Source organism: Pseudomonas marincola (assembly GCF_900682675.2).
Classification (GTDB): Bacteria; Pseudomonadota; Gammaproteobacteria; order Pseudomonadales; family Pseudomonadaceae; genus Aquipseudomonas; species Aquipseudomonas marincola.
The window spans coordinates 461,374-518,816 of record NZ_LR215729.2 but is presented as its reverse complement, the minus strand read 5'-3'; the positions used below and the strand labels follow the sequence as shown (position 1 = coordinate 518,816).

52 protein-coding genes (2 of these 52 only partly in view) are annotated in these 57,443 nt (G+C 58.5%); 28 read left to right on the top strand and 24 right to left on the bottom strand.

Features of this window, described 5'->3' with window-relative positions:
* On the top strand, positions 1-367 hold the 3' portion of the coding sequence (metF, locus tag PMYSY11_RS02240; RefSeq protein WP_069902471.1) for a methylenetetrahydrofolate reductase [NAD(P)H]. It extends 479 nt beyond the left edge of the window; the window shows 367 of its 846 coding nt (coding positions 480-846); the start codon falls outside the window, past its left edge; its stop codon occupies positions 365-367.
* Between the two features lie 296 nt (positions 368-663).
* Positions 664-2,532 (top strand): RNA helicase RhlE2, encoded by a 1,869-nt coding sequence (locus PMYSY11_RS02235; RefSeq protein ID WP_150548195.1) that lies wholly within the window; start codon positions 664-666, stop codon positions 2,530-2,532.
* A gap of 293 nt (positions 2,533-2,825) precedes the next feature.
* Here PMYSY11_RS02235 and PMYSY11_RS02230 read toward each other — a convergent pair whose 3' ends face one another.
* Together PMYSY11_RS02230 and PMYSY11_RS02225 are read right to left on the bottom strand one after the other, a co-directional pair.
* Positions 2,826-3,404 carry a YceI family protein gene (locus PMYSY11_RS02230; protein ID WP_150548194.1) on the bottom strand — a complete coding sequence of 193 codons (579 nt, stop codon included), beginning with the start codon at positions 3,402-3,404 and terminating at the stop codon, positions 2,826-2,828.
* A gap of 67 nt (positions 3,405-3,471) precedes the next feature.
* Positions 3,472-4,017 carry a cytochrome b gene (locus PMYSY11_RS02225; RefSeq protein WP_150548193.1) on the bottom strand — a complete coding sequence of 182 codons (546 nt, stop codon included), beginning with the start codon at positions 4,015-4,017 and terminating at the stop codon, positions 3,472-3,474.
* Between the two features lie 274 nt (positions 4,018-4,291).
* Here PMYSY11_RS02225 and PMYSY11_RS02220 point away from each other — a divergent pair, with 274 nt between their 5' ends.
* Positions 4,292-5,698, top strand: coding sequence for an adenosylmethionine--8-amino-7-oxononanoate transaminase (locus PMYSY11_RS02220; protein WP_150548192.1), 1,407 nt, complete (start codon positions 4,292-4,294; stop codon positions 5,696-5,698).
* Positions 5,699-6,588: 890 nt separating this feature from the next.
* Positions 6,589-7,308 (top strand): 16S rRNA (uracil(1498)-N(3))-methyltransferase, encoded by a 720-nt coding sequence (locus PMYSY11_RS02215; RefSeq protein ID WP_150548191.1) that lies wholly within the window; start codon positions 6,589-6,591, stop codon positions 7,306-7,308.
* Between the two features lie 38 nt (positions 7,309-7,346).
* On the opposite strand, the gene PMYSY11_RS02210 is transcribed toward PMYSY11_RS02215, so the two are convergent.
* From PMYSY11_RS02210 to pilG, 8 genes are all read right to left on the bottom strand, one after another.
* Complete coding sequence (locus tag PMYSY11_RS02210; RefSeq protein WP_069902465.1) at positions 7,347-7,814, bottom strand: chemotaxis protein CheW; 468 nt, start codon at positions 7,812-7,814, stop codon at positions 7,347-7,349.
* A 29-nt stretch (positions 7,815-7,843) separates the two neighbouring features.
* Entirely contained in the window at positions 7,844-8,863 is a 1,020-nt protein-coding gene (locus tag PMYSY11_RS02205; RefSeq protein ID WP_150548190.1) for a chemotaxis protein CheB, read from the bottom strand.
* Positions 8,860-16,158: a hybrid sensor histidine kinase/response regulator gene (locus tag PMYSY11_RS02200; RefSeq protein WP_150548189.1), complete on the bottom strand. Its 7,299-nt coding sequence runs from the start codon at positions 16,156-16,158 to the stop codon at positions 8,860-8,862. The genes PMYSY11_RS02205 and PMYSY11_RS02200 overlap by 4 nt, the downstream gene beginning before the upstream one ends.
* Before the next feature lie 3 nt (positions 16,159-16,161).
* Positions 16,162-17,019 (bottom strand): CheR family methyltransferase, encoded by an 858-nt coding sequence (locus PMYSY11_RS02195; RefSeq protein ID WP_069902462.1) that lies wholly within the window; start codon positions 17,017-17,019, stop codon positions 16,162-16,164.
* A gap of 50 nt (positions 17,020-17,069) precedes the next feature.
* Positions 17,070-19,115, bottom strand: a complete 2,046-nt coding sequence (locus tag PMYSY11_RS02190; protein WP_069902461.1) for a methyl-accepting chemotaxis protein — start codon at positions 19,113-19,115, stop codon at positions 17,070-17,072.
* 85 nt (positions 19,116-19,200) lie between these two features.
* Positions 19,201-19,731 (bottom strand): chemotaxis protein CheW, encoded by a 531-nt coding sequence (locus PMYSY11_RS02185; RefSeq protein ID WP_069902460.1) that lies wholly within the window; start codon positions 19,729-19,731, stop codon positions 19,201-19,203.
* A gap of 44 nt (positions 19,732-19,775) precedes the next feature.
* Positions 19,776-20,141: a twitching motility response regulator PilH gene (gene pilH, locus PMYSY11_RS02180; protein ID WP_069902459.1), complete on the bottom strand. Its 366-nt coding sequence runs from the start codon at positions 20,139-20,141 to the stop codon at positions 19,776-19,778.
* Positions 20,142-20,188: 47 nt separating this feature from the next.
* Entirely contained in the window at positions 20,189-20,596 is a 408-nt protein-coding gene (pilG, locus tag PMYSY11_RS02175; RefSeq protein WP_069902458.1) for a twitching motility response regulator PilG, read from the bottom strand.
* A 238-nt stretch (positions 20,597-20,834) separates the two neighbouring features.
* Between pilG and gshB the strand changes: the two genes are divergently transcribed.
* The 8 genes from gshB (at position 20,835) to egtB (ending at position 29,284) form a co-directional block, all read left to right on the top strand.
* Complete coding sequence (gshB, locus tag PMYSY11_RS02170) at positions 20,835-21,791, top strand: glutathione synthase (protein WP_069902457.1); 957 nt, start codon at positions 20,835-20,837, stop codon at positions 21,789-21,791.
* A gap of 102 nt (positions 21,792-21,893) precedes the next feature.
* Complete coding sequence (locus tag PMYSY11_RS02165) at positions 21,894-22,790, top strand: energy transducer TonB (protein WP_069902658.1); 897 nt, start codon at positions 21,894-21,896, stop codon at positions 22,788-22,790.
* Positions 22,791-22,996: 206 nt separating this feature from the next.
* The gene (locus PMYSY11_RS02160) at positions 22,997-23,566 is read left to right on the top strand and encodes a YqgE/AlgH family protein (protein ID WP_150548188.1); all 570 of its coding nucleotides are present in this window, start codon (positions 22,997-22,999) and stop codon (positions 23,564-23,566) included.
* Positions 23,566-24,003, top strand: coding sequence for a Holliday junction resolvase RuvX (gene ruvX, locus PMYSY11_RS02155; RefSeq protein WP_150548187.1), 438 nt, complete (start codon positions 23,566-23,568; stop codon positions 24,001-24,003). Before PMYSY11_RS02160 ends, ruvX begins: the two co-directional genes overlap by 1 nt.
* A 27-nt stretch (positions 24,004-24,030) precedes the next feature.
* Positions 24,031-24,537, top strand: coding sequence for a bifunctional pyr operon transcriptional regulator/uracil phosphoribosyltransferase PyrR (gene pyrR / locus PMYSY11_RS02150; RefSeq protein ID WP_069902454.1), 507 nt, complete (start codon positions 24,031-24,033; stop codon positions 24,535-24,537).
* A gap of 10 nt (positions 24,538-24,547) precedes the next feature.
* A complete protein-coding gene (locus tag PMYSY11_RS02145; protein ID WP_069902453.1) occupies positions 24,548-25,558 on the top strand; it encodes an aspartate carbamoyltransferase catalytic subunit in 1,011 nt (336 codons plus the stop codon).
* Positions 25,558-26,829, top strand: coding sequence for a dihydroorotase (locus tag PMYSY11_RS02140; RefSeq protein WP_150548186.1), 1,272 nt, complete (start codon positions 25,558-25,560; stop codon positions 26,827-26,829). Before PMYSY11_RS02145 ends, PMYSY11_RS02140 begins: the two co-directional genes overlap by 1 nt.
* A gap of 301 nt (positions 26,830-27,130) precedes the next feature.
* Entirely contained in the window at positions 27,131-29,284 is a 2,154-nt protein-coding gene (egtB, locus tag PMYSY11_RS02135; protein WP_150548185.1) for an ergothioneine biosynthesis protein EgtB, read from the top strand.
* Positions 29,285-29,350: 66 nt separating this feature from the next.
* On the opposite strand, the gene PMYSY11_RS02130 is transcribed toward egtB, so the two are convergent.
* The 3 genes from PMYSY11_RS02130 to PMYSY11_RS02120 all read right to left on the bottom strand — a co-directional run bounded on the left by PMYSY11_RS02130 (position 29,351) and on the right by PMYSY11_RS02120 (position 32,242).
* Entirely contained in the window at positions 29,351-29,749 is a 399-nt protein-coding gene (locus PMYSY11_RS02130) for an NINE protein (RefSeq protein ID WP_069902450.1), read from the bottom strand.
* A 135-nt stretch (positions 29,750-29,884) separates the two neighbouring features.
* Positions 29,885-31,030: a PilT/PilU family type 4a pilus ATPase gene (locus tag PMYSY11_RS02125; protein WP_069902449.1), complete on the bottom strand. Its 1,146-nt coding sequence runs from the start codon at positions 31,028-31,030 to the stop codon at positions 29,885-29,887.
* 177 nt (positions 31,031-31,207) lie between these two features.
* Entirely contained in the window at positions 31,208-32,242 is a 1,035-nt protein-coding gene (locus PMYSY11_RS02120) for a type IV pilus twitching motility protein PilT (RefSeq protein WP_069902448.1), read from the bottom strand.
* Positions 32,243-32,305: 63 nt separating this feature from the next.
* Here PMYSY11_RS02120 and PMYSY11_RS02115 point away from each other — a divergent pair, with 63 nt between their 5' ends.
* The 11 genes from PMYSY11_RS02115 to PMYSY11_RS02065 all read left to right on the top strand — a co-directional run bounded on the left by PMYSY11_RS02115 (position 32,306) and on the right by PMYSY11_RS02065 (position 41,475).
* Positions 32,306-32,980 (top strand): YggS family pyridoxal phosphate-dependent enzyme, encoded by a 675-nt coding sequence (locus tag PMYSY11_RS02115; protein ID WP_090513814.1) that lies wholly within the window; start codon positions 32,306-32,308, stop codon positions 32,978-32,980.
* 115 nt (positions 32,981-33,095) lie between these two features.
* Positions 33,096-33,914: a pyrroline-5-carboxylate reductase gene (gene proC / locus PMYSY11_RS02110; RefSeq protein WP_069902446.1), complete on the top strand. Its 819-nt coding sequence runs from the start codon at positions 33,096-33,098 to the stop codon at positions 33,912-33,914.
* Between the two features lie 10 nt (positions 33,915-33,924).
* A complete protein-coding gene (locus PMYSY11_RS02105; RefSeq protein ID WP_069902445.1) occupies positions 33,925-34,515 on the top strand; it encodes a YggT family protein in 591 nt (196 codons plus the stop codon).
* Entirely contained in the window at positions 34,515-34,811 is a 297-nt protein-coding gene (locus PMYSY11_RS02100; protein ID WP_150548184.1) for a DUF167 domain-containing protein, read from the top strand. The genes PMYSY11_RS02105 and PMYSY11_RS02100 overlap by 1 nt, the downstream gene beginning before the upstream one ends.
* 218 nt (positions 34,812-35,029) lie before the next feature.
* Positions 35,030-37,012, top strand: a complete 1,983-nt coding sequence (locus PMYSY11_RS02095) for a dynamin-like GTPase family protein (RefSeq protein ID WP_090513818.1) — start codon at positions 35,030-35,032, stop codon at positions 37,010-37,012.
* A 111-nt stretch (positions 37,013-37,123) separates the two neighbouring features.
* Positions 37,124-38,263 (top strand): homoserine O-succinyltransferase MetX, encoded by a 1,140-nt coding sequence (metX, locus tag PMYSY11_RS02090; RefSeq protein ID WP_069902442.1) that lies wholly within the window; start codon positions 37,124-37,126, stop codon positions 38,261-38,263.
* 7 nt (positions 38,264-38,270) lie between these two features.
* The gene (gene metW, locus PMYSY11_RS02085) at positions 38,271-38,891 is read left to right on the top strand and encodes a methionine biosynthesis protein MetW (protein ID WP_150548183.1); all 621 of its coding nucleotides are present in this window, start codon (positions 38,271-38,273) and stop codon (positions 38,889-38,891) included.
* Positions 38,892-38,916: 25 nt separating this feature from the next.
* The gene (locus PMYSY11_RS02080; RefSeq protein ID WP_069902440.1) at positions 38,917-39,336 is read left to right on the top strand and encodes a DUF4426 domain-containing protein; all 420 of its coding nucleotides are present in this window, start codon (positions 38,917-38,919) and stop codon (positions 39,334-39,336) included.
* The gene (rdgB, locus tag PMYSY11_RS02075) at positions 39,333-39,926 is read left to right on the top strand and encodes an RdgB/HAM1 family non-canonical purine NTP pyrophosphatase (protein WP_150548182.1); all 594 of its coding nucleotides are present in this window, start codon (positions 39,333-39,335) and stop codon (positions 39,924-39,926) included. The genes PMYSY11_RS02080 and rdgB overlap by 4 nt, the downstream gene beginning before the upstream one ends.
* Complete coding sequence (hemW, locus tag PMYSY11_RS02070; RefSeq protein WP_150548181.1) at positions 39,923-41,113, top strand: radical SAM family heme chaperone HemW; 1,191 nt, start codon at positions 39,923-39,925, stop codon at positions 41,111-41,113. The genes rdgB and hemW overlap by 4 nt, the downstream gene beginning before the upstream one ends.
* 38 nt (positions 41,114-41,151) lie before the next feature.
* A complete protein-coding gene (locus PMYSY11_RS02065) occupies positions 41,152-41,475 on the top strand; it encodes a DUF3392 domain-containing protein (RefSeq protein ID WP_069902437.1) in 324 nt (107 codons plus the stop codon).
* A gap of 131 nt (positions 41,476-41,606) precedes the next feature.
* Here PMYSY11_RS02065 and PMYSY11_RS02060 read toward each other — a convergent pair whose 3' ends face one another.
* From PMYSY11_RS02060 to PMYSY11_RS02040, 5 genes are all read right to left on the bottom strand, one after another.
* Positions 41,607-42,950: a DUF1329 domain-containing protein gene (locus PMYSY11_RS02060; protein ID WP_150548180.1), complete on the bottom strand. Its 1,344-nt coding sequence runs from the start codon at positions 42,948-42,950 to the stop codon at positions 41,607-41,609.
* Positions 42,951-43,389: 439 nt separating this feature from the next.
* A complete protein-coding gene (gene trmB, locus PMYSY11_RS02055) occupies positions 43,390-44,061 on the bottom strand; it encodes a tRNA (guanosine(46)-N7)-methyltransferase TrmB (RefSeq protein WP_239655578.1) in 672 nt (223 codons plus the stop codon).
* Positions 44,062-44,188: 127 nt separating this feature from the next.
* A complete protein-coding gene (locus PMYSY11_RS02050) occupies positions 44,189-44,983 on the bottom strand; it encodes a thiazole synthase (RefSeq protein ID WP_090513831.1) in 795 nt (264 codons plus the stop codon).
* An 80-nt stretch (positions 44,984-45,063) separates the two neighbouring features.
* Positions 45,064-45,264, bottom strand: coding sequence for a sulfur carrier protein ThiS (thiS, locus tag PMYSY11_RS02045; protein WP_069902433.1), 201 nt, complete (start codon positions 45,262-45,264; stop codon positions 45,064-45,066).
* Between the two features lie 102 nt (positions 45,265-45,366).
* Positions 45,367-45,735: a DUF423 domain-containing protein gene (locus tag PMYSY11_RS02040; protein WP_090513834.1), complete on the bottom strand. Its 369-nt coding sequence runs from the start codon at positions 45,733-45,735 to the stop codon at positions 45,367-45,369.
* A 70-nt stretch (positions 45,736-45,805) separates the two neighbouring features.
* Between PMYSY11_RS02040 and mtgA the strand changes: the two genes are divergently transcribed.
* Positions 45,806-46,540: a monofunctional biosynthetic peptidoglycan transglycosylase gene (gene mtgA / locus PMYSY11_RS02035; RefSeq protein ID WP_090513838.1), complete on the top strand. Its 735-nt coding sequence runs from the start codon at positions 45,806-45,808 to the stop codon at positions 46,538-46,540.
* Between the two features lie 6 nt (positions 46,541-46,546).
* On the opposite strand, the gene PMYSY11_RS02030 is transcribed toward mtgA, so the two are convergent.
* From PMYSY11_RS02030 to ftsY, 5 genes are all read right to left on the bottom strand, one after another.
* Positions 46,547-47,158 (bottom strand): hypothetical protein, encoded by a 612-nt coding sequence (locus tag PMYSY11_RS02030; RefSeq protein WP_090513841.1) that lies wholly within the window; start codon positions 47,156-47,158, stop codon positions 46,547-46,549.
* A 57-nt stretch (positions 47,159-47,215) separates the two neighbouring features.
* Positions 47,216-48,070, bottom strand: a complete 855-nt coding sequence (rpoH, locus tag PMYSY11_RS02025) for an RNA polymerase sigma factor RpoH (protein WP_069902429.1) — start codon at positions 48,068-48,070, stop codon at positions 47,216-47,218.
* A gap of 147 nt (positions 48,071-48,217) precedes the next feature.
* Complete coding sequence (ftsX, locus tag PMYSY11_RS02020; RefSeq protein ID WP_069902428.1) at positions 48,218-49,234, bottom strand: permease-like cell division protein FtsX; 1,017 nt, start codon at positions 49,232-49,234, stop codon at positions 48,218-48,220.
* Entirely contained in the window at positions 49,234-49,902 is a 669-nt protein-coding gene (ftsE, locus tag PMYSY11_RS02015; RefSeq protein WP_069902427.1) for a cell division ATP-binding protein FtsE, read from the bottom strand. The genes ftsX and ftsE overlap by 1 nt, the downstream gene beginning before the upstream one ends.
* 59 nt (positions 49,903-49,961) lie before the next feature.
* The gene (ftsY, locus tag PMYSY11_RS02010) at positions 49,962-51,311 is read right to left on the bottom strand and encodes a signal recognition particle-docking protein FtsY (protein WP_090513847.1); all 1,350 of its coding nucleotides are present in this window, start codon (positions 51,309-51,311) and stop codon (positions 49,962-49,964) included.
* 457 nt (positions 51,312-51,768) lie between these two features.
* Here ftsY and PMYSY11_RS02005 point away from each other — a divergent pair, with 457 nt between their 5' ends.
* From PMYSY11_RS02005 to PMYSY11_RS01990, 4 genes are all read left to right on the top strand, one after another.
* The gene (locus PMYSY11_RS02005; RefSeq protein WP_150548178.1) at positions 51,769-53,124 is read left to right on the top strand and encodes a M16 family metallopeptidase; all 1,356 of its coding nucleotides are present in this window, start codon (positions 51,769-51,771) and stop codon (positions 53,122-53,124) included.
* Entirely contained in the window at positions 53,117-54,589 is a 1,473-nt protein-coding gene (locus PMYSY11_RS02000) for a M16 family metallopeptidase (RefSeq protein WP_150548177.1), read from the top strand. Before PMYSY11_RS02005 ends, PMYSY11_RS02000 begins: the two co-directional genes overlap by 8 nt.
* Positions 54,589-55,182 carry a 16S rRNA (guanine(966)-N(2))-methyltransferase RsmD gene (gene rsmD, locus PMYSY11_RS01995; RefSeq protein ID WP_069902423.1) on the top strand — a complete coding sequence of 198 codons (594 nt, stop codon included), beginning with the start codon at positions 54,589-54,591 and terminating at the stop codon, positions 55,180-55,182. Before PMYSY11_RS02000 ends, rsmD begins: the two co-directional genes overlap by 1 nt.
* Positions 55,183-55,281: 99 nt before the next feature.
* On the top strand, positions 55,282-56,259 hold the full coding sequence (locus PMYSY11_RS01990) for a hydrolase (RefSeq protein ID WP_150548176.1): 978 nt from the start codon (positions 55,282-55,284) through the stop codon (positions 56,257-56,259).
* Positions 56,260-56,958: 699 nt separating this feature from the next.
* On the opposite strand, the gene secB is transcribed toward PMYSY11_RS01990, so the two are convergent.
* On the bottom strand, positions 56,959-57,443 hold the 3' portion of the coding sequence (gene secB, locus PMYSY11_RS01985) for a protein-export chaperone SecB (RefSeq protein WP_069902421.1). The gene runs 1 nt beyond the window's last position; 485 of the gene's 486 nt are visible here — the last part of the coding sequence; its start codon straddles the right edge of the window (only 2 of its three bases are visible, at positions 57,442-57,443); it ends in the stop codon at positions 56,959-56,961.

The following is a 57,443-nucleotide window of genomic DNA, read 5'->3' as shown; positions in this document are numbered from 1 at the left end:
CAAAGCCGGTGCCGACAGTGCGATTACCCAGTATTTCTTCAACGCCGACAGCTACTTCTACTTTGTCGACCGCGTGCGCAAGATGGGTATCGACCTGCCAATCGTGCCGGGCATCATGCCGATCACCAACTACAGCAAGCTGGCACGCTTCTCCGACGCCTGTGGCGCCGAGATTCCACGCTGGGTACGCAAGCAGCTGGAAGCCTATGGTGACGACATCGAGAGCATTCAGGCGTATGGCGAGCAAGTCATCACTGAAATGTGCGAACGCCTGCTGCAAGGCGGCGCGCCGGGCCTGCACTTCTATACGTTGAACCAATCCGCGCCAAGCCTGGCGATTTGGAACAACCTGAAGCTGCCGCGCTGATTCAGTCTTTGCGACGCTGCGGCCTGCTCTCGGGTTAGGCCGCAGTCTTTAGCAGTTGCTCGAAGACAATGCTTTATAACGGCCCTGCATAACAGTGTTGGCGAACCGTTAAGCAGGCTATTGATAAAATTGCCCACTGCTCTGTTATACTCGGGACTTCCCGCCAGGCTTGCGCCCGGATGCTAGGCCCCTCAGAGACCAGCAGTACCGGACGGGATTGCACGCTCATTACGTTGCGATTCAAGCCAGGCAATATACCTCATAGGGCAACGCGCCCTCACTAGACAGGATTTCACATGTCCTTTGCTTCCCTCGGTCTCTCCGAGGCTTTAGTCCGTGCGGTCGAGTCCGCAGGCTACACCCAACCAACTCCGGTGCAACAGCGGGCTATCCCCGCCGCGTTGCAAGGTCGTGACCTGATGGTTGCGGCACAGACAGGTACGGGTAAGACCGGTGGTTTCGCACTGCCAATCCTTGAGCGTTTGTTCCCTAATGGTCACCCAGACCGCGAACACCGCCACGGCCCTAAGCAACCGCGCGTTCTGGTGCTGACACCAACCCGCGAACTGGCCGCCCAGGTGCACGACAGCTTCAAGCTGTATGCCCGCGATTTGAAATTCGTCAGCGCCTGCATCTTTGGCGGCGTTGGCATGAACCCGCAAGTACAGGCACTGGCCAAAGGCGTTGACGTACTCGTCGCCTGCCCGGGTCGCCTGCTCGACCTTGCCGGTCAAGGCAGCATTGATCTGTCCCACGTAGAGACACTGGTGCTCGACGAAGCCGACCGCATGCTCGACATGGGCTTCATCCACGACGTCAAGAAAGTCCTGGCGCGCCTGCCTGCCAAGCGTCAGAACCTGCTGTTCTCGGCAACGTTCTCGAAAGACATCACCGACCTTGCCGGCAAGCTTTTGCACAACCCGGAACGCATTGAAGTAACGCCGCCGAACACCACGGTCGAGCGAATCGAACAGCGCGTTTTCCGCCTGCAGGCCAGCCACAAGCGCGCCCTGCTCGCTCACCTGATTACCGCTGGCGCGTGGGAACAGGTGCTGGTTTTCACCCGCACCAAGCACGGTGCCAACCGTCTGGCCGAATACCTCGACAAGCACGCTCTGCCAGCTGTCGCGATTCACGGCAACAAGAGCCAGAATGCGCGCACCAAGGCACTGGCTGACTTCAAGGCAAATAAAGTACGCGTACTGGTTGCTACCGATATCGCCGCGCGCGGTCTGGATATCGACCAACTGCCGCACGTGGTCAACTTCGAACTGCCAAACGTTGAAGAAGATTACGTACACCGTATCGGCCGTACAGGCCGCGCCGGTCGCAGCGGCGAGGCGATCTCGCTGGTTGCTCCGGACGAAGAGAAGCTGCTCAAAGGCATCGAGCGCATGACCAAGCAGAAGATCCCTGATGGTGATCTGCTCGGTTTTGACGTGAGCAAAGTTGAAGCCGAACGTCCGGAAGTTCGTGAGCCACGCCAGCCGCGCGGCCCACGCAACAACTCCGGCGGTGCCGAGGCCAAAACTGGCGGCGAGCGCCACGGTTCGGGTCGTCGCGATAAAGGCAAAGACTCTGGCCGGGCCAAATCAGCGCCTGCTGGCGGCCGCGCCAAACAGCCGCGCAACGCCCGCTCCTCGAACACCGTTGCCGCCATTCCCGCATTACCTCCAGACCGCGCGCCGGACGAGTTTCTTGATGACGAGATTGATAACTTCGGCAACCGTGCAGACTACGTAAGTCCGCACCAGAACAAGCCACAGCACAACCGCGGTCGTCGTCCAGGCGCACCGGCAGCTGCTGCGGCCGCAACACCTGGCCAGGCGCCACGTAGCAAAGGCCCGCGCAAGCCTTCGGGCGCGAATGGCGCACAAGGCAAGCGTTCGTCTGGTGGTCAGTCGTCAGGCCGTAACGGCGGTGGTTCAGGCCGTTCGCGTCCGCCGCGTGACCGCGACACCACACGCTCGCTGGATCGTGCAGCAGATCGTCCGTTGCAGGAGCCGGGTCAGTCCCGTCGCCCGCAAGAGAAAGTCCCGGTGATTATCCACAAGGGCTCGCGCAGCGATCGCCTGCCAACGCCAGAGCAACTGGACCAACTGCCTAGCAGCCGTCCACGTGGCGAAAAGCCTGCACTGCTGACGCGTAACCGCGACAACGGCTAGCTTTTCTGCAACAGCAAAACGCCGACTTTCGAGTCGGCGTTTTTGTTTGTGCATGTTGTTAACACACCGCACAACCGGAGGATGGATAGCGGCGCAGCGCCGCAATCCGTCATAGCGATTCATGCTCCACGCCACATCAACACAGGTGCAATGCATGTCGAAAACCAGACGCCACGCCCGCGACACCCCGAATACCGATATGACGGTTTACCCTGCGGGTTAACCATCCTCCGCAGATGCAAAAACGCCCGATGCAATGCACCGGGCGTTTAGCTCAAGCTCTGCGGCGCAGTTTACTTGCGCACGCCCTCGAAAGAGATGATCAGCTCAACTTCTTGCGAAGCAGGGCCGAGGTCTTTTTCGATGTTGAAGTCTTTCATCTTGATCGTGGTAGTGCCTTCGAAACCGGCACGGTAGCCGCCCCACGGATCATCGCCTTCGCCCACAAACTTGGCAGCAACTACCACTGGCTTGGTTACGCCATTGAGCGTCAGGTTACCGGTCACATCGGCCATGCCTTCGCCAGTTGACTTGACGGAAGTCGACTCGAAGGTAGCGGTCGGGTTTTTGCTGACGTTGAGGAAGTCACCGCTGCGGATGTGCTTGTCACGCTCGGCATTGTTGGTATCAACGCTTTCGGTTTTCAGGGTGACGTTGATCTTGCTGGCTTCCGGATTCTTGCTGTCATAGCTGAAGCTGCCATCGAACTCTTTGAACGAGCCGTAGATGTAGCTGTAGCCAAGATGGCCAACCTTGAAGTTGACGAATGCGTGCTGACCTTTGATATCGAGCGCGTAATCCGCTGCCATCGCCTGACCGGCACCCAACAACGCAGTGCCAATAGCCAGTGCAGCGAGTGTTTTCTTCAGCATGAGTGTGCTCCTTGTGTTTGTATTCAATAAGCGCGCAAAGCTCACAGCGCGCCAATGGTGTTACCAATCAACGCCCCAGCATGCGAGTGAGCGTCGTGTCACGATCAATAAAGTGATGCTTCAATGCTGCCAAACCGTGAACGCCTGCGAATATCACCAGCGCCCAGGCCAGATACTCATGCACCAGCCCTGCAATATCCTCCTGATTGGGGATGCTGGTCAGGGTTGCCGGTACTTCGAACCAGCCGAACACCGGAATTCCACGGCCTTCTGCGGTGGAGATCAGATATCCGCTGATCATCAACACAAACAAGCCGAGGTACAGAAAGGCATGACCGAAGCGCGTGGCTTTCTGGGTCAGTGGACCATGGCTGGCCAAATGGCCAGGCGGTGGGCTGACCCAGCGCCAGATAACGCGCAGCACCATGACTGCGAAGAGAATCAGGCCGACACTTTTATGGATGTCCGGTGCCTTGGTGTACCAGCTGCTGTAGTAGTCCAGCCCAACCATCCAGTAACCCAGCGCAAACAAGCCGAACACCACCAGCGCCACCAGCCAGTGCAACGAGACACTGACAAAACCGTAGCGCGTTGGAGAGTTACGCCATTGCATTGATAGGCTCCGCATTTATGTAAATGATAATTGTGCGCAAGATTAGCAACAAACCAATCGATTAAAAGCAGAAAATACTGCTTTGAAATATCGAGAAATACGATGCGTAAAACCAATCAGTCAGCTTGAGCAGATTGGATGCACAGCTTCATTTTCAGTTCAGCACAAAGTCTGAGAAATTCACTTTTTGCCGGTGTTTAAAGGGCCGCGCGTGATGCCCTCTCGCCCGCACGCATCTGATAGGCTTGGGGCAGATGATTTGGAGAACACAACAATGAGCTTAAATGACCACTGGATGCAGCGCGACCTCGCTGTGCTCTGGCACCCCTGTACGCAAATGAAGGATCACGAACGCCTGCCGGTGATTCCGATCAAGCGCGGCGAAGGGGTCTGGCTGGAAGACTTCGACGGCAAACGCTATCTGGATGCAGTCAGCTCCTGGTGGGTGAACGTATTTGGTCACGCCAATCCACGCATCAATCAGCGTATCAAGGATCAGGTCGACCAGCTGGAGCATGTGATTCTCGCGGGCTGCAGCCATCAGCCGGTGATCGAATTGTCCGAGCGACTGGTGGCCATGACGCCGGCCGGACTGGACCGGGTGTTCTACGCCGACAATGGCTCTTCGTGCATCGAGATTGCGCTGAAGATGAGCTTTCATTACTGGCAGAACGTCGGCCAGCCGCAGAAGAAACGCTTCGTCACCCTGAGCAATAGCTACCACGGCGAGACCGTTGCGGCGATGTCGGTCGGTGACGTTGCCCTGTTCACCGACACCTACAAAGCATTGCTGCTCGACACCATCAAAGTGCCCAGCCCGGACTGCTATCTGCGCCCCGAAGGCATGAGCTGGGAAGAACACTCGCGCAACATGTTCCAGTGCATGGAGCAAACCCTCAGCGAGCATCATCATGAGGTGGCAGCGGTTATTGTCGAGCCGCTGATTCAGGGCGCGGGTGGTATGCGCATGTATCACCCGGTCTACCTCAAGCTGCTGCGCGAAGCCTGCGACCGTTACGGCGTGCACCTGATCCACGACGAAATTGCGGTCGGCTTTGGCCGCACCGGCACCATGTTCGCCTGCGAGCAGGCCGGTATCCGTCCTGACTTCCTGTGCTTGTCCAAGGCGCTGACGGGCGGTTACCTGCCATTGGCCGCGTGTCTGACCACCGATACGGTTTATCAAGCGTTCTACGACGACTACTCGACGCTTCGCGCCTTCCTCCATTCGCACAGTTACACCGGCAACCCGCTGGCCTGCGCTGCGTCTCTGGCAACACTGGATATTTTCGAGGAAGACAACGTCATCGAGCGCAACAAAGCGCTGGCCAAACGCATGGCCGATGCCACCGCGCACCTTGCTGACCACCCCAATGTTGCCGAAGTGCGCCAGACCGGCATGGCTGTGGCCATCGAGATGGTGCAAGACAAAGCCAGCAAAGCGGCCTATCCGTGGCAGGAACGTCGCGGCATGAAGGTCTACCAGCACGCACTGGAGCGCGGCGCCTTGCTGCGCCCGCTGGGCAGCGTGGTGTATTTCCTGCCGCCGTATGTGATTACCCCGGAGCAGATCGACTTTCTCGCCGATGTCGCCAGCGAAGGCATCGACATTGCCACACGCACCTCAGTCAGCGTGCCGACCGGCAATACCGATTACCCGGGGTTCCGCGATCCGGGTTGAGTTGATCGCATAGATCGCCGTGACGGATTGCCTCCTTCGGGGCTATCCGTCCTCCGGCCTTTGATTTCCGGCCTGGTCTTCGGAGGATGGATGAACCGCAGGTTGATCCGTCATGGCTGACGATGGGTGGCGGGGTTTGTGTGTTTGCCTGTGAAGTGGATTTAGCCTCGGGTTGAAGAAGCGGCGATGCGTGCATCGCCATGACGGATTGCCTCCTTCGGGGCTATCCATCCTCCGCCTTCGATTCTCGGCTTGGTTTGCGGAGGATGGATGAACCGCAGGTTGATCCGTCATGGCTGACGATGGGTGGCGGGGATTTGTGCGTTTGTTTGTGATGTGGCTTTGGTCTTGGGTTGAAGAGGCGGCGATGCGTGCATCGCCGTGACGGATTGCCTCCTTCGGGGCTATCCATCCTCCGGACTTTGATTTTCGGCTTGGTCTTTGGAGGATGGATGAACCGCAGGTTGATCCGTCATGACTGACGATGGGTTGCAGGCATTTGTGCGTTTGTTTGTGATGTGGCTTTGGGCTTGGGTTGAAGAGGCGGCGATGCTTGCATCGCCGTGACGGATTGCCTCCTTCGGGGCTATCCATCCTCCAGCCGTTGATTTCCGGCTTGGCCTTTGGAGGATGGATGAACCGCAGGTTGATCCGTCATGGCTGACGATGGTTTGCGGGGATTTGTGTGTTTGCCTGTGGTGTGGCTTTGGCCTTGGTTTGAAGAAGCGGCGATGCATGCATCGCCGTGACGGATTGCTTCCTTCGGGGCTATCCATCCTCCGCCTTTGATTTCCGTTTTTGATTTCCGGCTTGGTTTGCGGTTTACGTTTCGGTGGTAAATGCAAACACGTTAAACTGGCGGCCCTTGCGTCCAGTTTGCAGCCAAGTCCATGCGCCTATCCCGTTTCTTTATCGATGCCCCGTTGTCTGTCGGCCACCATCAACTGCCTGAGGCTCAGGCGCACTATATTTCGCGGGTGTTGCGTCACAATGTCGGCGATGCGGTGCAGTTGTTTGATGGCAGCGGCAACGAATACTTGGGTGAACTCACCGAGGTGGGCAAAAAGACTGTGGCGGTGGAGCTGCGTGAATGCTTGCCGGGCATGCCTGAATCGACGCTGAATATTCATCTGGGCCAAGGCATGTCGCGCGGCGAGCGGATGGACTGGGCGATCCAGAAAGCCACTGAACTTGGCGTTAGCCAGATCACGCCGATTGTCAGCGAACGCTGCGAGGTGCGCCTGAAAGATGATCGCGCCGACAAGCGCATGGCCCACTGGCGGCAGGTGGCGATTAGCGCTTGCGAGCAATGCGGGCGCTCGGTGGTGCCAACACTCAATGCCCCGGTGACGCTGGATGAGTGGCTGCAAAGCACCGAGGCCGACTTGAAACTGGTGCTGCATCCAGTCGCTCAGGCGCTCACCGAGCATACAGCGCCCAGCCGCCTGGCATTTCTGATTGGGCCGGAAGGCGGCTTGTCTGATGCAGAGGTCGAGCAAGCCAAGGCCAGCGGCTACCACGCAGCCCGTTTGGGCCCACGGGTATTGCGCACTGAAACCGCTGCGGTTGTTGCGCTGAGTGTGGCGCAACAATTGTGGGGGGACTTCTGAGAGTCGCCACTCAACGCGAATAGATAGGCAGACGCGACTCAGATAAGTCCGGCGTCTGCCAGTTTCTGCTCAAGCATTACCAGATCGGGAATGCGCAGCACCTCAGTACCGACTTGCACGGCATCCAGCTCCAGCGGTGCCAACTCGACATCGGCACGCGGCACATCGGCACCGATCTTCATCGAGCGCGGAATCCCTTGCAGCACCAGCGCAATGAATTTGACATTGTCGCGCCCGCCCAACGCGTTGAGCACCGCCACCCGCGCACCCGAGCCCAGTTCTGCCTGCCCGTTGGACGCGGCCTCGAACGACAACATCGGCAATTGCAGATCTCGCCAGGCCAACCGCCCGAGCAGCCAGTCCGGCTGGTTTTCCGTGGTTTGCGGGGCGCGATAGGGAATCAGTTCCGCCAACGCGACGTTGGGTACCAGCAACTGCCGGTCAGCCAGGGGCAACACCAGGCCGGTCAGGCTTTCAACCGCGTTTTGTGGGGCGACTTCACTCATGAATACTTCCTATTAGGCTCAGGCCCAGATTAACTGCATTGCTCGGCCAGATGGTCCACCAGCGCGCTGGCCAACTCACGCGGCGAGGCGCTGAGTTTGCTGTAACCGGCTTCGCGCAGGCTGTCCGGCATGCTCGGGCACACACAACTGTCGCCGCGCTGCGTCCAGATCAAACCGCCCTGACGCTGCATGTACGCAGCCGCCGCACTGCCATCGCTGCCCATGCCACTGAATACGATGGCGCCGCTCAACGCTGCATATTGCCTGGCCAGATTAAGCATCATCTGGTCAATCGACGGGCTGTACGGTTCAGGCCAACTGCGTGACGTGATGTCCATGCTGCCGTCCGCCGCGAAACTCAGCTCATGCTTGATTGGCACCACAACCACTTCGCCGCAGCGCAGTGAGTCGCCGTGCCGGGCATTGGTGACCCGCCACTGGCTATGCCGGCCAACCGCTTGCGGCAGCACCGATTCAAAACTGGGATCAATGTGTTGTGCGTAAAGAAATGCCACAGGCAAACCGCCGGGCAATGCATCAAGAAACGCTTTAACCGCTTCCGGGCCACCCAGCGATGCGGCCAGCAGCCAGACTTGCTGCGCGGGCTCACCGACCTGCAGCGGCGTGCTCGCCAAGGCTTTGGGTAACTCCAGCCGGGCCGGACGCGGGCTGTCTTCAAGCAAGGCCTGCAAATCATCGCCAACACCTTGCGAAGGATTGCCGACCAGTTTTTGCAACTTGCCGAACAGCAGACGCTCCCAGCGCGGGTAGTTATCGCTGTGACGCTCCGGCGCATGACCTTCACCGAACAACACCGGCGCTTCGGTGCGTTCCAGCAAATCGTCAACCAGCGGTGAGTCCTCAGTTTGTGCCAGATCAACCAGCCACAAATCCGCCTCGCACGCGGCCAGCGCTGCATCGTCCAGCTTGGCCGGGTCACTGTTGAGCACGACCTGATAGCCAAAGCCGGTGAGTGCTTGTTGCAGCACATGGCGTTGCAGCGAGGTGTCGGCGATTACCGCTATCCGTGCGGAAGGTTGTCCGGTCATGTCAGCATATCCGTAACGTTATCAATGGCACCCCGGCCGGTCTGCGACCGGTCACCTGCCAGGCGCTGGATATGCTCCAGCAACACAGACTCCTGATAGGGCTTGCCGAGGTATTCGTTCACCCCAAGGCCAAGCGCTCGCTCACGGTGTTTGTCACCCGTACGCGAGGTAATCATGATAATCGGCAAATCCTGCAGGCGCGGGTCGTGACGCACCAGCGTAGCAACCTCGAAGCCATCCATGCGCGGCATTTCGATATCCAGCAAGAGAATATCCGGCTTGCGCTCTTGCAGCAGCGAAATCGCATCGACGCCGTCTTTGGCGGTAAACACGTTCATGCCATTACGTTCTAGCAGACGGCTGGTAACTTTGCGCACGGTAATCGAATCGTCGACCACCATGACCAATGTCGGCCGCTCGCTTTCTATCTCTTCGGCGCTCAACACCTGGCTGACGCGACGCGGCGAGTTGCTCAGCTGATGCGCGTGCAGCGCACGGATAGTCGCCAGCAGATCGAGAATCACCACCACGCGGCCATCCCCGAGAATGGTGGCACCGGAAATTCCGTGAACCCCGGCGAATTGAGCCCCGAGGCTCTTCACCACGATTTCCCGTGAACCCGCCAGCGAGTCGACCTGAATTGCTACCGCGTGCTCGTTGGAGCGCACCAGAATCACTGGCAGCGGCAGGCTCTGGCCGACCAGCTTCGGTTGCTGGCCGTTATTCAGCAGATCACCGATGTAGCGCAACTGATACGCCTGCCCGGCGTACTCGAAACGCGGCGCATCCGGGGCGTAGTAGGCTTCCAGCTCGTAAGGCGAAACCCGCACGATGCCCTCAATGGTGTTCAGCGGCACGGCGTAAAGGTCTTCGCCGGACAGCACCATCAGCGCGCGGTTAACCGACACGGTGAATGGCAGGCGAATCAGGAAGGTGGAGCCCACACCGAGGGTGGACTCGATGCTCATCGAGCCGCCCAGTTGTTTCACCTCGGAATGCACCACATCCATGCCCACGCCACGACCGGAAATCTGCGTGACGCGCTCGGCCGTGGTGAAACCCGGCTCGAGGATGAACTGCAGTATTTCGTAATCGCTGAGGTCAGCATCCTCGTCCATCAGGCCGCGCTCGACAGCCTTGCGCTTGACCGCTGGCAACTGGATACCGGCGCCGTCATCAGACAAGCTAATGACAATATCGCCACCCTCGCGGGCCAGATTCAAACGAATTGTGCCCTGCTTGCTCTTGCCAGCCGCCCGACGTTTCTCAACCGTCTCGACACCGTGGTCAACGGCGTTGCGCAGCATGTGCTCCAACGGCGCAACGATGCGCTCAAGCACGGTACGGTCCATTTCACCGTCGGCGTTACCCACAATGAACTCGACCTGTTTGCCCAGCTCGCCAGACACCTGCCGCACAATGCGCCGCAAACGTGGCACCAGACGGTCGAACGGCACCATGCGCGTACGCATCAGGCCTTCCTGCAATTCGGTGTTAACCCGCGCCTGCTGCAACAGCAGCGTTTCGGCGTCACGGGTACGTTGCGCCAGCGTTTCCTTGAGGTCGAGCAAGTCGGATGCCGACTCGAACAGTGCCCGTGAAAGCTGCTGCAACTGCGAATAGCGGTCCATTTCCAGCGGGTCGAAATCTTCGTAACCGGAACGCTCTGCATCTACCTGATAACGGCTGATGATTTGCGCCTGGGTTTCGGTATCCAGACGCCGCAATTGATCGCGCACCCGGTCGATGGTCGCGTCCATCTCGCTCAGGGTGAAACTGAAATCACTGACTTGCTGCTCTACCCGGCCACGGAAAATCGAGGTTTCACCGGCCAGGTTAACCAACTGTTCCAACAGATCGGCCGGAACCTTGACGAACTCCTGTGGCGCTCGCCGCGAAGTTTCCTCAAGCGCGGCCTGCTGGCTGCGACGCACAAACGGCAAGACGGATGCAGGTGCCGGCTCAGTCTTGAGCTTGCTCACAGCCACTATTGGCAGATCTACTGCGTCCTGCGCCGGGCTCGAAGGCGCAACAGGCTCGCTTGGCGGATTGTTGACCTGATCCGCTTGATCGAGCTGACTGCGCAACTGCTCGACCTCGACCTGCAAGCCATCGAAGCCGGACTGAGCATCAATCAACAGACTCTCGGGCCACGGTTCGCCTTGCTGCTGTGCATCACTCAAATGCTGTTCGAGATCATGAGCCAGATTGCCTAATGCGGCCTGACCCGCTAGCCGCGCGCCCCCTTTGAGGGTGTGCAGAATACGCATGACATCGTCGATCGAGGCGCTGATGTCGCGGCCACCGTCCCAACGGGCAATCGCCTCGCTCATGTTTTCGAGCAGGTCGTCCGCCTCTTCGAGGAAGATATCGAGGATATCGTCGCTCTCGCCAGCGGGAACTACCTGCTGTGTTTGCGGTGCTTGCGGCGTGAGCTTTATCGCAGACGGCACGCTGACCAACTCATCCGGATTGCTGCGGAAATGCTTGATAGCCGCAATCAGCTGCAAGCCATCCGGCACAGGCCGTTGTTCACGCACGGCTTCGAGCATGTCCGAGAGTGAGTCATGGCAGCTCTGCAGCAGACCAACCAGGCCTTCACTGCCGCGTAGCTGACCACCCGCCAGGCCTTCATACAGGAACTCAAGCTCGTGGGCGAGATCGCCAACCGGGCTGATCTCTGCCATCCGCGCGCCCCCTTTAAGGGTGTGCAGATCACGTTGCAGCGACTCCAGCGCCAGGCTGTTATCTGGCTGGCTCATCCAGTCCTGCAAAGAGGCACCGGCGCTGTCCATGATGTCGAAGCCTTCCTCGAGGAAGATTTCGACCAGTTCGCTGTCCTGATCAGGGTCGAGCGTCACGGTGTTAGCCGATTCCGGGTATTGCGGTTCAGGCGCCGGGACTGGTTCATCCGGTGTTTCGGCGATCGGCGCGGTGACGTCCGACGCATCGGCGCCCGACGCAGTGGCGCCCAACGTATCGACGCCCGACGCAGTGGCGCCCATCACTTCCACGTCCGAAACCTGCACATCAGGAGTTACTGGGTCTTGATCATCTTGCACAGGCGATTCAGGCGCATCTGGCATGGTGCCTGAACGGTAATTCTGCAAGGCCTCGATCAGCACGTCTGGCTGGGACATTGGCGCGCGGGTTTGCAGTTGATCAACCAACTGCTGCAAGCGGTCATGGCACTGCGTGAGCAGTTCATCCAAGGCTTTCGAGTAGCTGAATCGGCCGTCGAGCATGCCTTCGTAGATGAACTCAAGCTCGTGGGCGAGATCACCGATAGGGGCGATCTGCGCCATCCGCGCGCCGCCTTTAAGGGTGTGCAAATCGCGCTGCAATGAGCCGAGCACATCTTTGTCCGGGCCTTCGGTGAGGCACGTTTGCAGTGACTGGCCGGCACTTTCCAGCAGGTCTTGCGCCTCTTCGAGGAATATCTCGACCATCTCGTCATCGAGCATGCTGGCGTCTGCAACCGCTTCAACCGGCGCTTGCGCCACGCTAGCTGGCTCTTGCTCTTGCTCTTGCTCTTGCTCTTGCTCTTGCTCTTGCTCTTGCTCTTGCTCTTGCAAGTCGGCGAGGTCGCGGGTCGCGGTGTCCAGCTCTATCACCTGTGCACCCTGCTCGCCCGCTGGCGAAACCAGGCCGATGGCATCCGGGCTCAGGCCTTCATTGAGCAATTCACGCAGCGCGGCAACACGCTGCGGCTCACTGCTGACCTGCAAGCCAGCCGCGACTTGATCCATCATATTCATCAGCGCTTCGTGGGCCTGTTCGGCCTCGCAGAAGAAGCGCTCGCTCACAGCAAGGCTGCTCTCTTCCACCGCGCCGTACAGATCCAGCAGGGCTTCACACAGTTCATCAATCTGCGGCAATTCTGCCATTTCGGCGCCACGGCCCAGCGTGGTCAATTCATCCAGCAGGGCTGTCAGTTCCTGACGCTCGGCCGGGTGTTCGCGCCAGCGCTGCAACAGTTTCTCGGCATCCATGAGGATGTCCATACCTTCCGCGAGGAAGATATTGATCAACTGCGGATCGCGCGTCTCACCTTCCGCCGAAGTCGGCTGGTTGAGTTGCGCCGCATTCAGGCGTTCCTGATGCAGTTGCTGAGCACGTTCGATGAACTCAGCGGCACCCGGCAATTCGGCCAGCGGATCGCTGTCGAGTTGCGCCAGACCGAGCCGGAACAGTTCGCCCGCGCGGGTCAGCAACTCGGCATCGGCCATGTCCAGTTCGATCAGATTGACCTTGAACTCTTTGAGCATTTTCTCAAGCGGCGCGGCAATCTCCGCCACTGGCAGAATGCCTGCCATGTAGGAGCTGCCCTTGAGCGTGTGCATGGCGCGCTGCAAGTCATCTGTCACCGGCTGCGGCACTTCACGCGCGCAATCGGCGAGGAACTGCTCCAGAGTGTCGAGGTGGGCTTGCGCCTCGTTGCGGAAAATTTCGAGCAATTGCGGATCGAGAGCTTCCGCGCGGGACGCTGCCTGCTCGTCCGGCTCAGCTTGCTCAGGCATTGGCGCGCTGGAGGCATCCAGCCCAATTTCCTGCAGATCAAACTCAGCCGCGTCTTGCGGCTCTTCCTCAGCGTCAATGACTGCAGGCAGATCAGCAGCGGTTTCCGCCGGCGGCGTCAGTTCTATATCTTGAATCAGCGCAGGCAAGCCTTTCGCCAGTGCGTGTGCGTTGGCGGCCAGCGCATCCACATCGTCGCGCTGTCGTTGACGCCTGTCGGCAAACTCGCCGACCAACTCGGGCATCACCTCAACAACGCTGACCACGGCCTGCTGTACATCTTTGTTCGGTTCAATGCTGCGGTCGAGCACGCGATTGAGCATGTTTTCAATCGACCAGGCCAGCTCGCCAATGACCAACGCGCGAACCATGCGGCCGCTGCCTTTGAGCGTATGGAAAGCCCGGCGCAATTCAGCCAGCGCCTCGCTGTCATTGCTGTCGGCTTGCCACTTGGGCAGATACTCGGCGATAGTTTCCAGCACCTCGCCAGCTTCTTCGATGAAGACTTCCAGCAACTCTTCATCAACAGGTTCTTCATCGGCGGGCGGCGCCAACAGGCTCAGCGGAATATCGGACGCCGGCGGGTTGATGGCCTGCGTCGGAGTAGCCAAGACATCCGCCATGGTGACGGCTTTCTCGCTATCCGGCGCTTCGTCTGCTGGTTGCGGTGCGCGTGGCAGCTGCACATCCGGCAGTTGCATAGAAGCCAACTCGGCTTCATCCCACTGCAGCGGGTTATCGAACTGATCAATGCTCAGCGGTTGAGACCCATCGAGCGGCAGCGGCTGTTCATCGAGTTCGAGCACCGGCAGGGAGAATCCTTCCTCTTCCGAAGCAGGCGGCTCGATGTCGCTCAGGTCCAGCTCTTCAAGTGTTTCAAACCCGCTCAGCTCGATAAGTTCTTCAGTTGGCGCGGCCGGTTCGTCGAGCAGTAGCTCAGACTCATCACTCTCCAGAGGCTGATCATCCGCCTCGTTGAGCACCTCAATTTCATCAAGCGGGTTGAGCCACGCGGCATCCGGCGTGATCTCCGCCGCATGCGCCTGGGCAACTGGCAGTGGGGTGCCGAGCGAGTAGCCCAGCGACTGCAGACTTTCCTCGGCGACATCCAGAATCAGCTCACCCTGGGTCGAGTGATCATCATTGAGGCGCTCAAGGTAGTATTCGACGCTGGTGATTGCGTCGGCCAGGGTGTCGAGATCCTGCCAGTTGGGCACGCTCTTGCGCGCCAGCAGTTGCTCTTCGATGTATTGATTACAGGCGCTCAACAACTGCGCTGCACGGTCCAGCGGGATCATCGAAAGCGCGCCACGCGCCTGATTCAACAAATCGGGCACGCGCGCCAGATATTCATGATTCCACTGCGAGGCGATAAATTCGATGATCGCGTCTTTGGCTTGTTCCAGCGCGTTGCGTGCTTCCTTGATGACGACCTGATGAATCTGGCCGATATCGTTAACCGGTAACTGGCTGGTCTCGTTGAGTGTTTCGTTGCTGGGCCCGACCATGCCCGAGAGCGTAGCCTCGACGTAGAGCAGCGCACCGGCCACATCCATCAACACCGGATCGCTGGGCGCGCGGCTGCCCTGCGCAAGCGCTTCGATCACTTCAATCTGATCAATGATGACTTTGCGCGGCTGGCCAAAGCCAAGCACGGCCAAGGTGTCGGCTACCTGCTTGAGCGCAGGCTTGAGGCTGACAAGCTCGCCGACCTGTGCACGGTCGCTGCGCACAAACAGATCGAGGCTGTCTTTGACCCGCACCAGCTCTTCACACAATGCGCCCACCACCGAACGCATGGCGTCACGATCTGGGCCTGCCAGAATCGCCCGTTCCTGATCCACCGTGGCGGTATCCGGGAATGCGTCGCTAAGACCATAGCGCGATTTAACCGCATTGATCTTCGGTGTATCCGCCCGCGGGGCGGCGCCAAGTGCCGCGTTGGGCTGGATCTTGGCCACATAGAACAGCAAATTCTTGGTCAGCTCATCAGGCGCCGCCTGATTCATCCCGGCCGGCCCCTCTTCGAAGAGACGCTTGAGTTCTTTGTCGACTTCACGCAACAACATGCGCGCCGACGAGCCATTGCTGATGTCGCCGCTGGCCAGACCTTCGACCACTGCCGAGGCGATGGGCCAGAGATCACCCAGCGGGGAATCCTTGCAGAGTACTTCGAGGCGGGCAAAAACCCGCGCCATGTAACCCAGATTGGTTGGCATGTCCTGATCGCGGAAAACCCCGACCAGTGCCAACTGCAACATCTGCCGCAACTTGCGCAGCAATTGAGTGAATTCGCCGGCGTCAATTGCCGCCAGCGCCTGCGCAGAAAGCGGCTGCGCGTGAGTCGACAGGTCGGGGGCAAACAGGCTGGTTTCCGACAGCAGCTTTTCGCCGCGTGCCGAGCGCAAATCGTTGAGTAATGGCAACACCACGGCTGGCAGATCGCGGCGAGCCGTCTGGATGCGGTCGAGGTAAACCGGCAACTGCAAAATAGCCTGCATCAGCACTTCAAGGGCTTCGCCCTGATTGCTCGCACGACCGTCCATCAATGCCTGGGCGAGCTGCTCCATTTCTTCGGCGAGCAACGCTGCACCGTAGAATTCGACCATCTGCAAGGTGCCCTGCACCTGATGGATATAGGTCAGGCAGAAGCGCATCCGCGTGGGGTCCTGCGGATTCTCGACATAACCTTCAAGGGCCTGACGGGCCTGCTTGAGGGTTTCTGCGATTTCGCCTTTTACCCATTCCAGGGCAACATAGTCGTGCCGATCACTCATAAATTAGGCTCTACGGGTAAATGCCAAAACTCGCTCATCGGCCAGCGCCTGCAAATCTGCATGCTGCCAATCAAGCATTTCGCCTACACCAATCACTAACAAACCACCGGGTGCCAGGCACTCCACGAGTCGATTAAGAATCTCGCGACGGCGCCAGCGACGAAAATAGATCAATAAGTTCTGGCAAAAAATGACGTCCATTCCAGACATTGGCGCTTTCGCCAGATCCAGCACATTGAGCCGGGCGCTGCACACCCTTGCCGCCAGTGCCGGGATAACTTTGTAACGACCCTCTGCCTCGGTCGTGAAAAACTGCTCGCGCAACTCAGTGCTTACCTGCTCAAGCCGGCGCGCCGAATAAACCGCCTCACGCGCCTTGGCCAGCGCACTCATGCTGATATCGGTAGCCGTCACAGCAAACTGTCCGGCCTGCTCCGTGCCACTCAACACTTGGCTGGCCACCATCGCCATCGAATAGGCTTCTTCACCACTCGAGCAACCGACACTCCACAAGTCCAGTGGTTTGTTAAGGCCTGCCGATTGACGCTGCTGCAAATAGCTTTCGAGCGTCGCAAAAGACGCCGGGTGACGAAAGAAACGGGTTTCCTGAACAGTCAGCCGATCGAGCAAATGCGACCACTCGACTGCGCCGCGCGGTCCATCCGTAACCTGCTGATAATAGGTCGCATAATCAGCCACACCCACTTCACGCATGCGCGTCGCGAGATTGGTCTGCAGGAAGGATCGGCGCTGCTCGTTAAGAACAATGCCAACCCGCTCTTCCAGCAAAGCCTGCCAGTCTTGAAACTCCTTGGCGGTCATATCCGCCAAGGGTTGTAAGGACCAGACACGTGACTGCATGACGTGGCTCTCGCTCATAGGGCTGCACCGATACCCGGTTCGGTCGAGGCTTATACCTCTTCACCTTCTGGCAGGGTGAAGCCAGAAACCGAGTTACGCATCTCACTGGCCATCTTCGCCAGATTACCAATGCTCTTCGCAGTAGCTGTGGTACCGGACGAGGTCTGCGAGGTGATTTCTTGAATCACGTTCATGGTGTTGGAGATATGACCCGCCGAAGAAGCCTGCTGGCGGGCAGCGTTGGAGATGTTCTGAATCAAGGCCGCGAGGGTCTTGGATACTTTCTCAATCTCTTCCAGTGCCACACCGGCGTCTTGCGCCAGGTGTGCTCCACGTACCACTTCAGACGTGGTTTGCTCCATCGAGATAACAGCCTCGTTGGTGTCGGTCTGAATGGTCTTAACCAGTGCCTCGATCTGCTTGGTTGCAGCCGATGAACGCTCTGCCAGTCGCTGTACTTCGTCCGCTACCACGGCGAAGCCTCGGCCTGCATCACCGGCCATGGAGGCCTGAATTGCAGCGTTAAGGGCGAGAATGTTGGTCTGGTCGGCAATGTCGTTAATCAGGCTAACGATGTCACCAATCTCCTGGGACGATTCACCGAGGCGTTTAATACGCTTCGAGGTGTCCTGGATCTGCTCACGGATGTTATCCATGCCAGTGATGGTGTTGTGCACCACCTCGTTACCCTTGTTGGCGATGGCTACCGAACGTTCCGCTACCGCAGAAGATTCGGAGGCGTTAGCCGATACTTGGTCAATCGACACCGCCATCTCGTTGATCGCCGCCGATGCACCGGCAATTTCCTGCGCCTGGTGTTCGGATGCTTCAGCCAGATGCATAGCTGTCGACTGGGTTTCCTGGGCAGCACCGGCTACCTGAACGGCGGTCAGGTTGATGGTCGCTACCAGATCACGCAGCTGGTCGATCGAGTAGTTGATGGAGTCGGCAATCGCACCGGTAAAGTCTTCGGTTACCGTTGCCGCTACCGTCAAGTCACCGTCTGCGAGGTCAGCAATTTCGTCGAGAAGACGCAAAATTGCCGCCTGGTTACGTTCGTTTTTCTCGGCGGTTTCAGCCAGTCGCTGGTTGGTCGAGCGAACCATGACGATACCGATCAAGATGATCGAGCCCAGTGCCAGAGCACCCAGCACATAACCGATCAGGGTATTGAACGAACGGGCGCTCTGCAGGTTGTTGAAGCCTTGCGACAGGTCGGATGCCTTGTCCAGCAGGGTTTGCGAACCGCTGAAGATGGTGTTGGCAGATTCACGAACCTGGAACAGTTCTGGCGAGGTTTCGAGAATCTCATCCACCGAACCGGAAACGAACTCGAACAGCTCAGAAATCTCACCAAGACGATCCAGTGCTTCGCGGTCGCTAACCCGGGTGATTTCCATGGCCTGGTTGCCGTCGGTCATGGCTTTCAATACGCGACCGAACAGGCTGGCGTCGCGACCGAACATGTCGGCGGCTTGTACCGAGTCGGCATCACCGGCCAGCACCTTGTTAACCGAACCGAGAATACGTTCTGCCAACAGCGACTGACGCTGAGCGACCGAAACCTGAGCCGCCGGTGCGCCGCTTTGCAGAAGAATGTCGACGACTTCTTCGTACTCAACTTGCAACTGCGGAATGGTTTGGGCCAACGTCGCCGCTACCTGGTGCAGCGACAGTACTGTCTGTTCGCTGGCCAGAATGGCGTCGGTGTTTTTCTTCAGCGTGTCCCAATCCTGCTGCACAGCCGCCATCTGCCCGGCGACCGCTTCCGGTGCTGGAGGCAGGCCGGTCTCGGGGTTGCCGTCAGTCAGGTTGCTCCAGCGCTTGGAGAAGTCGTTGCGTGCATCGCGCAGCAAACCGAACGCAGCCGGTGTACCCGCCGCCGCTTCGGTGGCGTTCTTGGCGATACGTTGCGAAAGAACCCGTAGCTCACCCGAGTCACTGATGTACTCAGTGTCGTAGTTGGCCTGAGTGTTGAGGTATGCGAAGTTGGCAAACAACAGCACGATTGAGACGATCAGGACGATAAACAGCCCTGCAATCAATGTACTGCTGCGTGTACCCGCCAATAAATTGCCTGTGTTTTGTTTTTTCATTATCTGGCCCCCGCCTGGACCTACCGCACTACGGTTCCCATGTAACGCCAAAAGGCCGGCAAAGCCGACCCAACCGAAAATCTTTTTAATAGGCTACGTCAAGAAAACCCTGACTTTGCGCCAGCGCATATGGGCTGAACACCAGCCAGGGCTGCTCGCGCTGAAAGACGCCGTGGATAAACGGCTGAATTGTCGCTTCCAGCGGCGGCATTTCTTCACGAAACGCATCCACTGGAAAATGCTGCATACCGAACACTTCGTCGACCGTGAGGCCGGCGAACACTTGCTGATGTTCAACCACCAGCACTCGTCGCTGCTTGCGGTGCGCCGTCAGTTCATTGCCGAAGTAGGCGCAAAGATCCATAACCGGCAACAAGCGCCCACGCACGTTTGCCACACCTTTAACCCAGCTTTTCACGCCAGGCAGCAGGGTGTGTCTTGGTTCGTGCAGCACTTCACTGACCTCGCCCATGGGCGCCACAAAGTAGCGCTCCCCCATACGAAAGCCAATGCCACTCCAGGTCTGGACGAGGGCTTGCTGCAAAGGCAGGCCCGCCGCCAGCGCCCGACAACGCTGATCAAGTTGGTAGAGAAGCTGGAAGGGTGTGTCCGACATGCAAACCGCGGCCTTATTTTGTTTATAGTCAGCCCAGCACGGAATTAACCGGCCAATACCGCAGCAAGCGTTTTAATCAGGGTGTCTTCTTCAATGGGCTTGGTCAGATAATCCTTGGCCCCTTGACGCTTACCCCAGACCTTATCGGTTTCCTGGTCTTTTGTAGTCACAATTATCACAGGGATGTGACTGGTTTCCGCATCCTTGGTCAATTGACGGGTCGCCTGGAAGCCATTCAGGCCCGGCATGACGATATCCATCAACACCGCATCGGGTTTTTCCTGACGAGCGAGTGCTACGCCATCCGCGCCATTTTCTGCCTTGAGTACCTGATAACCATGCTTTTCGAGCATGGCAGTCAGTTTGTACATCTCGGTCGGCGAGTCATCAACAATCAGAATTCGAGCCATGGTATTCCTAATACATAAAGTGACATCTACAGCCTTGCGGCTGGACGTCAGGAAGCTTGATCCACCGGAACAAATGCCGGTACGTGTGCCTTGATCGCCCCAAGCAACTCTTCTTTGCTGAAGGGTTTGGTCAGGTATTGATCAGAGCCGACGATGCGCCCTTTGGCCTTGTCGAACAGGCCGTCTTTGGACGACAGCATGATCACCGGAGTGGACTTGAAAGCACTGTTGTTCTTGATCAAGGCGCAGGTCTGATAACCATCCAGTCGCGGCATCATGATGTCGACAAAAATAATGCTCGGATGTGTATCTGCGATCTTGGCCAGGGCATCAAACCCGTCAACAGCCGTGATTACTTCACAACCTACTTTCTTCAGCAGGGTCTCAGCGGTTCGACGAATCGTCTTCGAGTCGTCAATTACCATCACCCTTAAACCCTCGGAATTCTGTTCCATGATTGCTTACTAGCGCCTCGGTGAGTCATTATTTTTGCGTTACATCAGCGTGCCTGAGGCTTGCCACCGACGGGCTGCAACCCGATCGTCAGGCCTTTGTAGCACACTCTTCCTCATGCAATCCACACGTCACAGTGCAACCTGTTTTTCCTTGACCGTCAGCCTCGTCAGCGCCACTCTGGCGCGACTTGTTCAACTTTTTCTGCCCGCGCATACCGCTCACACGGAGTACCGTTAAATGACCGTTCGTCTTGGCATCGTCATGGACCCTATAGCCCAGATCTCCTTCAAGAAGGACAGCTCACTGGCCATGCTGCTCGCCGCTGAGTCGCGTGGCTGGTCCCTGTTCTACATGGAGCAAAAGGACCTTTATCAGGCCAAAGGCCAGGCGCGTGCCCGACTTCGCTCACTCCAGGTATTCAACGACCCTGAACATTGGTTCGAACTGGGCGAAGAGCAGGACCTGCCGCTGGCTGACCTTAATGTCATCCTGATGCGCAAGGATCCGCCCTTCGACAACGAGTTCCTGTACACCACCTATCTTCTGGAACAAGCCGAAGCCGATGGCGTCCTGGTGGTCAACCGTCCTCAGAGCCTACGCGACTGCAATGAAAAAATCTTTGCAACGCAGTTTCCCCAGTTCACACCGCCAACAATTGTCAGCCGCCGTGCCGACATTCTGCGCGAGTTTGCCAAAGAACAGCGTGACATCATTCTCAAACCCCTCGATGGCATGGGCGGATCGATGATTTTTCGTCACCGCGAGGGTGATCCGAACCTTTCAGTCATTCTTGAGACGCTCACAGCCCACGGCACCCAGCAAATCATGGCGCAGGGTTACATCCCGCAGATTCTCGATGGCGACAAACGTATTCTGATGATCGACGGCGAGCCTGTACCTTATTGCCTGGCGCGCATTCCCGCGCAGGGCGAGACCCGTGGCAACCTGGCGGCCGGTGGTCGTGGCGAGGCCAGACCACTGAGCGAACGCGACCGCGAAATTGCTCTGGCCATTGGCCCGACACTGCGCGAGAAAGGCTTGTTGTTTGTGGGCCTGGACGTGATCGGCGATTACCTGACAGAGATCAACGTGACCAGCCCGACCTGCATTCGTGAAATTGATGCCGCGTATAACACAGGCATTGCCGACCAACTGATGGACGTGATTGCAAAGAAGCTGAATGCCACACAGTAGTCATCACAAGCTTGACCCAGCTAACACCTTTGCACATGAGGCTTGCAGGCCGAGGTGCGAAGTCGGCAGACTGCGCGGCACTCTGAGCCAAGCCACATGCCAATGAAAGCAACCGACCCGACTCCCAGCCTCCCACCTGCCGGCGCCAGCCCGGCAGACCGGCTGGGCTTTACCCTTTTTCTGGCAGCGGTGCTGCATATCGCGGTGATCCTCGGGGTCGGTTTCACGGTGGTCGAGCCTGAAACCCTGAGCAAAACGCTCGAAATCACCCTTTCAACCTTCAAGAGCGAAACCAAGCCCAAAGAGGCGGACTTCCTCGCCCAGGACAATCAGCAAGGCAGCGGCACGCTGGAACACAAGGCCGCGCCGAAAACCACCGAAAAGGCGCCTTTCCAGGACACCAAGGTTAATAAGGTGCAGCCGAAAACCGTGGCCAAGCCGCCACCGGCACCGAAAGAGGCGCCAAAGGCAGCGGTCGCCACGGTGAAGCCGCAGCCGCAGAAAACCCCTGTCAAACGTGAAAAGCCCAAACCGGCGCCCAGCCACGAACCGGCACCAAGCTTTGATCGAGAACAATTGTCCTCGGAAATTGCCAGCCTCGAAGCGGATCTGGCCAACGAAGTTCAGGCCTACGCCAAGCGCCCGAAGATTCTGCGCCTCAACGCCGCCTCGACCATGCGCGACAAAGGCGCCTGGTACAAGGATCAGTGGCGCAAGAAGGTCGAGCGCATTGGCAACCTGAACTACCCGGACGATGCACGGCGCAAGCGCATTTACGGCAGTCTGCGCTTGCTGGTCTCGATCAACCGTGACGGCTCGCTCTACGAAGTGCTGGTACTGGAATCATCCGGCCAACCAACGCTCGATAAGGCCGCCATGCGCATCGTTCGCTTGGCCGCGCCCTTTGCACCGTTCAGCGGCGACCTGATCGACATTGACCGGCTGGAAATTATCCGCACCTGGCGCTTCGAGAAAGGCGACCGGTTGCAGAGCAACTAGCCGCAAACCGCTTACAGCCACAAGAACGCTGATGCGCGACGGTCGAGCAGGCGAGAACTCGCGCCGCTCGACCGAACGTGCGCTCAGCGTTAAACCGCGAACTGAGCCGCTTAAGCCGCGGCGCAACGCCGCAACCCCTCGCGCAGTAGCGTCTCTGAGGTTTGTTGTGCTTCCAGCCGTCACGCTCAAGTATTAAGCTAACGCCCATGAAAGACGCCAGCCCAAGCAATCTCAAGCACCACTTCCTGATCGCCATGCCGCACATGGGCGATCCCAATTTCGCGCAGACCGTCACGTATCTGGTCGATCATAACGACCAAGGTGCAATGGGCCTGGTGATTAACCGTCCCAGCGGCCTGAATCTGGCCGACGTGCTTGAACAATTGAGCCCGGAAAAAGAGCCGCCGGCACTCTGCCAAAGCCTGCCGATTTTCACTGGCGGCCCGGTACAGACTGATCGTGGCTTCGTTCTGCACCCTGTAGGCCTGAACTTTCAGGCCACTCTCGATCTCGGCGAGTTGGGTCTGACCACCTCGCAAGACGTGCTGTTTGCGATTGCGGCCGGCACCGGCCCCGACAAATACCTGATTACCCTGGGCTATGCCGGTTGGGAAGCAGGCCAGCTTGAGGCCGAACTGGCCGACAACGCCTGGCTGACCTGTCCGGCTGATGCCGGCATCCTGTTCGACATGCCTTACGATCAGCGCCTTGATGCAGCGGCGGCGCACCTCGGGGTCAACCTGAGCCTGCTCACCTCACAAGCTGGACACGCCTGATGGCCGAGCCTAAACCACTGCGCCTGCTGCTTGGCTTTGATTACGGCACCAAACAGATTGGTGTCGCGGTTGGCCAGCCAATCACCGGCCAGGCGCGCGAACTGTGCGTGCTAAAAGCGCAAAATGGCGTGCCGGACTGGCAAAAGGTCGAAGCGCTGATCCGCGAGTGGCAGCCCGATGCGATCGTGGTGGGCCTGCCGCTGAACATGGACGGCTCACCCAGTGACATGAGCGAGCGCGCCGAAAAGTTCGGCCGCCGCCTCAATGGCCGCTTCAATCTGCCGGTACACACGCACGATGAACGCCTGACTACTTACGCCGCCAAGGGCGAACGCCTGCAGCAAGGCCAGAGCAGCGGCTACCGCGAGCGACCTGTCGACGCACTGGCTGCCGCGCTGGTACTCGAAGGTTGGATGCAAGCGCATATTTGCGGCTGAGCTCGCTCGGCCATCAAGGAGCTTCATATGAATTTACCGTCACCTGCACAACTGCTGCCGGAAATGGCCACGGCGCTGATTCGCCACCTCAATGCGCGACAAATCAGCACCCCGCGCTTTATCGGCATCCGCACGGGCGGCGTCTGGGTTGCTCAGGCACTTATGGAAACCCTCGGCAGCACTGAGCCGATGGGCATTCTCGACGTGTCGTTCTACCGCGACGATTTCACCCAGAACGGCCTGCACCCGCAAGTCAAACCGTCCGAACTTCCGTTCGACGTCGAAGGTCAACATCTGGTGCTGATAGACGACGTACTGATGAGCGGCCGGACAATTCGCGCGGCGATGAATGAACTGTTCGATTACGGTCGTCCAGCTAGTATTACCTTGGTTTGCCTGCTCGACCTGACCGCGCATGACCTGCCAATCCGGCCTGACATTGTCGGCGCCACCTTGTCTCTGCCCGCGCAGCAACGAGTAAAATTGACCGGCCCAACACCGCTTAACCTCGAGCTGCAATCGCTCGCCAACTGAGATCCCCGCGATGACGCCCCTAGACGCCAAGCGCTCCCTGCAACTGAATGACAACGGTCAGTTGCAGCACTTTTTGTCCATCGACGGCTTGCCCCGCGAACTGCTGACAGAAATTCTCGATACCGCCGACTCGTTCCTCGAAGTGGGCGACCGCGCCGTAAAGAAGGTTCCGCTGCTGCGCGGCAAGACCGTGTGCAACGTATTCTTCGAGAACTCGACACGTACCCGCACCACCTTTGAGCTGGCGGCGCAGCGCTTGTCTGCCGACGTCATCAGCCTCAACGTATCGACCTCATCAACCAGCAAGGGCGAGTCTCTGTTCGACACCCTGCGCAACCTTGAGGCGATGGCGGCCGACATGTTCGTGGTGCGCCACAGCGACTCCGGCGCGGCGCACTTCATTGCCGAGCATGTGTGCCCCAACGTCGCCATTATCAACGGCGGCGACGGCCGACACGCCCACCCGACGCAAGCAATGCTCGACATGCTGACGATTCGCCGGCACAAGGGCAGCTTCGAGAATCTCTCGGTTGCCATCGTCGGCGACATCCTGCACTCGCGTGTTGCGCGCTCGAACATGCTCGCGCTGAAAACCCTAGGTTGCCCGGATATTCGCGTGATTGCGCCGAAAACCTTGCTGCCGGTCGGCATCGAGCAATACGGCGTGACGACCTACAGCGACATGGCCACCGGCCTCAAGGATGTCGACGTAGTGATCATGCTGCGCCTGCAACGTGAACGCATGCAGGGCGGCCTGTTGCCGAGCGAAGGTGAGTTCTATCGCCTGTTCGGCCTTACCGAGCAACGCCTCAAGCTGGCCAAGCCCGATGCGCTGGTCATGCACCCGGGGCCGATCAACCGTGGCGTTGAAATTGAATCGGCGGTGGCCGACGGCCCGCAGTCAGTGATTCTCAATCAGGTCACTTACGGCATCGCCATCCGCATGGCCGTGCTCTCAATGGCCATGAGCGGCCAGAAAACCCAGCGACTACTTGATCAAGAAAGCGAGGAGCAGAACTGATGCGTACCCGTATCCTCGGCGCCCGCGTAATTGACCCCAACAGCGGCCTGGACCAAATCAGCGACATCTACATCGAAGGCGGCAAGATCGCAGCCATTGGTGATGCGCCCGCAGGTTTCAACGCCGAACAAACCATCGAAGCTGATGGCCTGATCGCAACACCGGGCCTGGTTGACCTTAACGCAGCGCTGCGCGAACCCGGCTACAGCCGCAAAGGCAGCATTGCCAGCGAAACCCTGGCGGCGGCTGCGGGCGGCGTTACCAGTTTGTGCTGCCCGCCCTTCACCAAGCCGATTCTGGACACGCCAGCAGTCGCCGAGATGATTCTTGAACGCGCACGTGAAGCGGGCCACACCAAGGTCTTCCCGGTCGGCGCACTGAGCAAAGGCCTCGAAGGCGAGCAACTGGCCGAGCTGGTTGCCCTGCGTGATGCCGGTTGCGTGGCATTCAGCAACGGACTGGATTGTTTCCGCAACAACCGCACCCTGCGCCGCGCCATGGAATATGCCGCCACCTTCGATCTGACGGTGATTTTCCACTCGCAGGATCATGATCTGGCAGAAGGCGGCCTCGCCCACGAAGGCCCGACCGCCAGCTTCCTCGGCTTGGTCGGTATCCCGGAGTCCGCTGAAACCGTAGCCCTCGCCCGCAACTTGTTGCTGGTCGAGCAGACCGGCGTACGCGCGCACTTCAGCCAACTGACCAGCGCCCGTGGCGCCCAGTTGATTGCCGACGCACAAGCGCGCGGCCTCAAGGTGACGGCCGACGTGGCGTTGTACCAGCTGATTCTGACTGACGATTCGCTGCTCGGCTTCTCCAGCCTGTATCACGTTATGCCGCCACTGCGCACCCGCGCAGACCGCGACGGCCTGCGTCAGGCGGTCAAGGACGGCACCATTCAGGCCATCGCCAGCCATCACCAGCCACACGAAGCCGACGCCAAACGCGCACCGTTTGCCGCCACCGAACCGGGCATCAGCAGCGTGCAGCTGATGCTGCCACTGGCCATGAGCCTGGTGCAGGACGGCGTGTTGGAACTGTCAGAGCTGATCGCCCGCCTCAGCAGCGGTCCGGCGCAGGCGCTTGGCCTGCCTGCAGGCAAGCTGGCCGCCGGTGAACCCGCCGATGTGCTGCTGTTCGACCCGAACGCCTCAACACTGGCCGGTGATACGTGGTTCTCCAAAGGCGCCAACAGCCCGTTCATGGGCCACTGCCTGCCGAGCGCCGTGCGCTACACGCTGGTAGACGGGCACATCAGCTACCAAGCGTAAGCCTTACGCTTCTAACCTGTGCGCACACCAGAAACCCACTCCCGAGTGGGTTTCTGCTTTTATCTCCCCGGCAAATCGTCTTATTTGCCAAACCCGCCTATACGCCAAGTTTGATGCCAGCCGTCGCATCATCGAACTCTCTGAACAAATCTGCGTCAGACATAAAACTGTCGTGAATTACGCTTAATCATTAAGCATCAGGCAGACAACAACATAAAAGTTAGGCCTAAACGCGGTAACACCGCCGCTCGGCCCGCCTCAACAGTTCTTCCCTCTAGCCGCAGCACGGAGCAGATAGTTGATGAGCAGCACATTAAGAGTACTGACCCCAAAGCCAGCCCCCAATGCGCTACTCGACTATTACCTGCAGGTCAGGCGCCGAACCGAAACCCTGATCACGCCGCTGGAGCCGGAAGACATGGTTGTGCAATCCATGCCTGATGCCAGCCCGAGTAAATGGCACATTGCCCATACCAGCTGGTTCTTCGAAACCTTTCTGCTCAGCCCGCAGCTCAAAGGCTACAAGATTTTCGATGACACCTTCTGCTACCTGTTCAACTCTTATTACGAAGCCGTCGGCCCCCGCCATCCCAGACCCCATCGCGGCTTGCTGACCCGCCCCGCCATCAGCGAAGTGATTGCCTACCGCAAACATGTCGACAGGCAAATGAGCGTCCTGCTGCAAACCCCACTCGATGACGCCACGCGCCAGTTAGTTGAACTCGGGCTGGCGCACGAGGAGCAGCACCAGGAACTGCTGCTCATGGACATACTCCACCTGTTCAACACCTCGCCCCTCAAACCCGCCTATAACCCGCAGTGGCCTGAGCCCACCCGCGCCGGCCCCGGGCGTTTCAAGCAACACATTGGCGGCCTGCTGGATATTGGCCACACCGATGACGCCTTTGCCTTCGACAATGAAAGCCCGCGCCACACCACGTACTTACAGCCCTTCGAGATCAGTGACCGGCTGGTGACAAACGGTGAATGGCTGGCATTTATCGCAGACGGCGGCTACCAGCAAGTGGATTTGTGGCTCTCAGAAGGCTGGGATTGCGTGCAAAGCCAAGGCTGGAAAGCCCCGCTGTACTGGCATCACGATGAGCACGGTTGGAGCCAGATGACTTTAAGGGGCATGCAGCCCATTAATCCGGACGACGCCGTGACGCACATCAGCTACCACGAAGCGACCGCCTTCGCCTGCTGGGTCAACGCCCGCCTCCCGACTGAAGCAGAATGGGAAGTTGCCGCTCAAGCGGGCATGTTGCAACAAGTGGATGACGTCGCCTGGCAGTGGACGCAAAGCCATTACAGCGCCTATCCCGGCTTTAATCCGGCCCCTGGCGCTGTGGGCGAATACAACGGCAAGTTCATGATCAACCAGATGGTTTTACGGGGCGGCAGCGCGTTCAGCAGCCCCGGCCATACGCGCTTGAGCTATCGCAATTTCTTCCATGCCGATAAGCGCTGGATGTTGTCGGGGCTGCGATTAGCCCGGGATATTCAACCGCACCAGCAACACACAAAATCTGATAACGAGTTCTTGCGCGACGTACAACAGGGGCTCAGCGCAAAACCCAAAGCGCTTTCGCCTAAATATTTTTACGACGCCAAGGGCTCCGCGCTATTCGAGGCGATTTGTAAAACGCCGGAGTACTACCCCACCCGCGCCGAAACGCGACTGCTGAGCGAGATTGCTGATGAAATTTCAGCCACCATTGCCAGTGGCAGCGCGTTGATTGAGTTTGGCAGCGGCGCCAGCGAAAAGACCTGTCTGGTGCTGGATGCAACGCCGCAACTGGGCGCTTATGTTCCCATCGACATTTGCCCGGATGCACTTGAACATGCGACCCAACGCCTTAACAAGCGCTACCCGGAACTGCCGGTAATCGCCCAAACGGGAGACTTCACCGAGCCGGTTGAACTGCCGGAACAAGTAGCCGCAATGGCCAAAGTCGGGTTCTTCCCCGGCTCAACCATCGGCAATTTCACTCGCAGTCAGGCGATTGAATTTCTCAAGTCGGCAAAACGCCTGCTGGGTGCTAACGGGCAATTCATTGTCGGCGTGGATATGGTCAAAGACCGCCACATACTTGAGGCAGCCTATGACGACGCTGGCGGCGTGACGGCAGCTTTCAACAAGAACCTGCTAACCCGCATCAACCGTGAACTGGGCGCCAATTTCTGCCTGGAAAACTTTGCTCACGTTGCACTGTGGAACCCCGAACACCAGCGCATGGAAATGCACCTGCAAAGCCTTATCGATCAGTGCGTGGAAATAGCCGGTCAACGCTACATCTTCTCTAAAAATGAGCGCCTGCATACCGAGTGCTCACACAAGTTCACCCTTGAGTCCTTCAGCGCAATGGCCGCCGAAGCAGGCTGGATCGTGAGCCAGCACTGGATAAGCGCAGAACCCGAAGTCGGCCTGATGCGCTTGACTCAGCAGCCGTAGTTGCGCACTTAAACAAAAAACCCCGCTGATTCAGCGGGGTTTGGTTAGCTCAATGGAACGCGGGAATCAGCTGCGCTCGGAGTTTTTCAGGGTGATCTGGGTATTCAGCGTCCAGAAGTCATACAACACCCCGATGAGAAACAAGCCACCTGTGCACAGATAGATGATCCCGGTGATCCACTTGCCCATGTACATGCGGTGCACACCGAAAACCCCGAGGAAGGTCAGCAGAATCCACGAGACGGTGTAATCGGTTTCCCCTGCGGTAAATCGCAAGTCGGCTTCCTTGTCCATCGACGGGATCAGGAACAGGTCAATGATCCAGCCAACAAACAACAGGCCAAATGTCAGAAACCAGATGGTTCCGGTGACCGGCTTGCCGTAGTAGAAACGGTGAGCGCCGAGAAAACCGAAGATCCACAACAGGTAGCCGATTGTCTTGCTGTGCGTGTCTTGTTGCTGCATGAATGCCTCCTGCTGGCATGATTATCCTGAACAACAATCTACGCGAGAACCGCCGCAAACCCAAATTTGGCCCCCGCTAGACGCTCGCCCCATGCGCACAGGGCGAGCGGTCTGAAAACCAGCGGCTAACGCGAATCAGCGAAAGCGACGGCCCGGATCATCGGTACTGACTTCAAGCGACAAGCCTTCGGTGAGACTCGACAAATGATCGCCGTCACCTTCGGAAGCCAGCTTGATCATCAGGCGCAAGTCGTTCGCCGAGTCGGCATAGGCCAAGGCGTTTTCGTAAGTGATTTCACCGTCGCTGTAGAGCTTGTACAGAGCCTGATCGAACGTCTGCATGCCCTGCTCAGAAGAACGCTTCATCAACTCCTTGAGCTGATGCACCTCGCCCTTGCGGATCAGGTCGGCCGCCAGCGGCGTATTGATCAGCACTTCAATCACCGCGCGGCGGCCTTTGCCGTCGGGTGTCGGGATCAGTTGCTGAGCGACAATTGCCTTGAGGTTAAGCGACAGGTCCATCCAGACCTGGCTTTGCCGGTCTGCCGGGAAGAAGTTGATAATCCGGTCCAGCGCCTGGTTGGCGTTGTTGGCGTGCAATGTGGCCAGACACAGGTGGCCGGTTTCGGCAAATGCGACGGCGTGATCCATGGTCTCGCGCGAGCGCACCTCACCAATCAAGATCACATCCGGCGCCTGGCGCAGGGTGTTTTTCAGCGCCACTTCGAACGATTCGGTATCGATGCCGACTTCGCGCTGAGTGACGATGCAATTCTGGTGCTGGTGAATGAATTCGATCGGGTCTTCGATGGAAATGATGTGGCCGCTGCTGTTCTTGTTGCGATAGCCAATCATCGCCGCCAGCGAGGTCGATTTACCGGTACCGGTAGCGCCCACAAACAACACCAGACCACGCTTGGTCAGGGCCAGTTTTTTCAGCACTTCCGGCAGTTTCAACTCTTCGAGCGTGGGGATGTTGGTTTCGATACGGCGCAGCACCATGCCAGCCAGGTTGCGCTGGTAGAAGGCACTCACCCGGAACCGCCCGATTCCGCGAGCGCTGATTGCAAAGTTGCACTCATGGTTCTCGGCAAAGTCACGGCGCTGCTGATCATTCATGACCGCGTGCACTGTTTCGCGGGTTTGCTCGGGTGACATCGGCGTTTTGGTGATCGGCAAGATTTTGCCATTGACCTTCATCGATGGCGGAATACCGGCTGTAATGAAAAGATCGGAGCCGCCCTTTTCGACCATCAGACGTAATAGTTTTTCAAAGTCCATGGGTCTCTCGCCTTACACCAAATTGCACCTGCAGCCGACTGCCGCTGGCACGTTCATTACCATTTATCCAGCGAGGCAGCCTTGCGACTGCCTCGTTGCTACGTGTTGTTTCGGTCGGCGGCTAAGCTGCCGACATTCCGGCGGTGCAACGCGCGCCTTGCGGCGGCGGTTGCCAAGCTAGAAGTTCTCTGGGTTTTTAGCCTTCTCTTTGGCCATGTCTCGGCCGATCAGGCCTTTGCTGACCAAGGTTTTCAGGCACGAATCCAGGGTTTGCATGCCCAGCGAGCCACCGGTCTGGATGGCGGAATACATCTGCGCAACCTTGTCTTCACGGATCAGGTTACGAATCGCCGGCGTGCCGATCATGATTTCGTGGGCGGCAACACGCCCACCGCCGATTTTCTTCAGCAGGGTTTGCGAAATCACCGCCTGCAATGATTCGGACAGCATCGAGCGAACCATCGACTTCTCTTCCGCCGGGAACACGTCAACCACACGGTCGATGGTCTTGGCAGCAGAGGTGGTGTGCAGCGTACCGAACACCAGGTGGCCGGTTTCAGCAGCGGTCAGGGCCAAACGAATGGTTTCCAGATCGCGCAATTCACCGACCAGAATGATATCCGGGTCTTCACGCAGCGCCGAGCGCAATGCTTCGGAGAAGCCAAGCGTGTCACGGTGTACTTCACGTTGGTTGACCAGACACTTCTTCGACTCGTGAACGAATTCGATCGGGTCTTCGATGGTCAGAATATGTTGGTACTTGGTGGTGTTGAGGTAATCGAGCATCGCCGCCAGCGTGGTCGATTTACCCGAACCGGTTGGCCCTGTAACCAGTACCAGACCGCGCGGCACGTCGGTGATCTTGCGGAACACCTCACCCATGCCGAGGTCTTCCATGGTCAGAACCCGCGACGGAATCGTCCGGAATACTGCGCCCGAACCGCGATTCTGGTTGAATGCGTTAACCCGGAAACGGGCAACGCCTGGCACTTCAAAGGAGAAGTCCGTTTCCAGAAACTCTTCGAAGTCCTTGCGCTGCTTGTCGTTCATGATGTCGTAGATCAGCGCATGCACTTGCTTGTGATCCAGCGCCGGCAGATTGATGCGGCGAACATCGCCATCAACCCGAATCATCGGCGGCAAACCAGCAGAGAGGTGCAGGTCCGACGCACCTTGCTTGGCACTGAAGGCGAGCAGCTCAGTGATATCCATAGGACTCCCTAATGACGGTAGAATGCCGTGAACGTAGAACGCACGGGCGATAGAGCGAGAATAATGTCCACGATAGCAGAGAATATTGCAAAGGTCGGAGCTCGCATTCGTGAGGCAGCGCAAGCTGCAGGCCGCGAATCCACCTCCATTGGCCTGCTCGCAGTGAGCAAAACCAAACCTGCCGCTGCCATCCGTGAAGCTTATTTAGCGGGTGTCGGGCACGTTGGCGAGAACTACTTGCAAGAGGCGCTCGAAAAACAGCAGGAACTAGCCGATCTGCCCCTAACTTGGCATTTCATCGGCCCTATCCAGTCGAACAAGACCCGCGCGATTGCCGAGCACTTCAGTTGGGTGCATTCGGTAGACCGCCTGAAGATCGCGCAGCGCCTCTCGGAGCAGCGCCCAGCCTCATTGCCGCCATTGAATATCTGCCTGCAAGTGAATGTCAGCGGTGAAGCGAGTAAATCCGGCTGCACGGCAGAACAATTGCCGGCACTGGCCGCTGCGGTGCAACAGTTGCCCAACCTGAAGCTGCGCGGGTTAATGGCCATTCCCGAGCCTACCGATGATCAAAGCGAGCAGCGCGCAGCATTCGCTATCGTCCAAAACCTGCAACAGCAATTGGGCCTCGACACCTTGTCGATTGGCATGAGCCACGACCTCGAAGCGGCCATTGCTCAGGGCGCAACGTGGGTGCGCATCGGCACGGCGCTGTTTGGCGCCCGCGACTATTCATAAAGGTGGCCGCACACGCAGAATTCCCCGACCTTACTGAGCCGTTGTTGCATTGAAAAATGCTCACAGCCTCCTCATCTAGTAATGTGCTTCATTCTAAATAGCTAAGGACCCCGTTATGACCACTCCTCGCATTGCCTTTATTGGTGCCGGCAACATGGCAGCCAGCCTGATCGGCGGGATGCGTGCTCAAGGCGTTGGCGCCGAGTCGATCCGCGCCAGTGATCGCGGCGCCGAGCAACGCGAAAAAATCAGCGCGCAATACGGCATCGATGTGTTTGCCAGCAATGCCGAGGCCATCAACGGGGTCGACGTGATTGTGCTGTCGATCAAACCGCAGGCCATGAAAGAAGTGTGTCTGGATCTCGCGCCGCATATAAAGGACGGTCAGTTGATTGTCTCGATCGCAGCCGGTATCAGCAGTGCAAGCCTTGCCAACTGGCTGGGCGAGCGCGCCATTGTGCGCTGCATGCCCAACACCCCGGCCTTGCTGCGCCAGGGCGTTAGCGGCCTGTACGCCAACCCGCAGGTGAGCGCCGAGCAACGCCAGCAAGCCGAGCAATTGCTCAGCGCCGTTGGCCTGGCCCTGTGGCTGGATGAGGAACACCTGATTGACGCAGTCACCGCCGTTTCAGGCAGCGGGCCGGCGTATTTCTTCCTGCTGATCGAAGCCATGACCGCTGCCGGCGAAAAACTCGGCCTGCCGCGTGAAACCGCAGAAAAGCTGACCCAGCAAACCGCACTGGGCGCCGCGCAAATGGCCATTGCCAGCGACGTGGATGCCGCTGAGTTGCGCCGCCGGGTAACATCACCGGCTGGCACCACAGAGGCTGCAATCAAAACCTTCCAGGCTGGCGGCTTTGAAGCCCTGGTCGATGCTGCATTAAACGCCGCCGCCCAGCGCTCCGCTGAACTGGCCGAGCAACTGGGCAAATAAGGAGATCATGATGATCGGATTGAACACCGCTGCCGTCTATGTACTGCAAACCATCGGCAGCTTTTACTTGTTGATCGTGTTGCTGCGTTTCATTCTGCAACTGGTTCGGGCTGACTTCTACAACCCCATCAGCCAGTTCATCGTGCGCGCAACCCAGCCGCTGCTGAAACCGCTACGCCGGATTATCCCAAGCTTTGCCGGCCTCGACCTGGCGTCGCTGGTACTGGCGATTCTGGTGCAACTGGCGCTGATGGCACTGACCCTGATGCTGATGGGTTACGGCGTTGGCAACCCGCTGCAATTACTGGTCTGGTCGATCATTGGCGTGACCGCACTGTTCGTAAAGGTGTTCTTCTTTGCCCTGATTATCAGCGTGATCCTGTCGTGGGTTGCCCAAGGCAGCAGCAACCCGGCAGTAATTCTGGTCAACCAGATCTGCGAGCCTCTGCTGATGCCGTTTCGCAAGATCCTGCCGAATCTTGGCGGCCTCGATCTTTCGCCGATTCTGGCGTTTCTGGTGCTTAACCTGATCGACATGCTGGTGATCCGCAATCTCGCGGTCATGACCGGCATGCTGCAAGGCCTCAGCATGGCCATCTGATGAGTTTCTATCGCTGGGACGGTGACGATCTGATCCTCAATTGTCACCTGCAGCCCAACGCAAGCTCCGACGAGTTTGCCGGGCTGCACGGCGACAGATTAAAAATTCGCCTCACCGCCCCGCCAACAGAAGGCAAAGCCAACGCCCATCTGCTAGCTTTTCTGGCAGGTGCATTTGCTGTGAGTAAACGCCAAGTTTGCTTGGAAAGTGGCCAACAGAGCCGACAAAAGCGCGTACGAATCGTGAACCCGCAAAAACTGCCGAACGGTATAGAACTTAATCGTTCCGATAAGTGACAAACCTTTAGTGAGGTAGCTTGCTTGAGTTTATTGACGCCGGGCGCATCTGCGGCATAATGCCAGTATACGATTATCAACAAGCATTGAGTCTCATTACCGGCAACGGTTGAAAGGGCTCCACCCCAGTAGTATCTGGGTGGTAATAGCGGGCCAGAAACACGGCTATCCCATGTTCATGAGCATGCCGGCGCGTGTTTGTATGTGAGGAACGATGAATGAGCATGGAACGTCTCAGCCAACAGGTCGACGCCTACGTCACCTGGAAACGCGAGTTGATGCGCGAAATTACCCGCTACCGCAGCTGGCTGATCTCCAACCGGCTGGGCTCGGAAGCCCTCGATAAAAAGCTTGAACGCGCGATGCATTTGCTGCGCACCGACCACATAACGCTGGCGTTTGTGGGCGAGTTCTCGCGCGGCAAGACCGAACTGATCAACAGCCTGTTCTTCTCCGACTATGGCCAGCGCATGCTGCCATCGCAGGTCGGGCGCACAACCATGTGCCCCACCGAGCTGTTTTTCGACCCGCGTTCCGAGCACAGTTATATCCGCTTGCTGCCGATAGAAACGCGCAGCGCCGATGCCAGCATTTCCCAATTTAAACGCGCGCCTGAGCAATGGCTGAACATCGCACTGGATCCAAGCGACCCGGACAACATGGTCGAGGCTTTCGCGCAGGTTGCCCGTACCAAGCCCATGCAGGTCGAGCAGGCAATCCAGCTCGGCTTCTACCCGGAAATGCTTGAAAGCACCGGCAAACCCGGCCAGGTGATGGTTCCGGCATGGCGCCATGCGCTGGTCAATATCGACCACCCACTGCTGCGCCAAGGGCTGCGTATCCTTGATACGCCGGGCTTGAATGCGCTGGGCAGCGAACCCGAACTGACCCTTTCGATGTTGCCCAACGCTCAGGCAATCATCTTCCTGTTGTCTGCCGACACCGGCGTTACCGCCAGTGACATGGAAATCTGGAAGCAGCATATTCTGCAACTGGATGACCCGGACCACACCAGCCTGCTCGCCGTTCTGAACAAGATTGACGTGCTCTGGGACGATCTCGCCGGCGAGGCATTTGTGCAGGAAAGCATTCATCGCATCCAGCAAACAACCGCCAGCCAACTGGGCCTGAAAACCGCCGATGTACTGCCTATTTCAGCGAAACAGGCGCTACTGGCCAAAGTGCGCCACGATCCCGAGTTACTCGCCCGCAGCCAGATCAGCGGACTAGAAGACCTGCTCTGCGAGCGCATCGTGCTACAAAAAGAGCGGCTGATTGAAGACCACGTGGTGATGCAGGTGCTGGACTTGCTCAAAGGCAGCCAGAACATGCTCAACCAGCGGCTGCAACAGGTCACTGCGCAGAAAGAGCTGCTCAGCAACAGCCATCAGGACAACGGCCAGACGCTGTTCGAGCTGACAGCCAAGACCAAAGAAGAGCACAACCTGCATCACAAGCGCCTGCTGGGCCTGAAAACCAACCAGCGCCTGCTCAAGCGTCAGGGCGACCTGCTGCGCGAGGCTATTCGCCCGGAGCGGTTAGAAGGCCACCTCGAAGTGGTGCGCAAGAACCTCACCGGCAGTTGGACCACCATTGGTATCAACCAGGCGATTACCAACTTCTTCGCCAGCATTGATGAAGACTTGCAGCACCTGGCCGATGAAGCCGAAATGGCCAACACCATGGTTGCAGCTATCTACCGTCGGCATAACGAAGAGAATCCGCTGCATTGTGTGGATGCGCCGCAGTTCAATATCAACCGCCACCTGCGTGATCTCAAGCAACTGCGCGAACAGGCCGACCAATTCCGCCTGCAGCTGAAAACCCTGCTCACCGAGCAAGGTGTGCTGGCGCGCCGCTTCTTTGCCACCCTGGCCCAAGAAGTCATCGGGCTGCACCAGCGTTTGCGTCAGGATGCCGAACAATGGGCCAACGATGCCTTGATGCCACTGATGCAGCACACCCTTGAGCACAAGCAATTGCTCGAAACGCACATGCTCAAACTCAAGTCGCTGGCGCAGGAAACCCAATTGAATCGTCAACGCAGCGAGCAACTCAGCCGTTATCACGGCGAGCTGCTGGTTCAGCTCAGCCAGGCCAATGGCATGCTCAAGGTTTTCCGCCGTCCGGCGCCGGTGCAGCGGCAAAAGAAAGTGGTAAATCTGCTGGCTTCGCTGCGTACCGAAGGCGCCCGCGATTAAGTCGTAACAGTTTCTCCGCGCAACACCTGCCGCCCCGTGCTTGCCGCACGGGGCGGCGCTCTTTAGACTGCGTCCCTTGCTTTTTCACTTCACTTTTCGCGAGCGGGCTCGATGTCGACTGCCTTCCCCCAAGACTCTGTTGGCTTGGTGACTCCCCAGGTGATGCATTTTGCCGAACCTTTGGCTCTCGCCTGTGGGCGTGACCTGGCCGAGTACCAGATTACTTATGAAACCTACGGTGAGCTGAATGCTCAGCGCAGCAATGCGGTGCTCATCTGTCACGCCTTGTCTGGCCACCATCACGCCGCGGGTTATCACAGCCCCGACGACCGTAAACCCGGCTGGTGGGACAGCTGTATCGGCCCCGGCAAAGCCATCGACACCAATAAGTTCTTCGTGGTCAGCCTGAACAATCTCGGCGGCTGCAATGGTTCGACCGGCCCCAGCAGCATCAACCCGGCAACGGGCAAGCCTTATGGCGCCGACTTCCCGGTCTTCACCGTGGAATGCTGGGTTCACAGCCAGGCGCGGTTGGCCGATGAGCTGGGAATCGAGCAGTGGGCGGCCGTGGTGGGCGGCAGCTTGGGCGGCATGCAGGCCATCCAGTGGACTATCACCTACCCTGAGCGCGTGCGTCACTGTTTGGCCATCGCTTCGGCGCCCAAGCTTTCGGCGCAGAACATCGCATTCAACGAAGTCGCACGTCAGGCCATTTTGACCGACCCGGATTTTCACGGCGGGCACTTTCTTGAGCACGGCGTGATTCCCAAGCGCGGCTTAATGCTGGCTCGCATGGTCGGCCACATCACCTATTTGTCTGACGACGCCATGGGCGAGAAATTTGGTCGCGGTCTGAAGAGCGAGAAGCTCAACTACGACTTCCACAGCGTCGAGTTTCAGGTCGAGAGTTACCTGCGCTATCAGGGCGAAGAGTTCTCCGGGCGTTTCGACGCGAACACCTATCTGCTGATGACCAAGGCGCTCGACTACTTCGACCCTGCGGCTGCTCACGACGGCGATCTGGCCAAGACGCTGGCAGTGGCCAAAGCCGACTTCGCGGTGTTCTCGTTCACCACCGACTGGCGTTTCTCGCCAGCGCGCTCGCGCGAAATTGTTGATGCGCTAACCGCCTCACGCAAAAACGTGTGCTATCTGGAAGTTGACGCCCCGCAAGGCCACGATGCCTTCCTGATGCCAATTCCACGTTATTTGCAGGCATTTAGCAGCTATATGAATCGAATTGCCGTATGAGGTCGAAATGAGAGCTGATCTGGACATCATCCAGGACTGGATTCCCGCGGGCAGTCGCGTGCTCGACCTTGGCTGCGGCAACGGCGAACTGCTGGCGTGGCTCACGGCCAACAAGCAAGTATTCGGCTACGGTCTGGAAATCGACGCGGACAACATTGCCGAGTGCGTAAGCAAGGGCGTCAACGTCATCGAGCAAGACCTCGACAAGGGGCTGGGCAACTTTGCCGATCACAGCTTCGATGTGGTGGTCATGACTCAGGCGCTGCAAGCGGTGCATTACCCGGACCGGATTCTCAGCGAGATGCTGCGCGTCGGTAAGACCTGCATCATCACCTTCCCCAACTTCGGTCATTGGCGCTGCCGCTGGTATCTGGCCAGCAAAGGCCGCATGCCGGTGTCCGATTTCCTGCCGTACACCTGGTTCAACACCCCGAACATTCACTTCTGCACCTTCGAAGATTTCGAGCGCCTGTGCCGTGGCCAGCAAGCCACCGTACTCGACCGTCTAGCGGTTGATCGCGACCACATCAATGGCTGGGCCAGCCGGATGTGGCCTAATCTGTTTGGTGAGATTGGTATCTATCGGGTCAGTGGTCATACCGCCATGAATGCCGGACAAAACCGCTGACCCACACCGTTTCAAGGAGAGCCCCATGCGCCGCCTCGCTGTTCTACTCATTGCTCTGTGCCTGAGCCTGCCCGCGTTTGCCGAACAAAAGAAAACCTTCGGTGATCTCGATGTTCACTACAGCGCCTTCACCTCGGGTTATTTGCAGCCCGACATTGCGGCGGCCAATGGCCTGACCCGCAGCAAGAAACTTGGCGTGATGAACATCGCCGTGCTCAAGGCCGGCAAAGCCACCACGGCCAACGTCAGCGGCACCATGAAGAATCTGCTGGGTAAAGATTACCCGCTGAGCTTCAAGGCCGTTAACGAAGGTGAGGCGATTTATTACCTCGCCCAGTTCCCGCTGGAAAGCCAGGAAATGCTGCGTTTCACCATTAATGTCAGTGTCAGCGGTGGTGCGACCAACAGCTTCGAATTCAACCAGGAACTGTATCCAGGCGAATGATCAAACTCACTCAACTCGTGCTTGCCAGCCATAACGCCGGCAAGCTCAAAGAACTCCAGGCCATGCTCGGCGAATCCGTGCAGGTGCGTTCGGTCGGTGAATTCAGCAGCGTCGAGCCTGAAGAAACCGGCTTGTCGTTCATCGAGAACGCCATTCTCAAGGCGCGCAACGCCTCCCGCGTCTCGGGCTTGCCGGCACTGGCCGACGACTCAGGACTGGCGGTGGACTTTCTCGGCGGCGCGCCCGGTATATATTCGGCGCGCTATGCCGACGGCCAGGGTGATGCGGCAAACAACGCCAAACTGCTTGAGGTGATGCGTGAGGTGCCCGACGCCGAGCGCGGCGCCCAGTTCGTCTGCTGCCTGGCGCTGGTACGCCATGCCGATGACCCGCTGCCAATTATCTGCGAAGGCCTGTGGCACGGCAGTATTTTGCACCAGCCGCAAGGCGCCAACGGTTTTGGCTACGACCCGCTGTTCTGGGTGGCCGAGCGTCACTGCTCAAGCGCAGAACTCAGCCCTGCCGACAAGAACCAGCTGAGCCACCGCGCCCGCGCCATGGCCTTGTTCAAACAGCGGCTGGGGCTATGAGCGCAAGCAACACGATCATCACTGATCGGGTGCGCCACACGACTGCCGGCTTCGAGCTGCCGCCTCTGGCGATGTACATCCACATTCCGTGGTGTGTAAAGAAGTGCCCGTACTGCGACTTCAACTCGCACGCGGCGGCGCCAACGCTGCCGGAAGAGGAATACGTCGACGCCCTGCTCGCCGACCTCGATGCGGATTTGGCGCATGTGCATGGCCGCCCGCTCAGCTCGATATTTTTCGGCGGCGGCACGCCCAGCCTGTTTTCGGCCAAGGCCCTTGGCCGCTTGCTCGAAGGTGTCGAGCGGCGCATCCGCTTTGCGCCGGACATCGAAATCACCCTTGAAGCCAACCCCGGCACGTTCGAGCAGGCCAAGTTTTCGGCTTATCGGCAACTCGGGATCAATCGCCTGTCGATTGGCGTGCAAAGCTTTCAGTCAGCCAAACTGGCAGCACTGGGCCGTATCCATGACGGTGACGAAGCCATCCGCGCCGCCGATATGGCGCGCGCTGCTGGCTTCGATAACTTCAACCTCGACCTAATGCACGGCCTGCCGGATCAGTCGATTGACGACGCCCTGAGCGACCTGCGTACAGCTATCGCGCAAAAGCCTACGCATTTGTCCTGGTACCAACTGACGCTGGAGCCGAACACCGTATTCTGGAACCAGCCGCCCACTCTGCCGGAAGACGACACCCTGTGGGACATTCAGGAGTCCGGGCAAACCCTGCTCGCCGAACATGGCTATGCGCAGTATGAGGTTTCGGCCTATGCCCAGCCCGGCAAAGCGGCCCGCCACAATCTCAATTACTGGACCTTTGGCGACTTTATCGGAATTGGCGCTGGCGCCCACGCCAAGACCAGCAGCCCGGACGGAATTATTTCGCGCAGTTGGAAAACCCGCCTGCCAAAAGACTATCTAAACCCGGGCAAGCAGTTCACTGCCGGCCACCGCGTGCTTGAGCCAGACGAGTTACCGTTCGAGTTTCTGATGAACGTGCTGCGCCTGACCGAAGGCGCTGCCAGCGAAATGTTCACCCGCCGCACCGGCTTACCCCTGAGTTTGCTCGCCAGTGCACGGCAAGAAGCGGAAAAACGCGGTCTACTAAAAGCAGAGCCGAATCGACTGGTCGCCACCCGCGAAGGCCAGTTGTTTCTCAACGATTTGCTGCAACAATTTTTGCCTTAATGGGCCGCTCACGAGCCACTTGGCTCTAAGGATCTTCCATGGATTTGCTACTTGATCTGATCGCCACACTTTCGCGCTGGAGCCGTGGCCACTTGTACGACATTTCGCTGGCAATCATGGCGACCCTGTTCGTGCTGTTCGGCCCCAGCCTCAATGCGTGGGTGCAGCGCACCATCGGCGGCCTCAACTTCATCTTCCGCACACTGATCTTCGTTTTGGTCTGCGCGCTGGTATACGGCATGGCCATCGTTTACCTCACGCCTTATCTGTCGGCGGGGCTTGGCCAGTTCAACAACTACACGTTGGCGCCGGTGCTGCTGTTGGTGTTCTTCTTGATCGGTGTAATTGCGGACCGCAGCTAAGCAACAAACCAGCGTGTTCCGTTTGGGAATTGCGCCACTCAGTTGCTCGATCAAGAATCAGAGACGCTAAAACCAAAAAGCCCTGAATGCATGCATTCAGGGCTTTTTCATTTAGCTGCGGTAACTGCGGATTAGATGCCGCCGCTGCGCAGGGCCTGTACGGTGAAGTCGGTCCGCTTCAAGTCAGCATTGAAGTCGTACATCGGCTCGTTGTTGTCCAGGCCATCGACAAAGTAGCGGTTGCCCTTGAAGTCGTAGATGGTCTCTAACGTGCTGCCGAACATCGGCACCTCGTAATAGCTGATCGGATGGCTTTCTTGCAGGCCAATCAGCTTGCCGTCCATGTCATACAGGTCAACGGCGAGAATCTGCCAGCTGTCCTCGTCGAGATAGAAGCGGCGCTTGCCGAACGGATGGCGGAAACCTTTACGCAGGTCTGCCTCGACCACCCAAACGCGGTGCAACTCATAGCGCAGCAATTCGGGGTTGAGGTGCTTGCTCTTAACGATGTTCTCGTAAGGAATACCCTGCTGGTGAACGGCATAGCTGTTGTAAGGCACAAGCATTTCCTGCTTGCCCTTGAGCGTCCATTCGTAACGATCCGGCGCGCCGTTGTAGGAGTCAACCACGTCGGCAGTGGCCAGACCATTGGTGTCTGGCTGCAGCGAATCGTAAGCCAGCATTGGCAGGCGACGCACACGGCGGTCGCCACGACTGAAACGCCAGGCCTTGCGAATGGCCAGAACCTGATCGATTGTTTCCTGCACCACCAGCGCAGAACCGGCGACGCGTGAAGGCGCGAGAATCTTGTACTTGTAATAGAACAGGGTGTTGTTCAGGTCGCCTGTGGTCATGCCATCGCGGCCATAGACGAAATAGATATCGCGCTCGAGCTTGAGCAAGTTGTAGCTGCCATTCTCCAGCACCGCGGCCTGGTTGGTGACGAAGCGAATCTGATCACCGCGATAACGCATGATGTGATTCCAGATAGCCTGCTGGCCATTCTGTGGAATCGGGAACGGAATGCCTGAAGCCGCGCCCTCGACGCCATTACCGCCGGAGATAAGGCGGGCACCCAGCGCATTTTGCTGAGTCGCATCATAAATGCGTTGCGGCGCGGCAGCGCTGCGATGGGTGGGGAATACGCGCAGGAAATAGTCGGGATTTTTTTCCAGCATGACCTGCAGGCCAATTGGCAACTGCGCCTTGTACTGCGCAAGATTCTGCGCCGAGACGTTATACAGCGGCTGCTCACCCGCGTACGGGTCCGGGTGATGCATGCCCGGCTGATAGTTGGCGGGCGGTGTCGCCAAGCCACCTTCCCAGCGCGGGATGGTGCCGGCAGCATTGCCTGCCATTTCGCCGCCCAGCGGTGTTAAATCCCGGCCCAGACGATCGGCCTGCGCGCTATCAACCTTAGCCTGCGCATGAACCGCCAGGCCTGCTAACAGCAGTGCTGAAAGTGTACGTAACACAATAATCTCCCCCAGCGCAGAAGACCGCGCCGCTGTATTTTTATATCCGGTACGAGCCGGGCTTTATTGGTCAGTCGTGGTGAGTCGCCGTCCTGGCATCGGGCATTTCCCGCAAAGATTACTCCTGCCCCTCAACCGCGCCGGTTTCGACACTCGCGGCGCAGCCATAGAAAGCATCCGGGCGCACACGCAGCAGCTGAGGGATTAATCCCGCGCGGAGTTTACCCATTCAAACAAGCATTTGCTTTTAATCTGTCGAGTTTTTTGCGCCAGTGCATAAAGCACCATCACCAGGCTTTATGAACCAAGGCAAATAACCGGGGATTTACGCAGATAAGCAACTGCACCGCTGCCGCAAGACAGCAGTGCAATTGAGTTGAAGAGGCTGGGGCAAATCGGCAAACGCGCTAAAACGCCAAGACCGGCCAGAGTGCAGGGCCTATGCGCTGCGTTGGAACTTCAGGTCCCACACGCCATGGCCAAGGCGCTCACCGCGACGCTCGAACTTGGTCGTCGGGCGCTCTTCCGGGCGCGGTACATAGTGGCCGTCAGCCGCCAGGTTCTGATAGCCAGGCGCTGCGTTCATGACTTCCAGCATGTACTCGGCATAGGGTTCCCAGTCGGTCGCCATGTGCAGCACGCCGCCCACTTTGAGCTTCTGGCGAACCAGCTCGGCAAACGCTGCCTGAACGATCCGGCGCTTGTGGTGACGCGCCTTGTGCCATGGGTCCGGGAAGAACAGCATCAGCCGGTCAAGGCTGTTATCGGCGATGCAATTACGCAGCACTTCCAGCGCATCGCAGCGATACACACGCACGTTGGTCAGGTTCTGCGTCAGCAAGCCATTGAGCAACCCGCCAACACCCGGGCTATGTACCTCAACCCCGATGAAGTCCTGATCCGGAGCCGCGGCCGCCATCTCCAGCAGGGAATGCCCCATGCCAAATCCGATCTCGAAGGTACGCGGAGCGCTGCGACCGAACACTGCATCGAAATCAGGGGCTCCCTGCTCCAGTTCAAGGCCGAACTTGCTCCAGCCTTGATCCAGACCGCGCTGCTGGCCTTCGGTCATGCGCCCGGCGCGCATCACGAAACTTTTGATGGTGCGCATTTTGGGAGTTGCCTCGGCTGGCGCCTGAGGATCGTGCGAGTCGGTCATTACGTGCTCTTCAATCGTTGGTTCTAAGTCGCCCTGCGCCAGCAACAGGATGCCGGCGCAGAAGCGTCAGGGTTAAGTATTAGCCGATCAGGCCGTCCAGCGGCGACGAGGCGCTGGCATAGAGTTTTTTCGGCATCCGTCCGGCGAGGTAAGCCAGACGGCCCGCCTCGATGGCGTACTTCATGGCTTCGGCCATCATGACCGGGTTCTGGGCGTGAGCGATGGCGCTGTTCATCAGCACGGCCTCGCAGCCCAATTCCATGGCGATGGTTGCGTCGGATGCAGTGCCTACACCGGCATCAACCAGAACCGGAACGGTGGCCTCTTCCAGAATGATGCGCAGATTATACGGGTTGCAGATGCCCAGACCTGTACCAATCAGACCGGCGAGCGGCATCACCGCAATACAGCCCATAGCCGCCAGCTGACGCGCAATGATCGGGTCATCGCTGGTGTACACCATCACATCAAAGCCATCCTTGACCAGAATCTCGGCGGCCTTGATGGTTTCGATGACATTCGGGAACAGGGTCTTGTCGTCGGCCAGGACTTCAAGCTTGACCAGGTTATGGCCGTCGAGCAGTTCACGCGCAAGGCGACAGGTGCGCACGGCTTCTTCAGCGGTGTAGCAACCGGCGGTGTTGGGCAGGATAGTGAAGCGATCCGGCGAAATTACATCGAGCAGGTTGGGCTCGCCCTTGCGCTGACCAATGTTGGTCCGGCGCACGGCCACGGTTACGATCTCGGCGCCTGACGCTTCAATCGCCGCGCGGGTTTCGCTGTGGTCTTTGTATTTGCCCGTGCCTACCAGCAAACGCGACTGAAAAGTACGGCCGGCCAAAGTGAACGGCTTGTCTTTAATAGCAGAATTCATCGAAAGCTCCTCATGCGAAATAGGCACTGCGGCAAACGGCGGGCACGTTCAGCGCATGGTCAAATAGGGGATGCAGCGTCTCAACCGCCGCCGATGGCATGAACCACTTCTATGCGGTCGCCTTCGCTCAAGCGCGTGCTGGCGTGCTGGCTGCGCGGGACAATATCCAGATTAAGCTCAACGGCCACACGTTGGCCGGTCAGCTCAAGGTGGCTGATCAGATCAGCAACCGTCTGGCCATCTGGGAACTCGAAAGGCTCACCGTTCAACTGAATATGCATGACGGCTCAGTCACATTTTGAGAGGGGGTCGGCATTCTAGCCCGATCCAACCGGATGACCAAGACTGCAACGCGCCATTTGTCATTAAAGCTGACGCATCGGTCAAGTTAATTTCCAGGCAGCCAAGCCCAAACACAGCCAACCCGCCAGAAATGCCAGGCCGCCGAATGGCGTAATAATGCCCAGCTTGCCAATGCCGCTGAGGGTCAGGGCATACAAGCTGCCGGAGAACAGGATAATGCCAAGGGTGAAAAACACCCCGGCCATTGTCACCAGACGGCTGGGCATGTGCAGCGCCAACAGGGCCACGCCAAACAGCGCCAGCGCATGGATCATCTGATAGTGAGTGCCGGTCTGGAACACCGCCAGATAGTCGGCGGTAAGCTTGCTCTTGAGGCCGTGCGCGGCAAATGCACCCAGTGCAACACCGGTAAAACCGGAAATAGCCGACAACAATAACCAAATGCGCATACGCGATCACTCCAGACAAGTTCAAAGTCGCCGCTATAATGGCGCGCAAACTCTCCACGGCCAAGCTCGCATGTTCCGAACCATCCGCCGCCTCCTGTTAAAAGTCATCTTCTGGTTCATGGCCGGCTCATTCCTGCTCGTGCTGATTTTCCGCTGGGTACCGCCGCCAGGCACGGCGTTGATGGTCGAGCGCAAGATTGAGTCCTGGATTGATGGCAAGCCGATCGATCTGCAGCGCACGTGGCGCCCGTGGGCGCAAATATCCGACGATCTCAAAATCGCAGTGATTGCCGGCGAAGATCAGAAATTTGCCGAGCACTGGGGTTTTGATATTCCGGCGATCAGAGCGGCTATTGCGCACAATCAGGAAGGCGGCACGGTTCGAGGGGCAAGCACCCTCACCCAGCAAGTGGCCAAGAACCTGTTCCTGTGGTCGGGTCGCAGTTGGCTGCGTAAGGGCGTCGAGGTGTGGTTTACCGGCTTGCTCGAACTGCTCTGGCCCAAGCAGCGAATTCTAGAGGTGTATCTCAACAGCGCGGAATGGGACACCGGCGTGTTTGGCGCCGAAGCCGCCGCGCAGCATTACTTCGGGGTCGGTGCGCCGTATGTGTCTGCGCAGCAGGCGAGTTTGCTGGCGGCCATTCTGCCGAGCCCGCTCACCCGCAGCGCCAGCCGTCCGAGCGCCTATGTCAGCCGCCGGGCCAACTGGATACGCCGCCAGATGCGCCAGCTCGGCGGCAGCAACTATCTGGTCCAGCTTGAGTCAGCGCCCAGCCAGTGGATTAAAAAACTCGGATTCAACTGATCGGGCTTAACCTTGCTGCAACAACTTGCTCGGGACGATGCGGATCAGCTGCACGGCATCATCGAGAATGTGTGCGGTCAGGCCTTGCTGCGGATACACCCAGGCGACACCTGCCGGGAGTTCCAAACGCAAACGCGGCTGGCCGATGCTGCTCACCAGCCGCTCAGGCGCAATATCCTTGGGCGCCAGCACGGTGATGGCGCTTATCCGATGCTTGCCCAGCGGCGCCAGCATCTGCGCGCTCAGCGGCTGCTCATCATCCTGCGGAGTCAACCCCGCTGCCGCCATCAAGCTGCTCATTTCCGCGGCGTCCATCTGCACATCGCCTTCAACGGCCCACGGCTGGCCAGACTCCTCGAAGCTGCCACGAAACAGCAACCGTGCGCCGTCCTTGCGTGGCTGTAGCCACAAATCGCCGCTGACCTGATGCGCCAACTCGGATAAATGCAGTTGATCTTGGGCCAGTGGGTCGAGCACCTGTTGCTGCCAACCCGACAACCACTTGAGCGCAGATGCAGGTGCAGCGGGCTTGGTCAGCCACGCGCCCCAGGCAAAGAACAGAACGGCCACAATAATCAGGAAGACAATGTGCTTGGAGCTGAGCGAACGAAAATTCATGATTTTCTCTAGGCAGAAAAAAGCCGCACCTGAGTGCGGCTTTAGCGATTTGCTGACTCAGGCTGCGATCGAGCCTTTGAGCTTGTTCATCGCGTTCTTTTCGAGCTGACGAATACGCTCGGCAGACACGTTGTACTTAGCGGCCAGGTCATGCAGCGTGGCCTTCTCTTCAGCCAACCAGCGCTGATAGAGGATGTCACGGCTGCGCTCGTCGAGGCCTTGCAGCGCTTCGTGCAGATTAGCGCTTGAGCTGTCGGACCAATCCGCATTCTCCAGCTGTTGCGCCGGGTCGTAACGGTTGTCTTCCAGATACTGGGCTGGCGACTGGAATGCGCTTTCGTCGTCCGCGTCGTTGGCCGGATCAAAGGCCATGTCGTGGCCGGTCAGGCGGCTTTCCATCTCGCGCACTTCGCGCGGCTCAACCCCGAGGCTCTCGGCAACAGCGTGCACTTCATCGTTGTTCAGCCAGGCAAGACGCTTCTTCTGGCTGCGCAGGTTGAAGAACAGCTTACGCTGAGCTTTGGTGGTCGCCACTTTGACGATGCGCCAGTTACGCAAAATGAACTCGTGGATTTCGGCACGAATCCAATGCACTGCAAACGACACCAGACGCACACCCATTTCCGGGTTGAAACGCTTCACGGCCTTCATCAGGCCAACATTACCTTCCTGGATCAGGTCTGCCTGAGCCAGGCCATAGCCAGAATAGCTACGGGCGATGTGCACGACGAAACGCAGATGCGCGAGCACCATCTGCCGTGCAGCTTCGAGGTCCTGCTTGTAAAAAAGGCTTTCGGCCAGCTCGCGTTCCTGCTCCGGCGACAGCAGTGGAATGCCGTTGACCGCATGCACGTATGCCTCCAGGTTTGCGCCTGGAACCAAAGCATGTACAGGTTGCAATGAAGTGGACATTTAATTCCTCCGACTGACGAATCGTGTGCAGTCTAACACTGCCAAATCAGACATGGAACGCTTCTACAAGTTCCCCGACCAATAGTCAACATCAATCAAATCAATTAGTTACTAAAGTATTACGGCGCTGCCTGAGCAGCGGCCTGCTCAGCGTGGAGCCAGTTCTCTCAAGTGCCGCGCTACCGCCAGCCATGCGCCGATATAACCCAGCAGAACCGCACCAATTACCAGCGAGAAACCATCACCTGCCGGTACGCCATCAAGGGCAAAGTTGCTGCCATACAGACCGGCGAGATTAACCACGGCCCCGTTCAGCCAGTTCAGGCCGTAAGCCAGCACCAGCCATGCCAACAGCCCGGCACCAAAACCATAGAGCGCGCCCATATAAAGGAAGGGCCGACGCACGTAACTGTCTGTGCCGCCAACCAGCTTTATGACCTCGATTTCGGTGCGCCGGTTCTCGATGTGCAGACGAATGGTGTTGCCGATTACCAGCAGCAACGCCATGACTAACAATAAGGTTAGGCCGAATACAAATCGCTCGCCGAGCTTGAGAATCGCCGACAACCGCTCAACCCAGAGCAGGTCAACCTGCGCCTGCTCGACCTTGGGCAATTCCGACAAACGCTGGCGCAATGCTTCCAGCGTGGGTTTGTCGACCTCTTGCGGCGTCACCAGCACCACACCTGGCAATGGGTTATCCGGCAATTCCTTGAGCGCCTGGCCCAGCCCGGACTGCTGCTGGAACTCGGCCAGCGCCTGCTCGCGACTGATCCACTCGGCGCTTGCGACATCGGGCATGCCTTCGATCTGCTTACTCAGCGCCTGCCCTGCCGCATCTTTAACGTCCAACTGCATGAACAGCGAGATCTGCGCCGCGCGCTGCCATGAACCGCCCAAACGCTCGACGTTATTAAGTAGCAACGACAAGCCCATCGGCAGGCTCAGCGCCACGGCCATTACCAAACAGGTGAAAAAGCTGCCAATCGGCTGCCGGCCAAGACGGCGCAAGCTGTCGACAATACTCGCCCGATGGCTCTCGACCCAGGCATGGAACTGGGTGCGGAAATCCGGCCCTTCATCAGGGATTTTAGGGTCTACTTTCTTCGGCGCAGCGCCAACACGCTGAGCGGGCTGCGGTGGTGGAATACGGGTTGCGCTCATTACACGGCCTCCCCGTCACCAATCAGGCGGCCACGTTGCAGGGTCAGCATGCGGTGACGCATCCGCGCGATCAGAGCCAAGTCGTGACTGGCGATCAGCACACTGGTGCCAAGCTTATTGATGTCTTCAAACACGCCCATGATCTCGGCGGCCAGACGCGGGTCGAGGTTACCGGTTGGCTCATCCGCCAGCAGCAAGGCCGGACGATGAACAATGGCGCGGGCGATACCCACGCGCTGCTGTTGACCGGTCGACAAGTCGCCGGGGAACAACTCGGCTTTATCGGACAGCGCCACGCGCTCCAACGCCGAACCTACGCGGCTGCCGATTTCGGTTTTGGACAAACCGAGAATCTGCAACGGCAGGGCGACATTGTCGAAGACGCTGCGATCGAACAGCAGCTGGTGATTCTGGAACACCACGCCGATCTGCCGACGCAGATAAGGAATCTGCGCGTTGGTGATCTGCGCCAGATCCTGCCCAGCGAGTAGCAACTTGCCGCTAGTCGGCCGTTCCATCGCCAACAACAAGCGCAACAGGGTACTTTTGCCGGCACCCGAGTGGCCGGTCACGAAGAGGAACTCACCACGGCGCACACGAAAACTCAGTTCGTGGAGCCCAACGTGACCATTCGGATAACGCTTACCGACCTGCTCGAAACGAATCATCGAGAGAGTATCCTTGGTTATTTTCTACAAGTGCTTCGCTTACTACTGCTCAGCGTGAATTAACGCTGAGCAAACAGGGCCTGTACAAATGTTTCTGCTTCAAACGTGCGCAAGTCATCAATGCCCTCGCCCACGCCGATGTAACGGATTGGCAAACCGAACTGTTTGGCCAGGGCGAAAATAACCCCGCCTTTGGCTGTGCCATCAAGCTTGGTCAGCGCCAGACCGGTAAGAGCCACTGTCTGATTGAACTGTTTAGCCTGATTAATCGCGTTTTGCCCGGTGCCGGCATCCAATACCAGCAGCACTTCGTGCGGCGCGGTGTCATCAAGCTTACCTATGACCCGGCGAACCTTCTTCAGTTCTTCCATCAGGTTATCTTTGGTGTGCAAGCGACCTGCCGTATCAGCGATCAGCACATCCATGCCACGTGATTTGGCAGCCTGCACCGCATCGAAAATAACCGAGGCAGAATCGGCGCCGGTGTGCTGGGCAATGACCGCGATCTGATTACGCTCGCCCCACACCTGCAACTGCTCGACGGCTGCGGCGCGGAAGGTATCGCCAGCCGCGAGCATGACTTTCTTGCCTTCCTGCTGGAGTTTCTTCGCCAGCTTGCCAATGGTGGTGGTCTTGCCGGCGCCGTTAACGCCAACCACCAGAATCACATACGGCTGTTTGCTGGTGTCGATCACCAGCGGCTGCTCGACAGGCTTGAGCATGGCGGTCAATTCTTCCTGCAGCGACTGATACAGCGCATTGCTGTTGGTCAGTTGCTTGCGCTCAACCTTCTGGCTGAGGTTATCGATGATGACGTTGGTTGCCTCGACCCCGACATCGGCCACCAGCAGGCTGGTTTCGATGTCGTCGATCATGTCATCGTCGATGGTCTTCTGGCCCAGGAACAAGCTGGCCATGCCTTCGCCAAGGCTCGAACCGGTCTTCGACAAGCCTTTCTTCAGGCGGCTAAACCAGCCGCCCTGATTATCGTCCGGCTTGTTCTGCTCGACCGCAGGCGCGGCCTCAACCGCAGCTGCAACCACTGGAGCAGCAACAGGCTCAGGCGCAGCAACCACGGGTGCAGGCTCTGGCTCGGGCGCTACTGGCGCAACCGGTTCTGGCGCGGCAGCGGCTGGCTGCTCGGGCTCGACAGGCTGCGGCTGGACTACCGGCGCAGGCGCAACGGGGGCCTCAACAGGTGGCAGCGGCTGCACGGGTTGAGCCGACTCTGTAACGGCAGGCTCAACTGGCGCCGGGGCGGCGGGCTCAGCGGGCGGCGATGCAGGCGCAGCAGGCTCTTGCGGCTTTTTGCGCAACCAGCCGAACAGGCCCTTTTTCTCAGTGGGCTGATCGGTGTTTTTGTCCGCAGGCTGTGCGGGGGTCTTCTTGTCGTCGTTGGAACCAAACATGGAGGACGGCTATCTCAAAGATGCGACAGGCTGGCAAACCACACTAAAGCACCATTTATACGTTGAACTCGCACGTTCTCGGCACAACATGGTGTTTAGTCACGTTTACAGGCATGGTCGTCAGTCAAACGGATGAGTATCCTAGCACCTCCGCGACCGTCGAGGCTAAGCCCAAGCGTGCCCAACCGACAGTTCGCTGTAACCAATAGGTCTGTAAGCCGATTGCCGGCCTGGGTTGTGACCCACGTGCCAGATAGATGATTACGCCTGACCCTGCGGGGCTCAAGGCAAAAACCGAGGAGACCTGTTTGTTAGCTCCCAATTCACGACGAAACGCGACAATCCACAGGGTCTGCAGCGCAGCCCTTCTGGCCAGCGCCTCACGAGGCGAAACTCCGCGGACTGGCATTGTTTACACGCCAGACCTGAACGCTCTCTGAATGTGAATACACCTCTTATGAAATCATTTTGCCATCAGGCTGCAGGCCTGTTCCTCAGCGCGCTTGTTGTGCCGCTGAGCGCGCTGGCCGCCGCCCCGCAACCGACTCACGAATTCACCCTCGACAACGGCCTCAAGGTCATTGTCCGCGAAGATCATCGCGCCCCCGTGGTGGTTTCCCAACTTTGGTACAAGGTGGGCTCCAGCTACGAGACACCGGGCCGCACTGGCTTGTCGCACGCCCTTGAACACATGATGTTCAAAGGCAGCGAAAAGCTCGGCCCGGGCGAAGCGTCACACGTGCTGCGTGAACTCGGCGCCGAAGAAAACGCCTTCACCAGCGATGACTACACCGCTTACTACCAGGTGCTCGCCAGCGATCGCCTGCCCGTCGCCTTCGAGCTTGAAGCAGACCGCATGGCAACGCTGAAAGTCCCGGCTGACGAGTTCAAGCGCGAGATCGAAGTGATCAAGGAAGAACGCCGCCTGCGCACCGATGACAAACCCACCAGCAAGGCATTCGAGCGTTTCAAGGCCATGGCTTACCCTGCCAGCGGCTATCACACGCCGACCATTGGCTGGATGGCCGACCTGCAACGCATGCAGGTTGAAGAGCTGCGTGACTGGTACCAGGCCTGGTATGCGCCGAACAACGCGACGCTGGTTGTCGTCGGTGATGTGACGGCAGATCAGGTTAAAAAGCTCAGCGAGAAATACTTCGGTCCAGTCCCGCGTCGCGCCGTGCCTTCGTCCAAAGCGCCGCTGGAGCTGGCCACGCCGGGTGAACGCAAAATCACCCTGCATGTTAATACCCAACTGCCGAACTTGCTGATGGGCTTCAACGTGCCCGGCCTTGCGACGGCAAAAGACCCGCGTCAGGTGCATGCCTTGCGTCTGATCTCGGCGCTGCTCGACGGTGGTTACAGCGCACGCCTGCCATCACGCCTTGAGCGCGGTCAGGAACTGGTCTCCGGCGCATCGGCCTGGTACGAGCCGTTCAGCCGGGGCGACAGCCTGTTTGTGCTTTCCGCCACGCCGAACGAACAAACCGGCAAGACCATCGAGCAGGCCGAAGCTGGCTTGTGGGCCGAACTGGAAGACCTCAAGAAGAACCCGCCAAGCGCTGAAGAAATGGCCCGCGTAAGCGCCCAGGTCATTGCCGGACTGGTTTATGAGCGCGACTCGATTACCGGTCAGGCCATGGCCATTGGCCAACTTGAAACCGTGGGCCTGTCTTGGAAGTTGATGGATCAGGAACTCAAGGCGCTTGAAGCCGTAACGCCGGCTGACATTCAGGCAGCCGCGAAAACCTTCTTTACCCGCGACCGCCTCAGCGTCGCCTATGTATTACCTGAGGAGAAGGGCAATGAATAAGCGCAACCGTCTTGGCCACTGCCTCACTCGCGGCCTGCTCGGCCTGGCGCTGAGCACCTCGCTGGTTATCAGCCACAACGCGCTGGCAGACACCGCCAAAATTGATGGCAGCAAACTCGAATCACTCGCTGGCCTCGACGGCAAAGCGCCCGTGCGTCGCGACCTGAACATCCAGTCATGGAAAACCAAGGAAGGCGCCAAGGTGCTTTTCGTTGAAGCCCATGAATTGCCGATGTTCGATCTGCGCCTGACATTCGCCGCCGGCAGCAGCCAGGACGGCGATAAGCCGGGCCTGGCCATGCTGACCAACGCCATGCTCAACGAAGGCGTGCCGGGTAAGGATGTCAGTGCAATCGCGGCCGGCTTTGAAGACCTCGGCGCCGATTTCGGCAACGGCTCCTACCGCGACATGGCCGTCGCCAGCTTGCGCAGCCTGAGTGCCGCCGACAAGCGCGAACCGGCGCTGAAACTGTTTGGTGAAGTGCTCGGCAAGCCTACATTCCCGCAAGACTCGCTCGATCGGATCAAGAATCAGGTGTTGGCGGGCTTCGAGTATAAAAAGAAGAACCCCGGCACATTGGCAAGCCAGGCATTGTTCGCCAATCTCTACGGCGACCATCCTTACGCCCACCCGAGTGACGGCAACGAGAAATCGATTCCGGCAATCACCCGCGAACAACTGCAAGCGTTCCACGCCAAGGCTTACGCCGCTGGCAACACGGTGATCGCGCTGGTGGGTGATTTGTCACGTGCTGAAGCCGAAGCGCTGGCCGCCCAGGTTTCTGCCGACCTGCCGAAAGGCCCGGCGCTCGCGGTTATTGCCCAGCCACAAGAGCCGAAAGCCAAGACCGAGCACATCGAGTTCCCGTCCAAACAGACGCACCTGATGATCGCGCAAATGGGCATCGACCGGCGTGACCCGGACTATGCAGCGCTGTATCTGGGCAACCAGATATTCGGTGGCGGCGGTTTCGGCACACGCCTGATGGAAGAAGTCCGCGAAAAGCGCGGCCTGACTTACGGCGTCTACTCAGGCTTTAGCGCCATGCAGGCGCGCGGCCCGTTCATGATCAACCTGCAAACCCGCGCCGAACTCAGCGCCGGCACTCTGCAACTGGTCAAAGACCTGCTCGCTGATTACCTGAAGAACGGCCCGACTGAAGATGAGCTGAACAAAGCCAAGCGTGAGCTGGCAGGCAGCTTCCCGCTTTCGACCGCCAGCAATGAAGCAATTGTCGGCCAACTGGGTTCTATCGGCTTCTATAATCTGCCATTGGATTACCTCGAAACCTTTATGCAGCAAGTGCAGGCATTAACGGTTGAGCAGGTGAAAACTGCCATGGCCAAACACCTCGACCCTGAAGCGCTGGTAATCGTTACCGCCGGCCCTACAGTTGAGCAAAAAGAACTACCGCCACCGACCGACAAACCTGTCGAGCAACCCGCTGGCGTACCGGAGCACTGATGCGTAAATCTGCAGGAATCAATCCCAGCCACTCGGGCCTCGGCCAACTGCGAATCATCGCGGGCGAGTGGCGTTCGCGCCGCTTCAGCTTTCCGGACGCACAGGGTTTGCGGCCAACGCCCGATCGCGTAAGGGAAACCCTGTTCAACTGGCTGGCGCCTTACGTTGAAGGCGCCAAAGTGCTCGATGTGTTCACCGGCAGCGGCGCATTGTTTCTCGAGGCTTTGTCACGTGGCGCCTCCCGCGCGCTGGCACTGGACATGAACCCGGACTCGATTGCCTCCCTGCGTGGGCATTTGCAAACGCTGCGCTGCGAGCACGGCCAATTGGCTCAGGCTGATGCGCTGACGTATCTGCAAACCCAGCCTGCGACCCAGTTCGATCTGGTGTTTCTCGATCCGCCGTTCCACCAGAATTTGCTGGCCCCGGCGTGCAATCTGCTGGAAACACACGGCTGGCTGAGCAGTGATGCGTGGATTTATAGTGAAAGCGAAACCGCGCCATCCACACTGGGCTTGCCAGGCAACTGGCGCCTGCACCGGGAGAAGAAATCCGGGCAGGTTTACTACGCCTTGTGGCAGCGTACGGCTTAAGCCAAGGCAGGCTTTTGCAGTGCTGGCGTGACGGGTATTGCACCTGAAGCGCCTGCTTGCGTCGGCTCGGCGCCCGACGAACTACAGATCGGAAACAGCATGAACACAGCATTCAAACCAGCCTGGTGGTTACCTGGCGCACATAGCCAAACGCTGTGGAATTCGATGTGTCGCACTCCGCCGAAACTTGAGCGTCGCCGGGAACGTCTGTGGCTGGCTGACAGCGACTTTCTCGACCTCGACTGGTACGGCCAGCACGATGTCGAGGCACCACTGGTTCTGGTGCTGCACGGTCTTACCGGCTCCTCCAGTTCACTTTATGTGCTCGGCTTGCAGCAGAGCCTGGCGCAACAAGGCTGGGCCAGTGTGGCCTTGAATTGGCGCGGCTGCTCGGGCGAGCCCAACCTTTTGCCCCGGGCTTACCATTCGGGCGCCAGTGAAGACTTGCGCGAAACCATCAATCACCTGCGCGCCCAGCGGCCAATGGCGCCATTGTATGCAGTGGGGTATTCGCTGGGCGGCAATGTGTTGCTCAAATACCTGGGCGAAAGTGGCCCGCAAAGCCACCTGCAAGGCGCGGTGGCGGTGTCGGTGCCCTACCGGCTGGACCAGTGCGCGGACCGCATCGGCCTAGGTTTTTCCAAGGTGTATCAAGCGCACTTCATGCGCGAGATGGTCGCCTATGTGAAGAATAAACAGCGCCTGTTTGCCCATCACGGCCAAACCGAACACCTGGCCAAGCTCGATAGCCTGGGCTCGCTTGAGAATATGCGCACCTTCTGGGACTTTGACGGCCGCATCACCGCGCCGCTGCATGGTTTCAGCGATGCGCAGGATTATTACAAACGCTCATCGAGCCGTTATTACCTCGGCGCAATCGAATGCCGCACGCTGCTGATTCAGGCCGCAGACGATCCCTTCGTCTTCCGCCAAAGCCTGCCGGATGCGCATGAACTCTCGGCCAGCACCGAGTTTGAACTGCACGCACACGGCGGTCACGTTGGCTTCATCGACGGCAGCGTGAAAAAACCGGGCTATTACCTCGAACGCAGAATCCCGCAGTGGCTGGCGAGTTAAAGCGAGCCGAACACACAGGCCAAGGTGCTTGGCTCAAAATGTTTTGCGGGTCGTAAATCGCATGACGGATTGCCCACAGGGCTATCCGTCCTCCGATGGGGTTCGGCCAAAGATTTGCGGCAGATGCATAATTCGAACGGAGGATGGATAAACCGCAGGTTAATCCGTCATGGCTAATTATCGGTCGCGCCAGATCGGGCGTTTTTTGCGTTGCGGCGTTGGGCTCCGGCGCGAATATTTTCGCAAGGCATACATCGCTATGACGGATTGCCCACAGGGCTATCCGTCCTCCGACGGGGTTCGGCCAAAGATTCGCGGCGGACGCATAATTCGAACGGAGGATGGATAAACCGCAGGTTAATCCGTCATAGCTGATTATCGGTTACGCCAGATCGGGCGTTTGTTTGCGTTGCAGAATTGCGCGGCGGCGCGAATGGTTTGCGAGATATACACCGCTATGACGGATTGCCCCGACAGGGCTATCCATCATCCGACGGGGTTCGGCTGGGGATTTGCGGCGAACGCATAAACCCAACGGAGGATGGATAAACCGTAGGTTAATCCGTCATGGCGCCATATGGGCTGAACAATAGGCTTTCTCTCGCGGCGATTATCCAAACTCTATAAAACAAAAAACCCCGAGGCCTGGGCCGTCGGGGTTTTGTTTCAGCGGTTGCTGCAGAGCAACACTATTCGGTGTTACTGAACAGTGGCGTCCGGAGCGGCTTGCTGAATACGCTGCAGCTCTTGGGCATACAGGGCATCGAAGTTCACCGGTGCCAGCATCAGGGCTGGGAACGAGCCGCGAACAACCAGGCTGTCCAGGGTTTCGCGTGCATACGGGAACAGGATGTTCGGGCAGAAAGCGCCGAGGGTGTGGCTCATCGATGCTGCATCGAGGCCCTTGATCAGGAAGATACCGGCCTGCTGGATTTCAGCAATGAAGGCAACTTCTTCACCGTTCTTGACGGTTACGGACAGGGTCAGCACCACTTCGTGGAAATCGCCATCAAGCGACTTCTGACGAGTGTTCAGGTCCATCTCAACGCTTGGAGTCCATTCCTGACGGAAAATCTCAGGGCTCTTCGGCGCTTCAAAGGACAGGTCACGCACATAAATACGCTGCAGGGAAAACTGCGGAGTTTGTTCGCCCTGTGCGGCGCCGTTGTTAGCTTGCTCAGTCA

Bases quoted from the DNA above. Each gene is read 5' to 3' on its own strand.
- PMYSY11_RS02235 (WP_150548195.1), top strand. From the start codon at position 664: ATGTCCTTTGCTTCCCTCGGTCTCTCCGAGGCTTTAGTCCGTGCGGTC.
- PMYSY11_RS02230 (WP_150548194.1), bottom strand. From the start codon at position 3,404: ATGCTGAAGAAAACACTCGCTGCACTGGCTATTGGCACTGCGTTGTTG.
- PMYSY11_RS02225 (WP_150548193.1), bottom strand. From the start codon at position 4,017: ATGCAATGGCGTAACTCTCCAACGCGCTACGGTTTTGTCAGTGTCTCG.
- PMYSY11_RS02220 (WP_150548192.1), top strand. From the start codon at position 4,292: ATGAGCTTAAATGACCACTGGATGCAGCGCGACCTCGCTGTGCTCTGG.
- PMYSY11_RS02215 (WP_150548191.1), top strand. From the start codon at position 6,589: ATGCGCCTATCCCGTTTCTTTATCGATGCCCCGTTGTCTGTCGGCCAC.
- PMYSY11_RS02210 (WP_069902465.1), bottom strand. From the start codon at position 7,814: ATGAGTGAAGTCGCCCCACAAAACGCGGTTGAAAGCCTGACCGGCCTG.
- PMYSY11_RS02205 (WP_150548190.1), bottom strand. From the start codon at position 8,863: ATGACCGGACAACCTTCCGCACGGATAGCGGTAATCGCCGACACCTCG.
- PMYSY11_RS02200 (WP_150548189.1), bottom strand. From the start codon at position 16,158: ATGAGTGATCGGCACGACTATGTTGCCCTGGAATGGGTAAAAGGCGAA.
- PMYSY11_RS02195 (WP_069902462.1), bottom strand. From the start codon at position 17,019: ATGCAGTCACGTGTCTGGTCCTTACAACCCTTGGCGGATATGACCGCC.
- PMYSY11_RS02190 (WP_069902461.1), bottom strand. From the start codon at position 19,115: ATGAAAAAACAAAACACAGGCAATTTATTGGCGGGTACACGCAGCAGT.
- PMYSY11_RS02185 (WP_069902460.1), bottom strand. From the start codon at position 19,731: ATGTCGGACACACCCTTCCAGCTTCTCTACCAACTTGATCAGCGTTGT.
- pilH (WP_069902459.1), bottom strand. From the start codon at position 20,141: ATGGCTCGAATTCTGATTGTTGATGACTCGCCGACCGAGATGTACAAA.
- pilG (WP_069902458.1), bottom strand. From the start codon at position 20,596: ATGGAACAGAATTCCGAGGGTTTAAGGGTGATGGTAATTGACGACTCG.
- gshB (WP_069902457.1), top strand. From the start codon at position 20,835: ATGACCGTTCGTCTTGGCATCGTCATGGACCCTATAGCCCAGATCTCC.
- PMYSY11_RS02165 (WP_069902658.1), top strand. From the start codon at position 21,894: ATGAAAGCAACCGACCCGACTCCCAGCCTCCCACCTGCCGGCGCCAGC.
- PMYSY11_RS02160 (WP_150548188.1), top strand. From the start codon at position 22,997: ATGAAAGACGCCAGCCCAAGCAATCTCAAGCACCACTTCCTGATCGCC.
- ruvX (WP_150548187.1), top strand. From the start codon at position 23,566: ATGGCCGAGCCTAAACCACTGCGCCTGCTGCTTGGCTTTGATTACGGC.
- pyrR (WP_069902454.1), top strand. From the start codon at position 24,031: ATGAATTTACCGTCACCTGCACAACTGCTGCCGGAAATGGCCACGGCG.
- PMYSY11_RS02145 (WP_069902453.1), top strand. From the start codon at position 24,548: ATGACGCCCCTAGACGCCAAGCGCTCCCTGCAACTGAATGACAACGGT.
- PMYSY11_RS02140 (WP_150548186.1), top strand. From the start codon at position 25,558: ATGCGTACCCGTATCCTCGGCGCCCGCGTAATTGACCCCAACAGCGGC.
- egtB (WP_150548185.1), top strand. From the start codon at position 27,131: ATGAGCAGCACATTAAGAGTACTGACCCCAAAGCCAGCCCCCAATGCG.
- PMYSY11_RS02130 (WP_069902450.1), bottom strand. From the start codon at position 29,749: ATGCAGCAACAAGACACGCACAGCAAGACAATCGGCTACCTGTTGTGG.
- PMYSY11_RS02125 (WP_069902449.1), bottom strand. From the start codon at position 31,030: ATGGACTTTGAAAAACTATTACGTCTGATGGTCGAAAAGGGCGGCTCC.
- PMYSY11_RS02120 (WP_069902448.1), bottom strand. From the start codon at position 32,242: ATGGATATCACTGAGCTGCTCGCCTTCAGTGCCAAGCAAGGTGCGTCG.
- PMYSY11_RS02115 (WP_090513814.1), top strand. From the start codon at position 32,306: ATGTCCACGATAGCAGAGAATATTGCAAAGGTCGGAGCTCGCATTCGT.
- proC (WP_069902446.1), top strand. From the start codon at position 33,096: ATGACCACTCCTCGCATTGCCTTTATTGGTGCCGGCAACATGGCAGCC.
- PMYSY11_RS02105 (WP_069902445.1), top strand. From the start codon at position 33,925: ATGATCGGATTGAACACCGCTGCCGTCTATGTACTGCAAACCATCGGC.
- PMYSY11_RS02100 (WP_150548184.1), top strand. From the start codon at position 34,515: ATGAGTTTCTATCGCTGGGACGGTGACGATCTGATCCTCAATTGTCAC.
- PMYSY11_RS02095 (WP_090513818.1), top strand. From the start codon at position 35,030: ATGAGCATGGAACGTCTCAGCCAACAGGTCGACGCCTACGTCACCTGG.
- metX (WP_069902442.1), top strand. From the start codon at position 37,124: ATGTCGACTGCCTTCCCCCAAGACTCTGTTGGCTTGGTGACTCCCCAG.
- metW (WP_150548183.1), top strand. From the start codon at position 38,271: ATGAGAGCTGATCTGGACATCATCCAGGACTGGATTCCCGCGGGCAGT.
- PMYSY11_RS02080 (WP_069902440.1), top strand. From the start codon at position 38,917: ATGCGCCGCCTCGCTGTTCTACTCATTGCTCTGTGCCTGAGCCTGCCC.
- rdgB (WP_150548182.1), top strand. From the start codon at position 39,333: ATGATCAAACTCACTCAACTCGTGCTTGCCAGCCATAACGCCGGCAAG.
- hemW (WP_150548181.1), top strand. From the start codon at position 39,923: ATGAGCGCAAGCAACACGATCATCACTGATCGGGTGCGCCACACGACT.
- PMYSY11_RS02065 (WP_069902437.1), top strand. From the start codon at position 41,152: ATGGATTTGCTACTTGATCTGATCGCCACACTTTCGCGCTGGAGCCGT.
- trmB (WP_239655578.1), bottom strand. From the start codon at position 44,061: ATGCGCACCATCAAAAGTTTCGTGATGCGCGCCGGGCGCATGACCGAA.
- PMYSY11_RS02050 (WP_090513831.1), bottom strand. From the start codon at position 44,983: ATGAATTCTGCTATTAAAGACAAGCCGTTCACTTTGGCCGGCCGTACT.
- thiS (WP_069902433.1), bottom strand. From the start codon at position 45,264: ATGCATATTCAGTTGAACGGTGAGCCTTTCGAGTTCCCAGATGGCCAG.
- PMYSY11_RS02040 (WP_090513834.1), bottom strand. From the start codon at position 45,735: ATGCGCATTTGGTTATTGTTGTCGGCTATTTCCGGTTTTACCGGTGTT.
- mtgA (WP_090513838.1), top strand. From the start codon at position 45,806: ATGTTCCGAACCATCCGCCGCCTCCTGTTAAAAGTCATCTTCTGGTTC.
- PMYSY11_RS02030 (WP_090513841.1), bottom strand. From the start codon at position 47,158: ATGAATTTTCGTTCGCTCAGCTCCAAGCACATTGTCTTCCTGATTATT.
- rpoH (WP_069902429.1), bottom strand. From the start codon at position 48,070: ATGTCCACTTCATTGCAACCTGTACATGCTTTGGTTCCAGGCGCAAAC.
- ftsX (WP_069902428.1), bottom strand. From the start codon at position 49,234: ATGAGCGCAACCCGTATTCCACCACCGCAGCCCGCTCAGCGTGTTGGC.
- ftsE (WP_069902427.1), bottom strand. From the start codon at position 49,902: ATGATTCGTTTCGAGCAGGTCGGTAAGCGTTATCCGAATGGTCACGTT.
- ftsY (WP_090513847.1), bottom strand. From the start codon at position 51,311: ATGTTTGGTTCCAACGACGACAAGAAGACCCCCGCACAGCCTGCGGAC.
- PMYSY11_RS02005 (WP_150548178.1), top strand. From the start codon at position 51,769: ATGAAATCATTTTGCCATCAGGCTGCAGGCCTGTTCCTCAGCGCGCTT.
- PMYSY11_RS02000 (WP_150548177.1), top strand. From the start codon at position 53,117: ATGAATAAGCGCAACCGTCTTGGCCACTGCCTCACTCGCGGCCTGCTC.
- rsmD (WP_069902423.1), top strand. From the start codon at position 54,589: ATGCGTAAATCTGCAGGAATCAATCCCAGCCACTCGGGCCTCGGCCAA.
- PMYSY11_RS01990 (WP_150548176.1), top strand. From the start codon at position 55,282: ATGAACACAGCATTCAAACCAGCCTGGTGGTTACCTGGCGCACATAGC.